Genomic DNA, 57,671 nt, shown 5'->3' with positions numbered 1-57,671 from the left:
TCCGCCAGCAGCACCGCGAACGGCGCATCCCCCACGGCGGGGCGCGCGCACAGCACCGCATGGCCCAGCCCCAGGGCCTCGGACTGGCGGATGTAGATGCAGGAGACGTTCTTCGGCAGGATGCCGCGCAGCACCTCCAGGGTTTCTGTCCTGCCGCGGGCCTGCAGTTCCGTTTCCAGTTCGTACGCCTTGTCGAAATGATCCTCGATCGCACGCTTGTTGCGGCCCGTGATGAAGATCATTTCCGTGATGCCCGCCGCGATGGCTTCCTCGACCGCATACTGGATCAGGGGCTTGTCCACGATCGGCATCATCTCCTTGGGACTGGCCTTGGTGGCCGGAAGGAAGCGCGTGCCCATCCCCGCCACCGGGAAGACCGCCTTGGTTATTTTCGTCATAGGTGTGTGTCTCTGCTAGAAAAGATTCAGGAATGCAGGGGATCATCCGGGCTGTCGCACCCCCGCGCCAGCAATTGTAGCAGCCCCGCCTCGTCCAGGATGGGTATCTCGAGCTCGATCGCCCTGTCGTACTTGCCGCCCGGATCGGCGCCGGCGACGAGGTAGTCGGTCTTCTTCGAGACGCTGCCCACGACCCGGCCTCCGGCGGCCTCGATCCTTTCCCTGGCCTCCTCGCGCACCAGGGTCGGCAGCGTCCCCGTCAGCACGAAGTTCCTGCCGCCCAGCCCGCCCGGGCCATCGGCCGGGATGGCGCCCGGATGTTCGTCCCACGTCACGCCGGCGGCGCGCAGCTGCTCGATGACCTCGACGTTGTGGGGCTCGGCGAAGAATCCGGCGATGCTCTCCGCCACCACCGGGCCGACGTCCGGCACCTGCTGCAGGGCCTGCCTGCCGGCGGCCGCCAGCCGGTCGAGGCTGCCGAAGTGGCGCGCAAGCGCCTTGGCAGTGGCTTCCCCGACGTTGCGGATGCCCAGGGCGTACACGAACCGCGCCAGCGTGGTGCGCCGGCTGTTTCCGATGGCGGCGACGAGATTGTCGGCCGACTTCTCCGCCATGCGTTCCAGCGCCGCCAGCGCTGCCACGCCCAGGCGGTAGAGATCTGCGGGCGTCCTGACGATGGCCTGGTCCACCAGCTGCTCCACCAGTCTTTCACCCAGGCCGTCGATGTCCATGGCGCGGCGCGAAGCGTAGTGCAGGAGCGCCTGCTTGCGCTGCGCCGGACAGTACAGTCCGCCGCTGCAGCGCGTCACGGCCTCTCCCGGCAGGCGCAGCGCGCGCGCACCGCAGACCGGGCAATGATCGGGCATGGCGAAGGGCCGGGCATCGGCCGGCCGCTGTTCCCTCTGCACCGCCATCACCTCGGGGATCACGTCTCCGGCGCGGCGCACGATCACGCTGTCGCCGATCATCAGGTCCTTGCGCCGTATCTCGTCCTCGTTGTGCAGCGTCGCATTGGTCACGGTCACCCCGCCCACGAACACCGGCTCCAGCCGGGCAACCGGGGTCAGCGCCCCGGTCCTGCCCACCTGCACGTCGATCCCCAGTACCCGTGTGGCTGCCTCCTGGGCCGGAAACTTGTGCGCCAGGGCGAACCTGGGCGCCCGCGACACGTACCCGAGCGCCGCCTGCTGCGCCAGGTCGTCCACCTTGTACACCGTGCCGTCCATGTCGTAGGGCAGGATGGCCCGCATTTCCTCCATGTTTCGATGATAGGCCAGCAGCGCCGCCGCGCCCGTGACCACGCGGCGCTCCTGCACCACGGGAAAGCGCAGCGACGCCAGACGGTCCAGGATGCTGCTGTGCCGGTCGCACGGCATCCCTGGCCCCTCGCTTGCGCCGACCCCGTATGCGAAGAACGCAAGCCTGCGCGTGGCGGTGACGCCGGAGTCGAGCTGCCGCAGCGCGCCGGCGGCGGCATTGCGCGGATTGATGAATACCTTCCCGCCCTTCTCGCGCTGCTCCCGGTTGAGCCTGTCGAAGTCGTCCCGCAGCATCAGCACCTCGCCCCGCACCTCCAGCAGGGCCGGGATCGGAATCCCGTCCGCGGCCTGCAGGCGCAGCGGAATGGCGCGCAGGGTGCGCAGGTTCGGCGTGACGTCCTCGCCGACGTACCCGTCTCCCCGGGTCGCACCCGCCACCAGCACCCCACCCTCGTAGCGCAGGCTCACGGCAAGGCCATCGAACTTGGGCTCCACCGCGTAGGCTACGCTTTCCACTCCCAGAGCCTGGCGCACGCGTCGGTCGAATGCCTCCACCTCGCCCGTATCGAACGCGTTGCCTAGGGAGAGCATCGGCATGCCGTGCGTCACCCGCGGGAAGGCCGCGAGCGGGGCGGCGCCCACGCGCTGCGTGGGCGAATCCGGCGTGGCGAGGAGCGGATAGCGCCGCTCCAGATCCTGCAGCGCCCGCATCAGTCGATCATATTCGGCGTCCGGGACGAGGGGCGCGTCCAGCACGTAGTACCGCTCGTTGTGCCGTTCCAGCGCGGTGCGCAGCGCCAGGGCCTGTTGCCTGATCTCGTCGGGGAGGCCCACTCAGCCCTGGCGGTGGAAGTGGCTCATGCAAACAGCCTCAGCGCGACCTCGCCGCCCGCAGGAATCCCCCGCGCCCGCATCGAGGACTGTATCACGCCCAGCTGCTGCCTGATCTTGCCGATGCCGGCGTCGCTCAATGTAACGCCGTTGTCATCGACCATGATGCCGCCCAGGGTGTCCGCGAAGCTCCGGGCAAGATGCGTCATGTCGTCGAACGCCCTCTCGCCGTCCGCGACGCGTGGGACATCCAGCAGAAAGGTGATGCCGCGTGTCGTCAGGATGCGCATGCCGTCGGCGAGAAACGGCGACGCTTCCTGGTTGCCCAGGAAAAACCGCAGGGTGCCGTCTTCGCCGCGATGGCCGAAGGTACCGTTCGCCCCCAGCCTGAAACCCGATGCTTCCGCCAGGACCTGTATCTTGGCGCCGGTAAAGACGCCGCTGTCCCGGCTGATGATGTTGAGTCCCACCATCACGTCCACTTCCGCGCAGAACTGATCCAGCGACAGTGCCCGGGCATGGGCCGTGCGCACATCCTGGGCATCCAGTGCCGCTTGGGTGCGCGCAGCGAGATGCTGCGCCATGTCGTGGAAGCCGGACAGGCTGACCTCGCTGACGGGCCCGGCCCGATCGGCCAGCTGCAGGCAACCTTTCATGATCAGGAAGCCGCTCCTGCCGAGTGCCTCGGCCGTCATCTCCTCCCAGGGCGCACCCGCCTTCCTTTGCCCCAGCCAGCGTACCGGCTTGCCGAAATCGAACTTGCGCTGCAACACCTCCGCCAGCTCCGCCTCCGTCGCGGGCACCGCGGCATGGAGGTTGACGACGTAGTCGATTTCCGCCACGCCGCCTTCCCCTGACGCCGGTACTGGCGTGGGGGTCGGCGTGGGGGCCGGCGTGGGCGCTGGCATGGGCGAAGACGCCGCATTGGCCGGTGGGATCGATGTGATCGGATCGTCGGGTGCCGCTGCATCGATGCCGGCAGCCACCGCAGCCGTGCCGAGATCCCCGGATTCGCCGGCATCGGCCAGGGCACCGGATGCCTCCGGCTCCGCGCTCACACTCGTGGGCGGGAGCGGGGGAAGCGGGTACGCGTCGCTGCGCAGCTGCGGTTCTACCCGGCCGCCCATGGCTGCGGCGTCGTCTCCCTCCGGCCTCAGCAATACATCCTCGTGCTCGCGTGCGAACGCCTTCCTCGATTCCCGCCGGTAGCGCCGCTGCTGCATCCAGTTGAAGAGGGCCACTCCCAGCACCAGTACCAGACCGATGGCGACCAGGCCGATGCGCAGCTCGTTCATGTCCGCCGTGTCGATCATGTCGCCATGACCGCATCGCCCAGCCGGACGGCTTCTTCGATCTCCACCGCCACCACCCGCGACACCCCTTGCTCCTGCATGGTGACCCCTATCAACTGCTGCGCCATCTCCATCGTGATCTTGTTGTGACTGATGAACAGGAACTGGGTCTGATGCGACATCTTCTTCACCAGGTTGCAGAAACGCTCGGTATTGCTGTCGTCCAGCGGTGCATCCACCTCGTCCAGCAGGCAGAAGGGTGCCGGATTCAGCCGGAACAGCGAGAACACCAGCGCCAGCGCCGCCAGGGCCTTCTCGCCGCCGGAGAGCAGATGGATCGAACTGTTCTTCTTGCCCGGGGGCTGCGCCAGGAATTGTACGCCCGAATCGAGAATTTCCTCACCTTTCAGCACCAGCCGCGCCTGCCCGCCGTCGAACATGACCGGAAACAGTTCGTCCAGGTGGGCATTGACCTGCTCCACCGTCTCCAGCAGGCGCGCGCGCGTCTCGTGGTCGATGCGGCGGATCGCACTTTCCAGCGTCTCCACCGCCTCCGTCAGATCCTGTACCTGGGAATCGAGGTATGTCTTGCGCGCCTGGGCCGCCTGCAGCTCTTCCAGCGCGCCCAGATTGACCGCCCCCAGAGCGGCAATCGCGGCACCGAGACGGTCGATCTCGGCCTGCAGGGAGGATGGGCGCGCCTTGCCGAGCATCTGCGCCAGCGCATCCTCATCCGCACCCGCGTCCCTCAACCGCGTCTCGAACTGCCCTTCGATGATCCTGGCCTCCTGCTCCTTGAGGCGGGCCTCGTTCATGGCATCCCGCAACGGATGCAACGCCTGCTCCGATGTCATGCGCGCCTGCTCCATGCCGCGCAAATCGTCCGACACCTGTTCCAGTTCGTCGCGCGCCTGCGCCAGCGCCTGCTCGCGCTGCTCCTGCAGCGACAGCCATTCCTGCAGGCGCTCATGCAGCGGCGCTTCGTCGAGCTCGCACTGGTCGCGCTGCAGCCTTTCCAGGTTCCCCCTCAGTTCCCCGGCGTTCTCCCCGACCAGCCGGATGGCGTTTTCCATCTCCAGTATCTTGTTCTGGCAGGCCTTTTCATGGAACAGGGCTCCCTGTGCCGCCCGTTCCCGGTCTTGCGCCAGCCGGCGCTGGCGCTGCAGGCGCTGCTCCGCAGCGTCGCGCGCCAGGGCTTCCTGTCCGGCCTGCTCCCGCAGGCGCCCGATCTGCTCCTGGCACCCTGCCAGCCTGGCCTGGGCCTCCTCGATACGCGCGGTCTCCGCGACCCGCTGGTGATCGATCTCGGCCAGCTCCTCCTCCAGCTGTCCCCTGCGCCGGTCGACATGCTCGATCGCCTGGGTGCGCTTCATCCGCTGCATCTGCACGTCGTGATGTATCCGCTGCAACCCGCCCGACTCGTCGCGCAGGCGCGACACCGACACTTCCAGTGCGTGGCAGTCCGCCTGCGCCTGGGCCAGGGCATCCGCCTCGACCGCGAGACGCGCTTCGAACGCGCCGATCTCCACCTCGATCTGCGCCATCTCGCGCTGGCGCACCAGCACCCCGTGCAACTGGGAATCGGGCGCATAGTAGGTCAGGCTGTGGCGCGTCACCACGTGGCCCTCCCGGGTGACCAGCGCTTCGCCGGGTTCGAGCCTCGCCCGTTGCGCGAGACCGGCCTCCACCCCCTCGATCGCGAACACGCCTCCCAGCCACTCGCCCAGCACGGCTTCCGCGCCCGCACTGGCGCAGGTCAGGTAACGGCGCAGCGGTATCCAGCTTTCCCTGGCTTCCGTTCCGGCGGGCGCACGCTCCACCGGAAACGGCTCGGGCTCGTACAGCGACCACTTCGCGGGCGGCGGATCATCCAGCCATCCATGCGCCTCCTCCAGCCGCGCCAGCCCAGCACCGTTGAGCCGCTCGCGCAGCACCGCCTCCAGCGCATCCTCCCATCCCGCTTCGATCCGGATCCCCTGCCACAGGCGCGGCACCGCCTCCAGTCGCTGCCTGGCAAGCCAGGCACTCATCTCCTGGCTACCCTCCAGCCGCTGCTGCAGGCGCTCCATGGCGGCGAGGCGGGCCTGCGCCTGGGTCATTCGCTGCTCCAGATCCTGCACCGTGCGAACCTGCTCCTGCCTGGCGGCATTCGCGGCCGGCAGCTGCCGTTCGGCGTGGGCCAGCGCCTCCTGCTTCTGCGCCAGGCCGGCCGCGATGTCCTCTGCCTGCTCATGCAGGAGCGACAGCTCTCCGATGTCCGTCTGGGGCAGTGCGGCGCGCTCGGCCTCGAGCCGCGCCTGGCGTGCCGCAAGCTGCTGCAGGATTCTCTCCGCATGGGCACGATGGCTTTCCTCCAGGCGGCCGCTCTGTTCCTCCAGCAGCAGGTACCGATGAACCTCGGCCAGGCGTTCCTGGCATGCACGCAGGGCCGATTCCGCCTGCGGCAGGTTGCCGCTCTCCCGCATGGCCTCATCCCTGGCGGCTTCGCAGGCGACGCGTGCGCGCTCCGCCTCCTCGCGCCAGTGCGTCACGCCGGCGGCGGCCTCCCGCATCTGTTGCTCATGGTGCTCGAGCTGACCCCGCATCGCCGCGATCTGCTGCTCCATGCGCTGCCGATTCTCGCGCAGGTGGCGTATCTGCTGCTCCAGATGCGCCACCTCGGCATTGGCGGCGTACAGTTCGCCCTGGGCCTCCTGCAGGCCCTCCCCGGCGGCGGCATGCCGGACGCGCTGTGCTTCCAGGCGCCGTTCCGCCCTGCGCAGATTCGCGGTCTCGAGTTCGAATGCTTCCTGCAGGGCATGGAGCCCTTTCTCGGCGGTCGCACGTTGCGCGGCGGCCTCTCGCTTTCGGGCCAGCCACAGCAGATTCTGCACGGTCTGCAGCCTGGACGTCATGTCCGCGTGGCGGGAGGCGATCTCGGCCTGCTCCTCCAGGCGCTGCAATTGCGTCCCCAGCTCCCGGGCGATATCGCCCGTCCGGAGCAGGTTCTCGCGCGTGTCGCCCAGGCGCAGCCCTGTTTCGCGGCGGCGCTCCCGATACTTCGACACGCCCGCCGCCTCCTCCAGGAAAACGCGCAGCTCCTCCGGCTTGGCCTCGATGATGCGGGAAATCATGCCCTGTTCGATGATGGCATAGCCACGCCCGCCGATGCCGGTGCCCAGGAAGATGTCGGTGACGTCGCGGCGGCGTACGTGGACGTTGTTGATATGGTAGGTCGACTCGCCATCGCGATGCAGGATCCGCTTGATGCTGATTTCCGCATAGCTGGACCACTGGCCTGCGGCCCTGCCCAGATGATTGTCGAACACCAGTTCCACGCTGGCCCGTCCCACCGGCTTGCGCCGGGCCGATCCATTGAAGATGACATCCTGCATGGATTCGCCCCGCAGCGTGGATGCGCGCGATTCTCCCAGCACCCAGCGCACGGCATCGACGATATTGGATTTGCCGCACCCGTTCGGCCCGACCACACCGACGAGATCCCCCGGTACGGGAATGGCCGTGGGGTCGACGAAGGACTTGAAACCCGCGAGCTTGATGTGAGAGAGACGCAATGTATCGTTCGTGAACGGTTATAATCTCGATCCTGGCGCACTGCCGCGCGGCCTGGAACCGGAGCACGCCGTCTCCGGGGAAGCAGGCACGGACAGGGGCGGCACGCAATCCGAATAACGGGCCATCCCTTCCCGGATGATCCCGATGCGCCAGGACAGGCGAAGAGCCTGATTCTAACCGATTTGATCGAGGCAGGAAAAAGAATGCCCAGCCAACCCTCGAAAGCCCTGGAGGTCTTTCCCAATCCCACGCCCGCGCGGGACTACCACATCCACATGGAGATACCGGAGTTCACCTGCCTGTGCCCGAAGACCGGCCAGCCGGACTTCGCCACGCTGATCCTGGACTATGTTCCCGACAGGCGGTGCGTCGAGCTCAAGAGCCTGAAGCTCTATATCTGGTCCTACCGCGATGAAGATGCGTTCCACGAGGCGGTCACGAATCGCATCGTCGACGATCTGTCCGCCGTGCTGAAACCCAGGTACCTGCGGCTCACAGCCCGGTTCTTCGTGCGCGGCGGCATCTACACCACCGTGGTGGCGGAACACCGCAAACGCGGCTGGAAACCGCCGCCCAGGGTGGAACTGGGTCATTTCGAGAGTCCATCCCCGACACGCGGATGATGGCCGGCCTGCCCCGGCACGGCGCTCGACGGCGCGCGCCCATGCCGCACTCTCCCTTCCGGCACCTTCCTCTGTTCCGCGCCCGCGGCGTGGCCGCGCGTCTGACGGCAAGGATGCGGAAGGCCCGGCGGGCGCTGGCCCTCGTCCTTTCCATGATTGCCATGATTCCCGCGGCACAGGCGACGGATCCCGTCGTGCAGCCGCCCGTCCGATCCGAGCCCGCTCTGCATGGGATCCTCCGCGCACAGGGAACCGGGCCATTCGAGGACGGGACGGGCCCATTCGGAGACGAAGGCGATGAATCGGTGCATGCCCCGGCACGCTCTCCCGATGCCGCGGCGGATCTGTGGCAGCGCATCCGCAGCGGATTCGCCATGACGTCCGTCGACAGCGATGAAGTCCGCAACGGAGAGGATTTCTACGTCAGCCATCCAAAGTACGTGCAGCGCATCATCGAACGCAGCAGACGCTACCTGTTCCATATCGTCGAAGAGGTGGAGCGCCGGCGCATGCCTACCGAGATCGCCCTGCTGCCCATCATCGAAAGCGCCTTCAATCCCAGGGCCTATTCCCCCAGCCACGCCTCGGGCATCTGGCAGTTCATCCCCTCCACCGCGAAGAATCACGGTCTGAAGCAGAGCTGGTGGCGCGACGAACGACGGGACATCATCGCCGCCACCCGCGCCGCACTGGATTACCTCCAGACCCTGTACGGCATGTTCGGCGACTGGGAGCTCGCCCTGGCCTCCTACAACTGGGGAGAAGGCGCGGTGGCGCGCTCCCTCACCAGGAACCGCGACAGCGGCCTGCCGGCGGACTTCCGGAGCATCAGCCTGCCGCCCGAGACCCAAAACTATGTTTCCCGCCTGATCGCCATCCGAAACATCATCTCCAATCCCGCCATGTTCGGCATCGAACTGGAATCGGTTCCCAATCACCCCTATTTCGGGGAAGTGGCGGCTACCCGCCACATGGATGTCAGGCTGGCGGCGAAGCTTGCGAGCATCTCCGTGGACGAGTTCCGCGCACTCAATCCCGCCCACAACAGGCCCGTGATCAACGTCAGCGAATCACGCAGCGTCCTGCTTCCGATAGACAAGGTGGACACATTCCTGGAAAACCTGAGGAATCATGAGGCCGCGCTGGTATCGTGGCGGCTCTATCGGGTGGAACGCCCGGAGCATGCCGAGGCGATCGCGGCACGGCACGGCATCAGCACACGACGCCTGAAGGAAGTCAACGACCTCTACGGCAACGGCGCCATTCCTCCGGGACAGCTGCTGCTGGTGCCGTCCGGCAACGGTACCGACGACGGCGACATCTCGATGATGAACGACCGGCTTGCGATGCCGGGAACATCCGAGCGCACGGTCGTTCATACCGTCGCGAAGGGGGATGCCCTGTCCACCATCGCCCGGCGCTACGGGGTCACGGTGAGTCAGCTCAGGACATGGAACCGCACGACCGAACGGCTTCGCATCGGCCAGACGTTGCGGATCAAGCAGAGCCGGTTCGCGGGCACGCCGCCCGTTGCAGCAGAGGCGCTCCGCCTCCACCGGTCGACGCCGAACCCGCGCATGTAGGGTACACCCTCTACCGCATCCGTACCCGGACGGAGGCCCCGCCACGCCGGCGCATGATCCGCATGCCCGCCAGCCCCAGGCCCAGGAGCAGCAGCGTGGCAGGCTCGGGCACGGCGTTCGGATCGCCGGGCCGGACATTGCCGGGATCGGGCGGCTCGACGATGATGCCGCCATCTCCGGGTCCAGGCAGGCCTGGATCGAAGGGATCGCCGGGGTTGCCAGGGTTGCCGGGATTGCCTGAACCACCGGGACCACCCGGGCTGCCGGAGCCAGGACCGCCCGGGTCCCCGCCTCCCTTGCCGCCCGGGCCTCCCCCCGAGCCGCCGCCTCCACCTCCGCCACCCGCCCCCCCCGGGATCCCGCTCACGCCGGCAAGCGTCCGTCCGCCCCCTCTTTTTCCTCCGCCACCCGCCCCCGAGCAGAAACCATCGTCCCACCACCCCAATTTCTGTACCCTTCCCTGCGGGCGGTACAGACAATCATGCCGGTAATCCCGCCGTCCGCGAAGCACGGGCCCGGCTTCGCCCATGCCTTCCTGCCCACCTCCCGCATGCCCTCCCGACGCCCCCATATCCAGGGAATCCAGGGCCAACGTGGCAAAAAAGCCGCTCATCGTATCCTCGTCCTCCAGCTCCCCGGGCGCTTCCTCATTTCTCGCAAGGCGCTCCAGAAGCAGGCTGAACACCGCAAATTCGCCGGCCTGCGTGGTAAACGGGGATTGCCCGAAAACCCGGGAAGCATCCCGGAGCCAGCCCGGGACACCGAAAGGATCCGGATCCGCACGGCCCTCGGTGCCCCCATCCGACGGCGGGCGGACAGGAAACAGGACACTCCCCCGCCAATGCGCGCCGGCCCGGGCGCCCCCCTGCTCCATCGCCGGGCCGTCGGACCCGATATCCGCCCAGACGACCTGGGCGATGGAAACCGCACCGGCGCCTGCGGGCAGCCACGCGATCAGCGCGAATGCCGATCGCAGCAAAAATTTTTCCATGGTCATCGCCGACCTCGTCCGAGCATCGGCCCGGCAATGGTGCCGGGCAGGATTGCATGGTAGCAGTCCTGCCGATGAAGACCATTGGACGTTGGTACACCCGCCGGATCAGTGCGCGATCGACTTGGAAAAAAGCTGGAGCACGAGCACGCCGGCCACGATGAGCGCCAGGCCGATGATGGCGGGCGCATCGAGCGCCTGCCCGAAAACCAGCCAGCCGATCAGGGCGATCAGCACGATTCCGGCACCGGACCAGAGGGCGTACGCAATCCCTACCGGAATCACCCGCAAGGCCAGCGACAGCAGGAAGAAGGCGGCGGCGTAGCCCGCCACGACCAGCAGCGTGGGCCATGGCCGGGTAAAGCCGTCGCTCGCCTTCAGTGCGGAGGTCGCCACCACCTCGCACAGGATCGCGACGGCAAGAAACAGATGGTGCATCGACATTCCTCCAGATCTTCCCGGCGGAGCGGCACCGCCATGCCGCGGAGCGTGCGGCAACGCACCGACCGCCCGCGCGGCAGCCGCTAGTGTATGGCGATCCGCTCGCGACTGGCACCCTTCCCCGGGACGATCCCGCCACATCCACCCCAGGAGCCGACATGCCGGAAGAAATCCCCCACGGGCCCCGTTGCCCACGTCCGGCCGATATGATGGCCTCGTGGCTCATCGCCGTCGCCCTGTCCTTCCCGTCCCACGTTGCCGCCGCCCCCAGCGACGACTATCTCGCGGGTTATGCCGCCAGCCTACTCCGGCACGAGTCTGGCGTGGATCCCTCTTCCCTGATCGTGCGCAACGGCACGATCGCTGTGCCGGTCGCCCATCTCGCGCCGGCACAACGTGCACGTGTCCTGGCAATGCTTTCCGAGATCCCGGGCGTCGTCAGCGTCGCCGCCCTGGAAGACGCGGCGCCCGCCCTCCGTTCAGACATGGCGGCCGATACCGGGCCGACCGGAGGCGGCAGCCTTTCCGCAGACCCTGCGGAAGCCGCCGCGATGCTCGCGACCGGCATCCTCCCCTCCGGCCACCTGTTTCAGCCGCTGCTGGCTGATCCGCGCTGGGCCCACTTCTCGGCCGCCTATCGCAACTACATCGGCAACAACATCGATGGCAACAACAACGGCGCCGTCAGCTTCGGCGAGACGATACCATTCTACCGGGCCAATCTGGGAGACACCATCATCCAATGGGAAACCGGCCTGCAGGCCGGCGTCTTCAGCGACTTCAACCTGGATGCGAGTTCGTCCGACCTCATCAACACGGACTTCATCGCCGCTGCCTACGTGAGCGCGCGTGCGCGCCGCTTCTCCGCTTTCGGCCGCGTATTCCATCAAAGCTCGCACCTGGGCGACGAGTTCCTGCTGCGCACGACGGTGCAGCGGGTGAACCTCAGCTACGAAGGCGCCGATCTCAGGCTGTCGTACGAACTGCCGTACGGCTTCCGCATGTACGGCGGGGGAGGCGGCATCTTCCACAAGCAGCCCTCGTCCATCAAGCCCTGGTCGATCCAGTACGGGGTCGAATTCAGGAGCCCCTGGCGCATCGACTTCGCGGCGATGCGGCCCATTCTGGCGGTGGACATGAAGAACTGGGAGCAGAATGACTGGAATCTCGACATCTCCGCCCGTGCGGGGGTGCAGTTCGACAACCTCCAGGCGTTCGGCCGCAAGCTGCAGTTCATGGTGGAATACTTTCACGGAAACTCCCCGATCGGCCAGTTCTACAGGGAAAGGGTCGAGTACATCGGCATCGGCGCGCACTATCACTTCTGAACCCGCGCGAGGCCGGCGGACGCGACCACGGCGTACGCCAAGGTATACTAGGATAACCTGCATCCCCGTTCCTGCACATGCCCAGCATCATCGTCCGTCGCTACCCGGCGCAGGCCTTCGACGCGCTCGTCCGGCACGGCCTGCACCCGGTGCTGGCCCGCGTCTACGCCGCGCGCGGCATCGATGCGCCGCACCAGCTCGACGCGAAGCTGTCGCAGCTGATCCCGTTCGAGCGCCTGAAGAATGTCAATGTCATGGCTGCGAAGCTGGCCGATGCGATCCGGGCGGACAGACGCCTGCTGATCGTGGCCGACTACGATTCCGACGGCGCCACGGCGTGCGCGGTGGGCATGCGCGCCCTGAGGGCATTCGGCGCGACGGTCGGCTATCTCGTCCCCAACCGTTTCGAATACGGCTATGGCCTCACCCCGGAAATCGTGCGGCTGGCCGCCGCCATGCCGCTGCCGCCGGACATCATCCTGACGGTGGACAACGGCATCGCCAGCGTGGAGGGCGTGGAGGAAGCCGGCCGCCTGGGCATGCAGGTCTTCGTGACGGATCACCATCTGCCCGGAGACCGCCTGCCGCCGGCTGCCGCCATCGTGAACCCCAACCAGCCCGGCTGCGGGTTTCCCAGCAAGCATCTCGCCGGCGTAGGGGTGATGTTCTACCTGATGCTGGCCCTGCGCGCGGAACTGCGCGCACGAGGCCGGTTCACGGCGCTCCCGAGGGAACCCAATCTGGCCGCCCTGCTGGATCTGGTGACGCTCGGCACCGTGGCCGACATGGTGAAGCTCGACGACAACAACCGCATCCTGGTGCACCAGGGCCTGCAGCGCATCCGCAGGAAACTGGGCTGCGCCGGCATCCATGCCCTGCTGCAGGTCGCACGGCGCGACTTCAGGCGGACATCCGCCTACGACCTGGGCTTCGCGGTCGCGCCCCGATTGAATGCGGCAGGCCGGCTCGACGACATGTCGCTGGGCATCGAGTGCCTGATCACCGACGACGTCTCCCGTGCCGCGCAACTCGCCTCGCAACTCGATGCGCTCAATCGCCAGCGCCGCGAGATCGAGGCAGACATGCGGGATCATGCGCTGTCGATGCTCACCGCACTTCCCGTGGCGGAGCCGATGCCGGAGCGAGCGGCCGGGGTGGCGAACGCCCCCGCCGCCTACAGCCTGAGCCTGTTCGATCCCGGCTGGCACCAGGGCGTGATCGGCATCCTCGCTTCGCGCATGAAGGAAAGGTTCCACCGTCCCGTGGTCGTCTTCGCACCGGGCAACGAGGGTGAAATCAAGGGATCGGGCCGATCCATCGCGGGGTTCCACCTGCGCGATGCCCTGGATCGGGTGTCCAAGCGCCATCCTGGACTCCTGCTGAAATTCGGAGGACACGCGGCAGCCGCGGGGCTCACCCTGCGTGCCGATGACTTCGAAGCCTTCCGCCACGCCTTCGAGGAAACCGCCCAGGCGCTGCTGACGCCGGCCGATCTCGCGCAGTGCATCGAAACCGACGGCACGCTGGAGGCGTCGGAACTCGATCCGGAGTTGGCGCGGCGCCTGACGGAGCAGGTATGGGGACAGGGCTTCGCCCAGCCGACGTTCTGGTCGCGCTTCAGGGTGGCGACGCAGCGGGTCGTGGGGGAAAAGCACCTCAAGCTCAAACTGGAAAGACTGGAAACGCGGATCGGCGCGCAATCCCCCGGAATGCCGGAACGCCTGCATGAAGCGGTGCTGTTCTCCTGCACCGCTCCCTTGCCGGAAATCATCGATGCGGTATACCGCATGGAAATCAACGAGTTCAACGGCAATGCGGGCCTTCAGCTCATCCTCGATCACTGGTGCGCGCCGGGCGACGGATAGAGGGTGGGGCGCGATGCCGCACCTTTCAATATGGCATCAGGGCGTATATCATTCGCTGCCCATCGACGACAGCCGCCCTACCCCCTGATGTTGCCCAAATTGCCGATCCCCGCACCCGGATCGATCGCCCGCTACCCCCGTCTGGAAGGATCGAGCGATGCCCTCGCTCTTGCAAGGCTGAGCCGGCACGCCCGGCCGCTCGTCATCATCACGGAAAGCGCGCTCGCCGCGCAAAGGCTGCTGGAAGAAATCCCCTTCTTCTCGCCAGAGCTGCAGATCCGCCTGCTGCCGGATTGGGAGACGCTGCCCTACGACGCCTTCTCGCCCCACCAAGACCTGATTTCCGAGCGCCTCTCCACGCTCTATCGGTTCATGAACGACGCCTGCGACCTGTTGATCGCACCCGTCACCACCGCCCTGTACCGCATGCCGCCGCCGGAATACCTTGCCGCCCACACCTTCTTTCTCAAGCAGGGCGACACGCTCAGGCTGGATGCGCTGCGCAGCCAGCTGAGCCTGGCCGGGTACACCCACGTCACCCAGGTGCTCGCTCCGGGCGAATACAGCCTGCGCGGCGGGCTGATCGACCTGTTCCCCATGGGCAGCCCCATACCCTACCGCATCGACCTGCTGGACGATGAAATCGAAACCATCCGCACGTTCGACGTGGATACGCAGAGAAGCATCTATCCCGTGGGTGAAGTCCATCTGCTGCCGGCACGTGAATTTCCTTTCGATGAGGAAGGCCGCACCTCCTTCCGCAGCGGCTTTCGCGAAGCGTTCGAAGGCGATCCTTCGAAAAACCGCCTGTACAAGGACGTCAGCAACGGAATCGCGCCCGCGGGCATCGAATACTATCTGCCCCTGTTCTTCACGCACACGGCCACGCTGTTCGACTACCTGCCCCGGACTGCACTGCTGTGCCTGCACCACGACGTATATACCGCGGCCGAAAATTTCTGGCTCAACACGCGTTCACGCTATCAGCTGCTGCGCAGCGACACCGATCGCCCCCCCCTGCCGCCGGGGAAACTGTTCATCACCACGGAAGACTTCTTCGGTGCGCTGAAGCCCTATCCGCGCATCGACATTCCCGCCGAAGCCCGGACGGTTGCAGGCACCGGACAGGCCACGCAACCGCTCCCGCCGCTGCAGATCGATCGCCGCGCCGACCATCCCGCAGAGAACCTCGCCCGGTTCATCGCGGAATTCACCGTCGGCCGCCAGCCCGAGGGACGGATACTGCTGCTGGCGGAGAGCCTCGGCAGGCGCGAACTGATCCTGGACCATCTCAGGCAGTATGGATTGTCTCCCGGGGTCTGCGACGGCCATGCGCAATTCATGGCCGCCACGCAACCGTTCATGCTCGGCGTGGGGCCGCTGCACAACGGCTTCATACTGGCCGACGAGGCGACAGCCTTCGTTACCGAAGGCGAGCTCTACGCCCGGCATCTGCACGGCCGCCACGAGCGCGACACCCGCAAGCCGACATCGGTCAGCGATGCCATGCTGCGCGACCTCTCCGAGATCAAGCCAGGGGATCCGGTCGTGCACGAACAGCACGGCATCGGCCGCTATCTCGGACTCACGAGCATGGACATGGGGGAAGGCATCACTGAATTCCTGTCGCTCGAATACGAAGGGGGGGACCGCCTCTACGTCCCCGTCTCGCAGCTGCATCTGATCGGACGCTACAGCGGTGCGGCGCCCGAGACCGCACCGCTGCACCGGCTCGGCAGCGGCCAGTGGGACAAGGCGCGCCGCAAGGCGATGCGGCAGGTGCGCGACACCGCCGCGGAATTGCTGGATCTGTACGCCCGGCGATCCACCCGCGAGGGACATGCATTCGGCCTCGAACAGCACGACTACGAGGTGTTCGTCGAAGGCTTCGGCTTCGAGGAGACGCCCGATCAGATCGCGGCGATCGACGCGGTGATCCGGGATCTGACATCGGATCGCCCGATGGACCGCCTGATCTGCGGCGATGTCGGCTTCGGCAAGACGGAAGTGGCCCTGCGCGCCGCCTTCATCGCGGTCGCGGACGGCAAGCAGGTGGCGGTGCTGGTGCCCACCACGCTGCTCGCAGGACAGCACTTCCAGAACTTCTCCGACCGCTTCGGCCTGATCGCGGACAAATGGCCGGCCAGGATCGCGGAACTGTCCCGCTTCCAATCGGCGCGGGAGCAGGCCCAGGCGCTGGCGGGACTGGCCAGTGGGCAGATCGACATCGCCATCGGCACCCACAAGCTGATACAGAACGACGTCAGGTTCAAGAACCTGGGCCTGGTCATCATCGACGAAGAGCATCGTTTCGGCGTGCGCCAGAAGGAGCAGCTCAAGAACCTGCGTGCCGAGGTCGACGTGCTGGCGCTGACCGCGACCCCCATTCCCCGGACGCTTGCCATGTCGCTGGAAGGATTGCGCGACTTCTCCGTGATCGCCACGGCGCCACAGCGACGGCTCGCCATCAAGACCTTCGTCAACCGCTTCTCCGAGGGCGTCATCCGCGAGGCCTGCCTGCGGGAATTGAAGCGTGGCGGCCAGATATACTTCCTGCACAACGAAATCGGCAACATGCAGCCGATGCACGACAGGCTCGTGCGGCTGCTGCCGGAGGCGCGCATCCGGATCGCCCACGGACAGATGCGCGAACGCGAACTGGAAGACGTGATGAAGGATTTCTACCAGCAACGCTTCAATCTGCTGCTGTGCACCACCATCATCGAGACCGGCATCGACATTCCCACCGCCAACACCATCATCATCCATCGCGCGGACAAGTTCGGCCTTGCCCAGCTGCACCAGCTGCGCGGACGCGTCGGCCGTTCGCACCATCAGGCCTACGCCTACCTGCTGGTGCCGGAGGAAGAGGCGCTGGGCACCCAGGCCCGCAAGCGCCTCGAAGCCATCCAGGCGATGGAGGAGCTGGGAGCGGGGTTCCATCTCGCCATGCACGACCTGGAAATACGGGGCGCCGGCGAGATTCTGGGAGACTCCCAGAGCGGCGACATGCAGGAAGTCGGCTTCAGCCTCTATACCGCCATGCTGGATGCGGCGATTCGCTCCCTCAGGCAGGGCAGGGAACCGGACTTCCAGCAGCCCCTGGACATCACCGCCGAGATCAATCTCCATGCGCCCGCCCTGCTGCCTGAAACCTACTGCAACGACGTGCACGAGCGCCTGATCCTGTACAAGCGCCTGGCCCACTGCGCCAGCGAGGCGCAACTGGAGGACATGCGCAGCGAACTGATAGACCGCTTCGGGCTGATGCCGGAACCCGCCCGGACGCTGCTGGACTGCCACCGCCTGCGCATCGCCGCCAAGCCGCTGGGCATCGCCCGTATAGAGGCCGGCAGCGACTCGATCCAGATCCAGTTCGTTCCCGATCCCCCGGTCGATGCCGTCCTCCTCATCCAGCTGATCCAGCGCAGCCCCGACTACGGGCTGTCAGGTCAGGACCGCCTCAGGATCCGGGTGAAGAGTACGGACGTGGCCCAGCGCGTCGCGCGCGTCATGGAGCTGATCAGGGAGCTAAGTAAATGAAAATCAGTGGAATTGAACAAAATATGGATACGATGTAGTATTCTGCTCATCAGGCATCGCGATGAAATGCCGGAAAATGATGATCTTCGGGATGAGGGAGCTGGCAAGGGGGTGCAGATCCGCATCCACCTCGCGTGTTTTCTGAAGCACTCTTTCGAATCCGGGCATGCTGCGACTGAACAGCATAAAAAGCAAGCTGATGGTGTTTGCCATCATTGCCACGCTCATCCCCTCGGTGGGATTGGGATTGCTGTCGTTCTGGCAGAACGAGGAGCAGATCAGCTCCACCATCACGCGCGAACTGCGCACCCTCACCAACGACGCCAGCCGCGAGATAGCCCTCTGGGTCGAGAAGCGCGCCCACGAAGTGCGGGTGTCATCCACCTCCAACGCGGTCATCGACGGGTTGTCGGCAGTGTCGCGGCCCCGCGCCCTCGTGCGCCCGGGCGCGCATACGGCGAATCCGGACGCGCTGGCGCACTACCTGAGATCGGTACTGAGCAGGCTCGACACCCTGCGGGAACTGACGGTCGTCGACGCCACGGGCCGGGTCGTGGCCAGCAGTGCGGCTGCCGCTGCTGCGGTGGAGCTTCCACAGGAATGGCCCCCGAACTCGCTCACGGAAGGCCTCGTGATCGCGCCGCCGCGGTGGAACGAGCACCATGCCGCCGCGACGCTCAGCATCGCCATGCCGGTACTGTCCTACGACAATCTGCTGATGGGCGCGCTGATCGCCGTGCTCGACCTGCGCTCGCTGCAGCCCCACCTGAAAAGCGCCACGAAATCGCCGCTGGGCGAGATATTCCTGCTGGATGACGGCGGCAAGATACTCATCGGCAGCCAGATCGGGGCGGAAGCGCAGCAGCCTCTGGATGAACCCGTGCTGCGCCAGCTGCAGGCGCAACCCTCCCAGTCGATGATTTTCCGGGGCATGTCGCACCGCAAGGTCATCGGGCTGGCCGACCCGGCCGAGAACCTGCCGATCACCATCGTCGCGGAACGCGACCATGCCGAGATCTACCAGGCCTGGGCGGGATTGCGCAACATGTTTCTCGCATTGGTGGGCGCGATGCTCGTCGTCGTGGCGGCAGTGGCCTTCCAGATGGGCCGGTCGATCGTTGGACCCCTGCAGCGGCTGATGGCCGCGGCCGACAAGATCGCCGGCGGCGACTTCGAGGTACAGCTGACCGCGGCACGCAACGACGAACTGGGGCGCCTCACGAAAGTGTTCATCCAGATGACGAACACGCTGCGCCGCCATCACGCCGAGATCATGGCGGCCAACCGGGCCATGCAGAAACAGAACGAGATGCTGGAAACGCTCTCCGTCACCGACAGTCTGACCGGCCTGTACAATCGCAGCAAGCTCGACACCATCCTCAGCGACGAGTTTGCACGCTACAAGCGCACCCGCCGGGAGTTCACCCTGCTGATGATGGACATCGACCACTTCAAGACACTCAACGACACCCACGGCCACGTCGCAGGGGACGGGATTCTGGCGGCAGTTGCGGGAATACTCGCGCAATCCATTCGCAGCATCGACTATGCAGCCCGTTACGGCGGCGATGAGTTCATCGTCGTCCTGGTGGAGACCGCCGCGGACCAGGCGTTGAAGACGGCGGAACGCATCCGCTCCCAGGTGGAAAAGATCCACTACGACGCCAACGGATCCAACCTCAAGATCACGGTCAGCATCGGCGTGGTGCAATGCCAGCCGAACGACCTGACGCCGACCGCGGTACTCACCCGCGCCGACGATTCCCTGTACCAGGCCAAGCGCGCCGGTCGCAACCGGACGTTCCTCGCAGCCGTATCGAACCAGTAGGGGACAGTCCCCGCTCCGGGGGCGCGCGCTACCTTTCGGTCTCCGGCGGCTCCACCAGCGTACCCAGCACCCAGCCGGACTGCCCGTCGGCCGCCTGGACCTGCAGCCAGTCCCCCTGGTAGGCCTCCGCGGTCACCGCCACATTTCTCTTCAGTACCACGAGGATCGCGGCGCCGAGCGAGGGCGCCTGGCGCAGGTTGGTGTTGACCGCGGTGCGCAGCGGTATGGGTGCCTCGAACGGCGTCGCCGCGCGATGCGCATCCGATGTCCGGGAAACCCGGTTGCTCTTGAGCATGTCGATGAAGCCGCGGGCGTGCGCGGCATGCTCCACCGCGGCGACGTGATTGTCCTGAGCGTAGGCCGCCGCCGCCATGCTCAGGAAATACTGCGCCAGCGCCTGTATCCCCTGCTCGGATGCGGTGAGAGGGGACGCCCGCAGTGCTTCCATGGCGACTTCGGCCTCCGCGATCGTGGACGCCGCGGCGGGCCGTGTCGCCAGGCGACGCAGCTTGACCTGGGCGTGCACGGCCTGGCTGCTGGTTTCCTTCAGGGTCTTGGCCTGATCCTTCTGGCGCACCTGCTGGGTACGGATCTTCCCCTCCTTCTCCGTCAGCAGTTTTTCGAGGCGCTCGATCTCCTGCTGCTGGGATTCCTTCTCCACCTCCTTTTCCGCCAGAAGCTTCTCCAGGCGCTCGGCCTCCTGCTGCCACCGGGTATCCGGTGTTGCTGGTTCGGCGGGAGGCTCGGGAGGCGGAGGAGGCGAAAAGACGCCGCAGCCCGCCATGCCCAGGCTTAACAGCATGGATACGAGGCCGCAGGCGGCACGCCCTGCACAAACCTTCCCCGACCCGTACAACAACCCGCTTCTCAGCATCATGCGCGCCCTCGCCCCCACGCTTCGAGGGCTCCATACCGGTTGATTGAAATGATAACGTACTTGCTACTGTCTTCGTCCCGCCGCCTGCAGGCTGGCGGCATTCCCGCCATGCCGCATGGTTAACGGCCGATGATATCCGAACTTGATGCCGTTGCCGACTCCTGGATTATCCCGAAAGGACCGGACATTCCCTGTGGGGAAACCCACCTCCCGGACAACGGACCCCGAGACAATCGGCAAGTGCCGCATCCGCCATGCCGGCGCCGGTGAAAACCGGGCTTTACCTGTATAATGGGTGCAGCGCCGTCTCCGGAAATCCGCAACAGATATCCGGGATCGGGCATGGTCCCGCCATGCCCCGTGGGTTTCCAGGGGCTGCCGGCTTTCAAGACGCGATCCGCCTCACCGGATCCTTTTTATTTCCGACCCGGTCTTCCCGGTACTGCCATTCATGGATCTCATCATTCAAGGTTTCGACATCGCCAACCACGACCTGCGGGAGTTGGCAAAGCTTGCGGGCGCCGGCCAGATCGAACGCATCACCGGCGAGGCCTTCCGCCTGAAGGATGCGATCAGGCGGGAGCATGTCGCGGACTACTGTGGCGAAGCCGGACTGGACTTCGCCTTCGTGGAACAGGCACTCCCCCTCGAGGATTTCGGACTGCTGGCCATGGACATGGACTCGACGCTGCTCGCGATCGAGTCCATCGACGAGATTGCCGACATGCATGGCGTCAAGCCCCAGGTGTCGGAGATCACGCAGAGGACCATGCGCGGGGAAATCGTCTTCGCCGAAGGCCTGCGCCAGCGCACCGCCCTGATGCAGGGACTGGAGGAGGACGCCCTGCAGCGGGTCTACGACGAGCGCGTCCGGCTCAGTCCGGGCGCGGAGAAGATGCTGCAGCGCATGAAGGCGGCGGGCGTCAGGACCATGGTCATCTCCGGCGGATTCACCTTCTTCACCGACCGGATCAAGGACAGGCTGGGACTCGACTACGCCGCGGCCAACACCCTCGAGATCGTGGACGGCAGGCTTTCCGGCAAGGTGCTGGGCGAGATCATCGGCGCCAGCGGCAAGGGCGAGTGGGTCAGGCGCACGCGCGAGGCGCTGGGGCTCAGGCGCGAACAGGTGATCGCCATCGGCGACGGCGCCAACGACCTGAAGATGATGGAGGAAGCCGGTGTCAGCATCGCCTACCATGCCAAGCCGGTAGTGCAGGCGAAGGCTACCTACGCCCTCAACCACGTGGGCCTGGACGGCGTGCTCAACCTGTTCAGCCAGCCTTCCGGGTCCTGATTCCATCCGCATCCCCGGCCGCCCGGCCGCTCAGTAGCTGAACGCCGCCTCGACCAGGAAGGTGCGCTGCGGATAGGGGTGGAAGACGTAGGCCTTGTCGTTGTTCAGGTTGGTGATGCCGAAGGACACCCGGCTCTTCAGGCCGTTCTGCAGCCTGAAGCGGTAGCTGGTCTTGAAGTCCAGGAAGAAGAAGTCGCTCTGGGCGCCGAACACGTTGTTGACATGGTCCCGGTTGTCGAGGTCGTTGAAGGAGTCGCTGGTGTAGCGGCCCGAGAACGCGATGTCCCAGGCCTCGGTAGCGTGGTAGGTGGCGAAGAAATTGGCGCGCCAGTGCGGCAGGCGGATGCGCTGCTTGCCGGTCAGTTCGAAATCGGCGGATGTCCCGGTGGTTTCCGTAAACCTGATGCGGGGTCCCCTGTCGACCTTGGCGTTCATCCAGGTGCCGTTGAACATGAAGTCGAACTTGGATCCCAGGATACGGCGCTGCTCGTAGATCAGCTCGACCCCGGTGGTGCTGGTGCGGTCGATGTTCTGGAACGAATTCTGGGTGACGACACCAGAAACCGACAGCACCTGCTGGATGGCGTCCTTGATGTCGTCGCGGAACGCGTTCACGCGGACGTAGCCCCGCGGCAGCCCGTACTCCACCATGAAGTTGTGGTGCGTCCCGTTCTCCGGCCGCAGCGCCGCATTGGCGGTGACGATGCTGGTGGGCGTGCTCAGTGATTGGAACAGCTCCGCGATGACCGGGAAGCGGTGCGCCCGCCCGAAGGAATAGCGCAGCTTCCACGCCCCCGGTTCGTAGCCCAGCGAGACCTTGGGCGACAGCGCCGAGATGTTCCGGTCGGGTACCGAGACACTCCCTCCCGAAGTGCCCACGACCCCGTCGGAAGCGGCCCACCACTCCTGCCGCGCGCCCACCGTCACGTCCCAGTCCGGCATAAAGCGGTACGCCGACTGGGCGAAGATGGCGTGGGTGGAAGTGCGCCCGTCGTTGCTGCGGTTCGCCTGCAGGGCGCCGCGTGCCTGTGTGGCGTAGTCCGTGAGCGCATACTGGCGGAAGCTCAGGTGGTACAGGTCGAAGTGGTAGCCGCCGAGCAGCGAGATGCGATCGTTGCCCAGGAAGGCGGGGGTGCTGAGCTTGAGGTCGTAGTTGAGCCAGTTGAACCGGCGGAAATCCTGCAGCTGGCCCTCGCCGGTGTTCGCCGGATCGTTCCTGTTGTAGAAGGCGGTGGCGCGGAGGTCCTTGAGCACGTCGAAGTGGCTGAGGGTGCTGTCGACGAACCAGTTGTCGGTCAGGGCGCCGCGCAGCTGCAGCCCAAGGTTGAGCGTCTCCCGCTTGTCCTCACTTCCCCCGAAACCCCTTTGCACCACATCGAATCGGGTACCCTCCAGCGAGGCATCGCCGGGCAACACGCAACATGCTGGTGCAGATCCTCCCCAATAAGGCTGACCGGACGCCTGCGACAGATAGTTTCGTGGGCGGTTCGCGCTGCGCGTGCGGTCCTCGTACGCCACGGTGAGGATGGCCTGGAGCTCGGGGGTGAGGTCGTAGCCGAGCTTGCCCTTGAACAGGTGGGTGTTGACCTTTTCCGGCCCGGTGTCGCCGTAGATGACGCTGGGCGTGCCGCGCGTGTCGGGGGTTCGAACCCCCCCGCTCACCGCCGTCCCTCCAGCGGTTTCGGATAGCCCGGTGTTGTCGATGAAATAGGACTGCGGATGACTCTGCGCCTCCAGCCGGTTGTAGGCCAGGAACACCGACAACCGGTCGTGGAAGCGGTTGCCGTAGGAGACGTACTGGCGGTCGCCGATGAAGGTGCCCTTGTCGGGCCCGTAGATCTTGAACGGCTGGATGAAGAGGCTGGTCTCGACGTAGAATTCCTGCTTGCGCGGCATGCGCGTCTTCAGGTTGATCACGCCGCCGATCGAATTGCCGCTGTACTCGGCCGAGAACGGACCATACACGATGTCGACGGCGTCGATCTCGTTCGGTCCCACCATGGACCAGCGCGGGGCGCCGTTGAAGGACGCCTGCAGGAAATTGTGCAGCGGCAGGCCGTCGGCGTAGACCATGTTGCGCGCCGTCGAGAACATGTCCGCGCCGCGAATGCCGAGCACGCCGTTGGGGTCGCCGACGTAGCGCTGGCGTATCTGCAGGCTGGGCTGGTACTTGAGCACTTCCTCCGTGGTCTGCGCGTTCTGCAGCTCGATCTGCGACCGCGTCACCCGGGTGGATGGCGAGGTGTAGTGCGAATCCCGTTCCACTTCGCCGGTGACGACCATCTCCCGGAACACCGTCACCTTCCGGGTGTCCGCCGGGGCCTCCGGTTCCGCCCCGTCCTTCACGGTTTTTTCCTCCTCGCCCGGGCCGGCCGCGCTGCTCTGCGCGACCCGATCGGCACGCGCCGAAGGCAGGGTGTCCTCCGATGTCCCAACCGCAACCGGGGAGGCAGAGATGCGCGTGGCGCGGCCCAACTTCGCCTCATCCGCCTCTTCGTGGAGGGTTTCGGCCCCCCGGGCGTAAACGGACGACACGGCCAGTACGCCCGCAAGAGCGATGCTGAAAGACTTCATCTTGATTGTTCCGCGTGTGCTGTTTCTTGTTGTAGGGCTTGAGGAACGGACCCCCGGCTTCACGAGGCCGGGGAATCGGGAAAATCAGCTGCCGGTGGCAGTCTGCCCCGAAGAGGACTGGCGCGGTGGCGTGCCGGCCGCGAAACGATCGAACGACAGAACGCGCAGCCCCTCCTCCGCCGTGTTCCATACCAGCAATACCTTTCTTCCGCCGACCAGCAGGAGGGGATAGTCGGTCGCGCCGGCGGAATCCATCAGGCGCTGCGGCGCACTCCACGATACGCCGCCGTCGTTCGAGTACATCATCTGCGCGGAGTAGGCGCGCCCGTCGAACTCGCGCCAGGCGAGCAGCACGGTCTTGCCTTCCGCCGCCACCGCTGCGTGGTTGGCCTGGAAGGCAGGGTCGCCCAGGCGCATGGGGGCCGACCCCCAGTCGCCGTTCAGGCGCCTGTAGAACAGCCCCTGGCGCGCCTCGCCGCTGGTGAACCAGACGAGATGCAGCTGATCCTGACGATCCACCGCGATGCTCCCGCCGTTGTGAGGGCAGGCGTCGATCTTCCACTCGTCGTCGGTGGCGCGCCGCTGGCTTCCGTCCCGATCCAGATTCGCGAGGGCGAAGTCGCGCGTGTTGACGCCGAAGATGTTGCGCCAGAATGCGACAGGGCCCTCCTGCGTCCAGGTGAGTCCGATCCGGCAGCATTCGCAGGTGTGCGCCTGCAGCCTGCGGTTGGCGCCGAAGCTGGCGCCGTTGTCGCTGGAATGCGCGGTGTAGAGGGACACCCCGGTGAACGCCTCGTTCCGCTCCTTCGCCGCGTCGCGATCCCGTCCATCCAGCCAGGCCACGACCACCCTGCCCTGGCCGTCGATCGCCAGCGCATCGAAACGATGGCTGGTGACCCGGCCATCGTCGTTCAGGGTGATGGGGCGGGAGAAGGTGCGGCCTCCATCCAGCGAGCGCGAAAAGCGGACATTGCCCGCGTACTTCTGGGGCAGGGACTGGATCCAGGTGAGCAGGAGGGTGCCGTCGGAGGCGACCGCGAGCTTGGGACGGTTCTCGCCGTCGGCCGCGATGTCCTCGGGCTCGACCGTCACTGGCACGGGGGTGGAAAAGGTCTTTCCGTCGTCGTCGGAGCGGGAGACCAGCAATTGCCGGTTCTCCACCCTTGCCAGCCACAGGCGGCCTTCGGCATCCAGGGTGATTCCGACCCCCAGCGTAGCCTTGGCCGGCCGGGCTGTGGCGGAATCCTGGTCTTCCGCAGCGGGGTCGGGATGGTCGGCATGCGCCATCATCGCCCGGCCCAGCAGGAGGAGAAGAAGAACGACTGCGACGGGACCGACACGCCATTGCTGCATGGATTCCTCCATTGAATGCTACCCGGTCGGGAGGATAATCCATTTTTAGTGAAACGAGAATGCGACAAATTGTCGCACCCTGCCGCTTGCGGCGGAGGAAGAAGTCGTTCGCAGCGGAGACGCAGCCATGCGCGGCAATCGCCGCCGCGCTACGAACGGGGCTCCCCGATCCAGGCCTGCACCACCAGGCCGCCCACCATGTCGCCCTCGACGTTGACCGCCGTGCGAAAGGCGTCCAGCAACCGGTCGATGGGCAGCAGGATGGCGATGGCCTCCACCGGCAGCCCCACCGCCTGCAGCACCAGCGCCATCGTCACCATGCCGGCGCTGGGAATGCCGGGGGCACCCATCGCCCCCAGCATGGCGGTCACGAATACGACCATCTGCTGCACGGGGTCGAGCTCGATGCCCGCCAGGTTGGCGACGAACAGCGCCGCGGCGGCCTCGTACAGCGCGGTACCATCCATGTTGAGCGTGGCGCCGAGCGGCACCACGAATCCCGCGACATCGCGCCTGACGTGCAGGTGCTGTTCCGCGCAACGCAGAGTGACGGGCAGGGTGGCGGAACTGGAGCTGGTGGCGAAGGCCGTGATGAGTGCCTCGCGCGCGCCGCGCCAGAACCTGAGGGGCGACATGCCGGTTGCCAGGTACAGGATCAGCGGCAGCAGCACCACGCCATGCAGCAGCGTGGTACCCACCACCACGAGGATGAACTCCATCAGCACCGCGAGCAGATGGATATCCTGGGTAGCCGTCAGCTGCAGCAGCAGCGCCATGATGCCGAGCGGCGCGAGGCGCATGATCCAGCCCACCAGCATCAGTACCAGCTCCAGACATTCCTGCAGCAGCACGACGATGTTGGCGTAGCGCTGCCCGCCCACCACCAGCGCAATGCCGAGCAGCAGCGCGAACACCACCACCGCGAGGATATCGCCCTGGGCCAGGGCCGTGACGGGATTCTGGAACAGTGAATGCAGGAACTGGGCGAAGAAGTCCGGCAGGGACATCTGCCTGGCTTCGAAGCCCTGCATGGCATCCTGGAACATCGCCAGCGGGAGCCCCTTGCCCGGCTGGAACAGATTGGCGGCGGCCAGCCCCAGCATGGCCGCCAGGGCCATGGAAAAGACGAAGAACCCCAGGGTTGCCTGCCACACCCGGTGCATCTGCTGGTGCGCGCGCAGATTGGCGACCCCGACCGCGATGGAGGTGAATACCAGGGGCACCAATACCATCTTCAGCAGATCGATGAACAGCGTACCGATCAGCCCGGCCGCGTAGAGCCCGTTTTCCGCCAGGGAAGAATCCCTTCCGAGTCCCGATATTCCTGCGCCCAGCAGTATCCCGGCCAGCACACCGAGGAGTATCTGGGTATTGAGCGACATCCTCTTTTTCATCGACCGCTTCCGCATGCGGAAAATGGAGCGCGACTCCCCAAGACCCCGGCATATCCGGCGCAGAGCGCGCGGGCGTGGCCGCATGACGGCGCACCCGGCACTTCGGGGAAACCCGGTGCGCCGGCCATCCCCGCACGCCAACCGGTGGCGGCGCACCCTGGACAGCCCGCCTCCGGCACGCCGCCGGACATGACATTGGAACCCATCGCAAAGTATCTCGGGCAGTTATAATGGGTCATGACCGACGGATTTTTCCCTTCCACCGCCGTCTCACCGTTCATCGCGTTCGTCGTGACGTTCATCCTGATCCGATGGCTGACCGGAAGCACGGCTCCCCGGGTACTCGACCATGCCAATGACCGTTCCCTGCATACGGGCGCCGTACGCCGCAGCGGCGGGCTGGGCATGATGCTGGGCATCGCGGTTTCATGGATCGCCCTGCCGGTCGACCTGCCCGCCGCCATTCCCCTCGGCGTCGCGCTTCTGGCCCTGGTATCCCTGGCCGACGACGTGTCGGGCCTGCCCGTGCCGATACGGCTGCTGGCGCATGGCGCCGCCGCCGCGGGGTTCTCGCTGCTGCTGCTGGAGACGCACGGATGGGCGCTGGCGCTGCTGGTCGCACTGGCGATGGTATGGATGATCAATCTCTACAATTTCATGGATGGTTCGGACGGGCTCGCGGGCGGCATGGCGCTGATCGGCTTCGCCTGCTATGGCCTGATCGCCTGGCAGGCCGGGGATGCCTTCTTTGCCGCGGCCAATTTCTGCATCGCCGCAGCCGCTGCAGCTTTCCTGGTGTTCAATTTCCACCCCGCCCGCATCTTCATGGGCGACGCGGGCGCGATCCCGCTCGGATTCCTGGCCGGATCGCTCGGGGCGACAGGCTGGCTCACGGCGGTATGGCCCGCATGGCTGCCCGTGCTGGTCTTTTCCCCCTTCATCGCCGATGCATCCGTCACGCTCGCGAAACGCTGCCTCAAGGGCGAGAAATTCTGGCAGGCGCACCGCGCCCACTACTACCAGCGCCTGGTGCAGAGCGGCCTGGGGCATCGCAATACGGCATTGTTCGGCTATGCGCTGATGCTCGGCGCGAGCCTCAGCGCCCTGTGGGCGCTGCGCCAGGACTCCGCCGTCCAGGCGGGCGTCGGCGCCCTCTGGATCATCCTCTACCTGGGCATGATGCTCGCATCCGAACGGCGGCGGCCCGGATGCCGCACAGGGGACTGACGATATGACACGCTCCCGGCTCGGCATGCCCAATATACGCACAGTCATCGCGTTCGTCCACGACATCGCCGCCGCCGCGGCCGCCTGGGCGCTTGCCTACACCTTCCGATTCAATTTCGACATCCCGCCGCTGTACCAGCAGTCGCTGTTCCGCACCCTGCCCTGGATCCTGCCGGTGCACGCGGTGGCATTCCTCCGGTTCGGCCTGTATCGCGGCCTCTGGCACTACGCGAGCCTGCCCGACCTGCGGCGCATCCTGCTCGCGGTGCTGACGGCGGCCACGGCCGTACCCATGATGCTGCTCCTGCTGCAGATACATCGGGACATCCCGCGCACGGTGCTGCTGCTTGCACCCATCCTGCTGCTGTTCATCATGGGCGGCAGCCGTCTGGCATACCGTCTCTGGAAGGAGCACCGCCTCTATGGTCCAAAGAAGACCCAGGGCAACCTGGTACTGGTGCTGGGCGCCAACGACGGCGCGATCAGCCTGGTGAAGGAACTCAGCCGCAGCACGCAATGGTGCGTGGCCGGCCTGCTGGACGACGATCCCCGCAAGCGCGGCCTGATCCTGCATGGCTCCAAGGTGCTGGGCGGCATCAGCGACCTGCCCGCGCTCGCCAGGGAGCTGGACGTCGCGCACGCCATCATCGCCCTGCCCAGCGGGCCCGACCGCCGGCATGCCCGCCGCACCCGGGGCGGCGACCGCCGCCACCCCGACCGGCTCCACCGCGATCGCCGGCGCGCCCTGGAAGTATGCTCGTCCGCCGGCGTCAAGGCGCTGATCGCGCCTTCCTACGACGACCTGATCAGTGGAAAGGTCACAGTCTCGCAGATTCGCAACGTCGAACTCGAGGACCTGCTCAAGCGCGACCTGGTCGTGCTGGACGACGACAAGCTGAACGATCTGCTGGCGAGGAAGACGGTGCTGGTCACCGGCGCGGGCGGCTCGATCGGATCCGAATTATGCCGGCAGATCGCCAGGTTCGAGCCCCGCCGCCTGATACTGTTCGAACTGAACGAGTTCGCCCTGTACAAGGCCGAACAGGAATTCAGGGCCCACTTTCCCGATCTCTCCATGGTCTTCCTGATCGGCGACATCAAGGATCGCCACCGCGTGTCCCAGGCGCTCTCCCGCTACCGGCCCGCCCTCGTGTTCCATGCCGCGGCCTACAAGCACGTTCCCCTCATGGAACAGGAGAATGCCTGGCAGGCCATACTCAACAACGCATGGGGCACCTATGTCCTGGGACAGGCGGCGATCGAGCACGGCGTGGACAAGTTCGTGCTGATCTCGACCGACAAGGCCGTCAATCCCACGAATGTCATGGGCGCCAGCAAGCGCCTGGCCGAAATGATCTGCCAGGCGCTGCAGCAGCTGGCGCGGCAGGGCCGCCCCGAAGGGCAGGTGCGGCACACGTGCTTCGTCATGGTCCGCTTCGGCAACGTGCTGGGCAGCACCGGCAGCGTCATCCCCAAATTCCGCGAGCAGATCGCGAAAGGAGGACCGGTCACCGTGACCCATTCCGAGGTGACCCGCTACTTCATGTCCATCCCCGAAGCCGCCCAACTGGTACTGCAGGCGGGTTTGATGGGGGGCAGGGAAGGCGGCGGGGAAGTGTTCGTGCTGGACATGGGCGAGCCGATCAGGATCGCGGATCTCGCGCGCGACATGATACGCCTGTCGGGCCTGGACGAGGAGGATGTCAAGATCGTCTACAATGGCCTGCGCCCCGGCGAGAAGCTGTACGAACAGCCCCTGGCGGAGGATGAGGATACCCTGCCGACGCCGCACGCCAAGCTGCGGATCGCGCAGCCGCGGCAGGCCGATGCGCAATGGCTGGGACAGCTGGTGGAATGGATGGATCGGCATCCGGTGCTGGACGACCGGACGGTCAGGGAAGAGCTGGCACAGTGGGTGCCGGAGTACCGGCCCCAGGCGAACGACGCCGTTCCGCCGGAACATGGAATCAATCAGACGAAGGCCTGAACGAGCCCGGCGTAGATTCCCCGGCGGGCGAGCAATCCGTGGTGGTCCCCGGTTTCGGCGATGCGTCCCTCCTGCAGGACCACGATGCGATCCGCTCCTTCCGCCGTGGACAGGCGATGGGCGACGACCAGCGCGGTGCGTCCCCGCATCAGGGTTTCGAGCGCCGCCTGCACGTGCTGATTGGTCTCGAAATCCAGGGTTCGCGGCGTTTCATTCACCAGCACGATGGGTGGATTCTTCAGCAGGGCCCGTGCGATGGCGATGCGCAGCCGCTGTCCGCCGGTCAGCGCCACGCCCCCCTCGCCCACCATCGTCTGCAATCCCTGCGGCATCTCCCGTATGAACTCCGTGGCCCGGGCGGCCTGCACTGCCGCGATGATCCGGGCTTCGGTCTCGAACCCCATGGCGCCATACGCGATGTTCGCCGCCACGGTGTCGTCGAACAGCATGGTGTCCTCGGAGACGAGGGCGATGTTGGCGTGCAGGCTTGCCAGATCGATATCCGCCAGGTCGCGCCCGTCCAGCCATATCCTGCCCGCCGTCGGAACGATGAAACGCGGCACCAGATTCATCAGGATATTCTTGTCGGCCGCCGAAGCGCCCGCCAGTGCGACGGTTTCTCCCGGACGGATCGCCAGCGTGATGTCGCGCACGCCGTGCGGGGCAAAACCGGGAGCAATGCTGGAGGCACCCCGATGAAAGCTGACCGCGTCGAATCGCAGCTCCCCCTGCGCGCGCCCGATGACGATGCTGCCGCCCCCCGCGTCGGCCCGTGCGCCGGTATTCCGGTGCAGCAGCGCAAGCACGCCGGCCGCAGCCGCCTGTCCCTCCCTCCAGGATATCCATGCAGCAGCGATGCGCTGCAACGACATGCCCAGCATCAGCGTCGCCACGACGACGGAAACAATGCCCCCCGCCGTGATCTCGCGCACGGGGATCCACCGTGCGGCCTCATACATCATGGCCGCCAGCGCGGTGGCGGCCATCAGCTGGTACAGCGGGAAATGCACCGCCCCGACGCCTGCCCGCTTCATGCCCTGGACATGCGCGTGCCGGGCGGCCGTCCTCATGCGGCGGGCTTCATGCTCCCTGCCCCCGTACAGGGCGATCACCCTGTGATTCCGCATGGCCTCCCGGAAGATGCGGCCCAGATCGTTCTCCGCCTGCCGCATCCGGGTCTCGGCGCGACGCAGCCGCCGGCCGCTCCATCGCGCCACCAGCGATCCCGTGATCGCCAGCGCCAAGGCCGGCGCTGCCAGCCTCCAGTCGAGATAGAACATCCAGACCAGCAATCCGGCCACCGTCAGCGCATCCCTCGCCAGCGCCGCGGCAAGATCGATCAATGCGCGAAAGAAGCCGGAGACTTCGGAGGCAGGCCGGACGGCCGGGCCGCCATCCTGTGGATCGGCACCATGGCAAGGCTCCAGCGCCAGCACTCTGTCGAACAGGTCCGCCTGCAAATCCATGGCGGCCCGGCCGCATGCCCAGTGCATCGCCCAGGTGCCGGCATACGAGGCTACGCCCCGCACGGCGATCAGCCCAATGAACGCCGGCAGAATCCACTGCACTGCTTCACCGCTCCTCCCGACCAGGACGTCATCCAGCAGCGGCACCACCAGCATCGCGATCGGGAGCGTCAGGACCGCCGTCGCGGCCATGCCCGCCAGTCCCAGCACGAACACCTCCCAGTAGGGTGCGATGTACTTCGTCAGGCGCAGGCTGGACAGGCGGCTACCCATGGCGTGTGGCACGTGTCGAATGACGGGGAAAAAGCGGAACCGGAAGACTGTATCAGCGTCGGCGCGGCGAGGCAACGCATCCATTCCGCCGGGATACCGCGGATGCATGACGGCGCGACCGGGCAAACCTGGAAACGGCATTCGGGCAGCGCTCCCGGCAGTTGACTCAGCAAGGATTCCCGCACTATAGTGAACCGATGGAATCCGAGCTCGCCATCCTGGAAGAAAAGATTCATCAATTCGTGCAGCTGTGCCAGCAGCTGCGCTCCGAAAACGCCCGTCTGCGCCAGCAGCTGGCGGCGGCGACCACCGAGAACCGGGGTCTGATGGAAAAGATCGATACCGCGGCGAACCGGCTGGAAGCGCTGCTGGTGCACATCCCTGCAGGCGAGGAATGAAGACCTCCACCGCCTTGAACGTCGCCATCCTGGGTCGTGAATTCCGCGTCACCTGTCCCGAGGACGAGCGCGAGGAACTGCTGCAGGCGGTCGCCTATCTCGACGAGCGGATGCGCAGCATCCGGGATACCGGGAAGGTGGTGGGCACCGAACGCATCGCCATCATGGCCGCACTCAACATCACCCACGAACTGCTCGCCTCCAGGAAGAAAGGAGGCTTTGACATGGAGGCATTTAAGCGTAGAATCGTCCACATGCAAATGGCGCTCGATGCCGCGATGCCGACGCAGGACAGGCTGCTCTAGTTCCGGAACCCGAGCGGCGGGTCGTGGCAAGCTTTCCGGCGCCCGCGCGACCGGTTTTACCGCTCCAGCCAGGGAGGTGGCCGCAGCAACGCGGCATCGACCATGGTGAAAGCGGAAGCGTTGTTCCCTGCGGTGTTCGTCTAGACTTATATTCTTTGAACCAACTTTTTGAGAATCGGTTGCAAACCAGTATGACGCTGTTGTGCGCACCCTTCATGGGAGCGCCTGATGCGTCCGGGAAGTGACCACCTTGGACCCTGAGGTTCAAGATAATCAGTCTGACGGCATCTGCGGGGACCTTATCCACGGATAAAAAGAGCGGCATGGCCGCTCTTTTTCGTTTCCGGGACGCATTCATTGCGAGCCGAGGATCTCCCCCCACCATCCCGCCACGGCACTGCCGCCCTTGCAGCCGTCATTCGAACGCGGCCCTTTCCGGCTCCTCCGGCTTCGCCCATAATCGGGATTCGACGGCCCGGCGGGTGCCGCCTGCGGCAGCATCGTGCGCGCAACCTGCCGGGAGAACCCGGACCAGATAAAAATTTCAGGCATCCCGCCCCCGGCGAGGTTGCAAACGGATAGCACCGGACCTGACGGATTCCTATCTCAACCGGCAAGGAGAACGATCATGAGCAATGACAAGAAGCTGACCACCAACGCGGGCGCGCCCGTCCCCGACAACCAGAACATCATGACCGCCGGCGCGCGCGGCCCGGCGCTGCTCCAGGACGTGTGGTTCCTGGAGAAGCTCGCCCACTTCGACCGCGAGGTGATCCCCGAGCGGCGCATGCACGCCAAGGGATCGGGCGCCTACGGCACCTTCACCGTCACGCACGACATCACCCGCTACACGCGCGCGCGGATATTCTCCGCAGTCGGCAAGAAAACGGAACTGTTCGCACGCTTCACCACGGTGGCGGGAGAGCGCGGAGCCGCCGATGCGGAGCGCGACATCCGGGGCTTCGCGCTGAAGTTCTACACCGAGGAGGGAAACTGGGATCTGGTGGGCAACAATACGCCCGTGTTCTTCCTGCGGGACCCGCTCAAGTTCCCGGATCTGAACCACGCGGTCAAGCGCGATCCGCGCACCAACCTGCGCAGCGCGCGCAACAACTGGGACTTCTGGAGCTCGCTCCCGGAAGCCTTGCACCAGGTCACCATCGTCATGAGCGACCGCGGCATTCCCGCCAGCTACCGCCACATGCACGGATTCGGCAGCCACACCTTCAGCCTCGTCAGCGCGGCGGGAGAACGCCACTGGGTCAAGTTCCATTTCCGCACGCAGCAGGGCATACGCAACCTCACCGACGCACAGGCGGAGGCCATCATCGGCAAGGATCGCGAAAGCCACCAGCGCGACCTGTACGAGAGCATCGAGAAGGGCGATTTCCCGAAGTGGACGCTCTTCATCCAGGTCATGCCGGAAAAGGATGCCGCCACGTGCCCGTACCACCCGTTCGACCTCACCAAGGTGTGGCCGCACGGAGACTATCCCCTGATCGAGGTAGGCGTGATGGAGCTCAACCGCAATCCGGAGAACTTCTTCGCCGAAGTGGAGCAGTCCGCCTTCAACCCGGCGAACGTCGTGCCGGGCATCGGCTTCTCCCCCGACAAGATGCTGCAGGGCCGCCTGTTCTCGTACGGAGACGCGCAGCGCTACCGCCTGGGCGTCAACCATCACCTCATCCCGGTGAATGCGGCCCGCTGCCCCTTCCACAGCTATCACCGGGACGGCGCCATGCGAGTGGACGGCAACCACGGCTCCACCCTGGGCTACGAGCCCAACAGCTACGGGGAGTGGCGGCAGCAGCCGGATTTCGCGGAACCGCCATTGGACCTGGAAGGCGCCGCCGGCCACTGGAACCACCGCGTGGACGAGGACTACTACTCCCAGCCCGGCAACCTCTTCCGCCTCATGGCGCCGGAGCAGCGGCAGGCCCTGTTCGAGAACACGGCGCGTTCGATCGGCGGCGCTCCGCGGGACATCCAGCTGCGCCACATCGGCCATTGCCTGAAAGCCGATCCTGCCTATGGGCGGGGCGTCGCCGAGGCGCTGGGCATTCCTCCGGACGAACCTGAAGGGCCGTAAACTTCCCTGGCCGGGGAACGCGCGCCCGGAAAGCGGCCGGCGCAGGCGCGGCACCGGCTCGACGGCCCGCCCGCCGCGCTGTCCGGGAAACGGGATCGACCTGCTCCCTGCAGCGATCACCCGGTTGACATTTGACGATCCAAGACGACCGGTCGTATAATGCTGCCATGCCGAAACTTGCCAGAAAGGAAGCCAACAGAGAGCGCCTGCTGGATCAGGGCTTGGACATGCTCATGCGGCAAGGCTATCACGGGACCGGGCTGCAGGAGATCCTGGACGCGACAGGGATCCCCAAGGGCTCGTTCTACAACTATTTCGACAGCAAGGAAGACTTCGGGGCGAGTGTCATCGAGCACTACATCGACCCGTTCATCGTTCGGCTGACCGCCCACCTGAAGCGTTCCGAAGGCGACGCGCTCGGAGCCATACGGCGCTACTTCGACGAGCTCATCGCCGAATTCGAGCGCGATGGATTCAATGGCGGCTGCCTGCTGGGCAACCTGATGGGCGAGATCGGCGACACCAGCCCCCTGTGCCGGAAATCCCTCCACGCAGCGCTCGACCGCTACCGTGCCCTGCTGGCGTCCGGCCTGGCGCTCGCGCAGCAGCAGGGCGCCGTGAGAACGGACAGATCCGCGACGGACATGGCGGATTTGCTGATCAACACCTGGCAGGGAGCCCTGCTGAGGGGAAAAATCGAAAGATCGGGAACACCGGCCAGACAGTGCTGCGCGAATCTGCTCGACGATTTCTTCAAGGCCTGAGAATCCCCTTCTTCATTTTCCATTCATCGGATTGGCCCTATTTTCAATCGAGCGCGAGGAGGCACGGATGACAGGCGATACCGTCGCACACGGAATTCCACAAGGATGGGTCATTTCCATCATGCAGGCGTCGACCTCCATCCCATGGTGGTGTCGCCTCTTCGCCGTTCTCCTGGCGGAGACGGCGCTCCTTGCCTGCCCCGGAGCGGCAATGGCCGACAACCATGCGGTGTCCCCGCCGGGTCAGCACCGGCACTACGAGGCGTCGGAAATGGCGGCCCAGCCGGGGCCGGACGGGCAGGTCGCGCCGCGCCTGCAGAACCTCGGCGTCCACGTATTCCCGGTGAGCACGCAACACGCAGGGGCGCAGCTGTTCATCAACCAGGGCATCAACCTGGCTTACGGCTTCAACCATGCCGAGGCCCTGCGCGCCTTCCGCGAGGCCGCGCGGCTCGATCCCGCCCTGGCGATCGCCTACTGGGGCCAGGCTTTGGTGCTCGGTCCCAACATCAACGCGGCCATGGATCCGCAAGATGAGCCGCGCGCGCTGGAGCTGGCGCGCAAGGCGGCATCGCTGGCAGCGGCCGCGCCGGACAGGGAACGCGCGCTGATCGGCGCGCTGGAAAAGCGCTATTCCGGCAGGGCGGAAGATCGCGCAAGCAACGACAGGGCCTACGCGGAGGCGATGCGGGCGGTGCACGAGCGCTTCCCGGACGATCCCGACGTGGCGATGCTCTACGTGGAATCGATGATGGATATGCGCCCCTGGGGATACTGGATGCGGGACGGGCGGCCCCACGAGGGCACCGCCGAGATCGTGGCCCTCACCGAGCAGGTGCTGCGCGGCCATCCGGCCCATCCCGCCGCCCTGCACATGTACATCCACCTGATGGAACCGACGCCCACGCCGGAGCGCGCCGAGCGCGCGGCCGACGCGCTCCTGCCGCTGATGCCGGCGGCGGGCCACATGATACACATGCCGTCGCACATCTACCAGCGGGTGGGAAGGTATGCGGATTCCATGCGCAGCAACCAGCTGGCGATCGCCGCCGACGAGGACTATATCGCCCAGTGCCGCGCGCAAGGGTTGTACCCCATGGCGTACTACCCGCACAACATCCACTTTCTCTGGTTTGCGGCGACGGCGGGCGGGCAGAGCCGGATAGCGATCCAGGCCGCCCGTGACATCGCCGCCAAGATAGACGACGCCGCGCTGGAGGAGATGCCGTTGACGGCCGTATTCCGGATGGTGCCGTATTGGGCGTATGCTCGATTCGGGTACTGGCAGGAGATCCTGGAAGAACCCGCGCCCCCGTCCACCAACCTGTTCCTGAAGGGCAGCTGGCACTACGTGCGCGGCCTCGCCTTCGTCGCGACCGAGAGGCTGCGGCAGGCGGAGCAGGAACTGGCCGCCCTGCGGGAGCTCATGCAGGATCCTGCGCTGGATTTTCCCCTGTTTTCGAAAAACACCTCGCGCGGCGTACTGAGCGTCGCCCCCGAGGTGCTCGCCGGCGAGATCGCCGCCGCGCGCGGCGAATTCGACGCCGCCATCAGCCACCTCGAACGCGCCGTCCGCCTCGAGGACGGGCTGGTCTACACCGAGCCCGCCGAATGGCATTTCCCGCCCCGGCTCGCCCTGGGGGCCATCCTGCTGCAGGCGGGGCATCCGGCCGAGGCGGAGACGGTCTATTGGGAGGATCTGCGCCGCAACCGCGACAGCGGCTGGGCCCTTTTCGGATTGATGCAGGCCCTGCGCGCGCAAAAAAAGGATCCGGAGGCAGCCATCATCGAGGCGCGCTTCAGGAAGGCCTGGGAGCACGCCGACGTGACGCTCGCGGCGTCGCGCATGGGACGGTAGGCGCGCCGACAAGCGCCACTGCCGCCTGGCGCAGCCATGCCCTGGCTTGCATCACTACTTCCGTCGCTAACGGCTGTTCGATCGGTGTAACGCGCGCACGGGCTTGGTGCAACCGGACACGAGGAACAATCCCCAAATAGTCCCCGGTTGGCGGCCCCCGGGCCGCCACCACCTTTACAGCCCGGCCAGTTCTTGCTGAACCCCGAGTGGATACGACGTCACGCGCAGCTCATAACAGATAAACAATCAATAACACCGTTGCCGGCACGCCCAGCAGCCAAGCGATCAAATACCTGCCCATGATGACCTCCTGAAAAAGCTCCAGATATTCCGCATCGAACGTTGTGCATGAATACAAAGCAATTCTAGGCCACGGGTTTGCGCTTCTTCTGTGCGGCACCGTACCAGGGGAGTCGTCTCGCCGCGCTTCGCTCTCCGGGAGATTTCCTTGATTTTACGGACAAATTAAAGACTGACTATTACCGGCACCTGGCAGAAAAAAGGCAACAGTAGAAACCTAACTTAAACCAGACAGCCCCCATAAAACTCGGGGCGGTTCATTTCGGCCTTGGCCATGCTTTCTCCCTCGATCGGGCACCGAGCAGGAAACGCGCCCGGTGCCACTGCAAATAAGGCCGGTGCTCGCTGGCCAGCCAGCGCAACATCATACCTGGGTGGACACCAAGTCTGTGCAGATCGCTCTGGGACAAGTGGGTACTGGTCAGCAGATTCCCGATATCGTCGAAGCTGATCATAAAGCGATCGAACAGCGCATCGAGATTCGCCACCAGCAGAAAGCCGTTGAAGGCATCCAGCCGCTCAGCATCTTCGACACATTCCACCCACGGCTTGGCATGGCTGGCACGCAGCGCCTCGGTCACTGTGACGCCAGTCACTGCGCAGGCACCGCCCCAATAGGTCAGCAAGGCGTCACGATAATGTTCCTGCCCCACGCGCTGGCGCACCAGGCGTTCCCCTTCCGTGCCGCGGCTCTCGACAGACAGCGCCTCTACAGCCTGCTCGACAGCCGCGTGGTAGTCGCGCACTACCTGATTCGGCAACGCCTGCGACAGGCTGGCTGCACGGCGCAGCAGAGCTGCTAAGTCGGCTAGGGTGGGCACGCAAAACACGTCATCGACTCCGGCCCAGGGTTGGAAGCTGCGCAGCAGCTCCGGCAGCAGCAGGGGCGTGCCTGATTGAAAGCGCACGTCGAAGCCGTCGGCCGATGCCGTCACCACCGCCTGGCTTCGGTGGCGGGCAGAGGCCAGTGTCACCACGTCGCCAGCGGATGCCAGCACGTGCTCGAAGCCGTTGTCATGGCCAGCTTTCTCGATAAGTGCGCGTTGCAGAAAATTCATGTCAACGACGCTTGTTCTACACTCAGGCGCTTGCGAAGAAGAAGCCCGTCCATGCTATCTGTTGAGAGCCTATGACGCTCAAAATCCGTGAAAGATTCAGGTGGCTCTGTCGAGGTAATGACAATGTATTGCAGCGAGTCACTGCCATTTTCTGCGACATGTCCAAGTAGCGCCCAGAGTATGGATTCGCTCATTTCTGCCTCACGGGGAGAATCGTGTAAGAGGAATCCGGGATGAAAGCTCTGTTCCTGAGCACTATCGAGCAGGCAAGCAACATCGCCTGCAAGTATTTCCAATACCCTGTATGTGGTTGAGTGCACTGGCCCCATCTGGAAAGGGTGATTGCGGTGTTTCTCTTCATCGTTAAAAACACCCCACTGGAAAGAAGGTAGCGATTTGGCAACCGCCATCATGGCTTCACTGATTTCTCTACGACGACCTGCGACTGCCTGCTTCTCGTTCTCAAGCTGCAGCTGCAATTGGTCGAGGCGACGTCGGGCTGAATCCAGCTTGCGCTGTGCCACATTCATGTCAGCCGAATGTGATTTTCCTGATGCAAGGCTTTTGTAGTGTTCGTAGTCTTCGATAGCCTCGTTGAGTAGCTGCTTATTCGACAATGATTGAGCGTATTTCTTATCCAGTTCAATATTTTCTTTATCAATGTCGGTTAGCTCTCTATCAATCGGCATTACCTCATTCTCTAGTTCGTCCAAACGACGCCGTAGAGGAATTAGAAGACTCTCAAGGGATTCTTTGGTTTGCTGATGAAGCACGATGCGCTGCTTTCGATCAATTTGAACTTGTTCGATGCGTTCAATGACGTGATGACAATCTTTGAGCTGGCGATTTCCTGCATCGCAATGCTTTGAAAGATTCTGCTGCAGTGATACTGCTTCACTTTGCAATGCCTCTAACTGCTCGGTATCGCCAGCAATCAACGCTTCCATCTGCCCGATTTCATTGACGAGCAAACTCACGACGCCACTCAGTGGCGTCCGTTTCTCCAGCCATTTTTGACGCTCACCTGCAAGAGTTTGTCTCTCTTTTTCAATGGATTGCAACTCTTGTTGATAGGACTCGTGGCGTTGCCTGGCAATATCAATCAAGTTGGGATGTTCGATCAATCCTTCTTGACGGAAGGGCGTATTGATTGGCGCTTTAAGGCGATTGGCCAATTGGCGACGCACATGGTTCATCAAACGTGCGGGTTCCTCCCGTAATTGATCCAACCTTGACTTCTGGGTTTCTATAGCTTTGGTTGTGCTATTCAGGTCACGCAGTGTCGTGTCGTCGTGCAGGAGACCCAACACGATCTGTACGAGAGCAAGAGGTGATTTCGCTGGCAAACTGAACCGGACACCTTCTGCACGCCATTGGAAGTAATGCTGGTATCGGGCGTTTTGGTCGCGGGAGCACCAGGCCAGAATGTGGTGCCATTCAATAGGCTGTCCGGAACCAGGCAATTCCTGAACCGGCAAGGTTTCGACAAAGTGCCGCCGCAGTGCATTCTGGTAGGCGTGATATTCGTTTTCTACACTACCGTCGGCCAATTGCCGCCAATCTGAAGCTCGGGAAGCACGGTACATCTTCTGGTATCCCCACGGTTTCAGAACGGTCCATGTTTCTCCACCGACATGCACACGGGCTGCTACAGCCCCTTCCTTCAGATCCCGGTTTTGCAGCAGTTCATCGCGCAACGCCGATCCCTCGGACCAGAGAGGGTCGTCCAGTGCGAATCGCAGTAATTGGCAAAAAGCGGTTTTCCCGACACCATGCCCGGAACTGTCTTTTCCGGGCGGAGATACGATCAGGTTGAGTCCTTGACGCAACGGTATCTCGCGCAAGGGCTTATTCACCGTCAGTGACTCCAGCAGCCACATGGTCTCCACCCATAGGTGGGGTTTTGTGGAAAGTGATGCTGGAATACCGACTACGTTCATCTCTTATCCCTTTTTTTCAGACTTTCCGTTTGCATGGCTGATTCTGGCGTGACTAGCGCCTCCTCCAGGGCTGACTCCTGTTGTTGCCTTGCCTCAATCAGTGCTCTGGCAAGCGACGCCGTACGATTGTCGCCCAACACCTGTGTCAAACCTTCGGAATCATGGATGACCAGGGGCGCAGTTGTCGGCACACCCAGCAGGCTGCGAAGCCAGGCACAGATATGCAACCACCGTTCGCTATTGATCGGCTGCAACCACTCGGTCAGAAGCTCTCTATGCGAGTTAGACTCTGGCAAGGTTGTCAGCAGGATTTGACGTAGGCGAATGTCATCGCAGGAACCCCCCTGCAGGAGAATGTCGCAGACCAGTCCTGCCAGCCAATCCTCGCCTTCGGTTGCTGGTGTATGGCCCGCCGCATAGGTTCGGAATGGTGTGACTGGACGAGCAGGCTGAGCTTGCTGGATGAGGACAGACGGCTCTTGTTCCAACTGTTTCCAAGCCGCCAGCACTAACCGTTGCGTGCGGTATTCGCCGAATTCCTTGCGCTCTTTGTCCTTGAGCACACGAAAGGTTTCGCTGGGGTAATCGTCACCCATCACGTCAGCGGGGTCGAGGATGTAACGCAGATCTTCCTCGGTGAGGCCGTAGAGTTTGGCGTAGTAGGCGTCGAGTTCGGCGCGCAGGGTGGCGCGGCGGTGGGGGTCGAAGGGGAAGGGTGGGCCTTCGAAGCCCAAATCCTTGGCCCAGGCGGCGAGGTCGTGGGCGGTGTAGGTCAGTTCCAGGACGCGCGGGACGATGAAGGCGAGATCGGCTTTGGTGTAGCGTTCAGGTAGCAGGATCGGGAATTGCTTCAAATAGCCATAGGTCAGGTGCGTGCCGCCCACTTTTACGCGAGCACAATAATCAAGCATCAATGAGCACAGATTGCCTAAAAGGCAGGCTGTCAGGCGCGCATTCGCCGTCGTGGTGAACAGCGGGATGGTATGCCCCACCCCCAAAAACGGCATCACCGACGCAATCACCGTCCGATATACATGTGCGCTCGTAATATCCCGCCACCCCATCAACCACTGCGGGCAGGAGCCCTGCAACCAGCGTTCGGCCAAGGCGAGCACGGCGGGTTCGGCCGTCAAGGATGCTTCCAATGCAGGCAGATGGCCGTACTCGGCGGCGAATACCAGTACGGCGCACTCGGCTTCGGGGTCGGTGGCGTACCAAGCGGTAGCGCTGCGGGCGCCGGGCACGTAGGGCTGCAGCTTGGCTTCGCCTTCGGCGGGCAGGTAGTCGTCGTTCAGTGGTTGCAGGCTTGCTGGGCTGTTGCCGACAAAACCCAGCGACGTGGGCGCGATGGCCTGCGCATAGGGGTGTCGGGCGACAAAGGCTTTCCAGGCAGGGTACATGCCCATATTTGGATTAGTGTGGCGCTGTTCGGCCAGGTGCCAGCCAAACAGCAACTGGGTCACGCACAGCATGGTGGCCTGCGTGTTGCCATCCTTGAGGGCTTTCATCAATCCTTCGGGCAGGCGGGCAACGCGCAGCCAGACCTCGCGGGCTTGCACCCAGTAACGCGGGGTGACGGTAAATTCAGGGTCGGCTTTTTCGGCCAACGTGACATCGCGGCTGTTGCCGTCCGCCGTGTAGGTGGCCCAGCGATGGTCGAACTGGTGGATGAGCTTGGCTTCGTACAGCGGCAAGCAGTCGGGGGGCGACTCATACTTGAACAAGTGGCTGTCGTTCGACATGTGGAATATAGTCATGAACGATATGCCCCACGGGTTTTGCGCGGATTCCACCATCTTGGCTTGCTTGCCTTCCCCCTCGACCACAGCATCACGCATTAACACCGGGGCGGCGTGGTAGAGCCTCTTGGTCAGTTCCGCGTCGCGCTGGCTGCGGAATACTGGGCAGGTGAGCGTGTTCGGGTTGATGAGGCGGAATTCATCGGGCGTGAGGGTGAAGCGGCGGTGCAGGTCATGTATTTGACTTGGCTGTCGCGCGAAAAAAACGAATTCAGCTTGGCCAGCGCGTCCAAGCGTGATTAAGCAGAAACGAAATGAATGATGTACAGACGGAAAAATAAATTCTTCATTTTCGAATGCCTGCAAACTTACTAACTTGGAGTTTTGCGTTAAGTACGAAAAATACGTCTTGGTGCTGTCGTCGGTGGCAATGCCGGTGGGCACGATGAAGCCGGCGCGGCCACTGTCGGCATGGATTTGCAAAATGGTTTCGGCAAACAGCGCATAAGTATTCACGTCGCCCACGCCAGTCAGCGGGTAACGGCCACCGTCAGCGCCTTTCACATGGGCGAACACGCTGGCCGCCTCCGCCGTACGGCGGGCGGTGACGAATTTGCGGTAAAGGCGTTTTTCAGCTTCGTCCTCACGCGCTTCGTGGGCCAGGTCTGGGTACAGGTGGCGCGCCAATATGCCCTCACTGAGCCACTGGATGCGCTGGGCGCGTTCGGCCTTGTTGCGGGCTTCCGCCACGTCGCGGTGGCGGGTGGCGAAGAATTCTTCCTCCTGCAGCTTGATGCGCTCCCAGGTGGATTGCCCAGCACGCAATCAAAACCGCCCTCTGTGAACACCTGCGGAAAAGCCAGCGGCCAGTGGAACACGCGAGCCTGTTCGCAGGCCTCGCGCGCGGCGGCGATGGGGGCGGCATGCTCGGTCTGGGCACGTTCCGGCGCGGTCAGCAGCGCATGCAGGATGATGCTGGTGGGCACGGTGTCGGCCGTGTCCTCCATCTTGGCCAGCAGGTAGGCACCCACCAGCGCATCGGCGGCGTGGGCCAACGGGCTGTGGGCGGACTCCTCCAGAAAGCGACGCCAGGCTTGTTCCTTGGCGGCCACCTGTTCGGGCGTGTCGGCGGGCAGGGTTTCGATGGCGCGCAAGGCTTCCAGGCCGCTGCGGTTGTCCACCCCCAGCAGCATCTGCTTGCCTTGCAGGTCTTTGGCGATCTGCTTGAGGCCGGCGGCGTTGGCTTTGGCCAGTTCCTTGCAGACGTCCTTGTCGTCGCCGCTCAAGGGCTTGAAGGCATCCTTGGCGATGCCTTGTTTCAGCCCGGTCAGGTCGGTCAGGCCGAACAGGGCGTCGCCCACTTGCAGGTGATGGTCGAGAAAGCCCAGCGGGCGGCCTTCCTCGTAGCCTTCTAGCCACAAGGCCATGCGGGCCAGTTCGATGGCCATGGGGTTGCGGTCCACGCCGTAGATGCAGCGAGCCACAACCTTGCGCAGGGCATGACGGTAGTCCTGCGGCTGGATGGCGCCTTCCTGCCCGTCTTCGAGGCTGCGCAACTGGGCCAGCTTTTCCGCCAGACGGCGAGCGGCGGCCAGCAGGAAGTGGCCACTGCCGCAAGCCGGGTCGATGACGCGTATGGCCAGCAGCGCTTCGGTGGGGTTGGCCGGCTGGGCGGCCAAGCGCTGTTCGATGACGGGGTTGAGCGCGCTCTTGATCAGCTCCTGCACCAGGCTGTCGGGGGTGTAGTAGCTGCCGGTGAGTTTACGGGCGTTGCCGACGGTGCTGCCTTCCTCGGTACGACCGATGAAGCCAAAGATGCGGGCGGGCAGGTCAATGGCGGGCACCAGTTCCAAAAGGCTTTCATACACGCTTCCCAACTCCTCCGGGCCCATGTTGCAGTAGTCCGCAGGCACCAGGCGTTGCGCACCGACCGGTTTTGCCCAGCGCAGGTATTGCAGGGCGGCGAGCAGGTAAGCATTGTCCAGGCTGGCGACATCCAGATCTGGGCATTGTTCAGGCGCGAACAGGCCGCCCAGCGCGGGCAGGGCCAGGCGTGACTCGCCCTGCGCAAGCCCGCGGAAAACGATGCGGATGGCCTGCCATTGGTCGTCGTGCCGGGTGCGGGCGCGGCGCTTGAGGCACAGCTCGCGCAGACGTGTCAAGGCGTAGCCTTCGGCATAGGCGCGGCGGGCGGCCAGTGCTTCGGCGCTGTCGTCCTGCGAGTGCAGCACACCGCGCTCTTCAACAGTGAAGACGAAGATGAGCCGGTAGATCAGGCGCAGCAGTTGCTGGAAATAGGCATCCTTGCTGAGCGTACCGTCGTTCAGGGCAGCACGCAGGGCGTGGTTGGCGGGGTGTTGCAGGAAGCCTTGGCCGAAGGTCAGCAGGGCCTGCTCGACACCATTGCGCAGGCCGTCGCGCACGCGAGTGCCTTCCTGCTGGCCTTCGTTGCGCCATTGTTCCCAGATGCACGCCGTAGCGCCCTGGCCGGGGCGGGATGCGCGGCTGGCGTGCAGCAAGCGCCAGACATTGGCGAATTCCGCATAGCGCTGGCCGCCGAGTAGGTCGGCCAGATCGACTTCGAGAAAACTGGGGCGGGTAAGGCTGGCAGCGTCGCGCAGCAGGCGCAGTTGCTTGCCATTGCTGACAATACCCCATTGCAGCGGTTCACTGGCGTTGAGCAATTCCTGCATCGCCTGGAACGAGGCTTTCTTGCGGCTGCCGCCGCCCTGCACGGCAAACCGCGCGTCGGCCGCGTCCAGGCCCAAAGTGTGTGGTGCCACCAGGACGGGCAAGGTATCAGCCATGAGGCTGACCGGGTAACGCAGCTCACCCACTTGCTGTGCTGCCGTGGCTTGCAAGGTGGCGTAGCCAAAGGCGTCGCGCAGCAGTTCGTGGACGAAGGCTGTGGTGCACTGCGCGGCATCGACATCGGCGCGTTCCATTTGTGTAGCGAAGTGCTGCCACTGGGCGCAGGCGATCTGGAAAGCACGGCTGTATTCGTCCTTGAGTTTGACGCCCTTGGGGGTGCCGTAGTCGGCTTCAAGCTGTGCGCTGGCGCGACTCTGGGCAGCTTTTTCAAGTTGGCCGGGCAGGAACAGCCCGCCTTCGAGCTTGAGGGTGGGCAGGTCGAGCGTGGCCTGGGTTTTGCGAGTGCGTTTCATATTATGGCTTGTCCTCGCCGATGACTTCCCAGTAGCCGCCTTTGTCGGGGCCAACACGACGAACCTTGTTTTCTGCTTGCAAGCGGCGTAGGTGATGACGTGCACTGGCTTCGCTCACGCCGAGCGCTTCAGCCAAGAAACGAACGCTGGATTCGGGTTGTTGCTGCAACTGGTGAAGCAGCAGCATCCTGGTGTTTTCTTGGTGTTTTCTTGGTGTTTTCTTGGTGTTTTCTTGGTGTTTTCTTGGTGTTTCTGGCGGAGTAACTGATGTTTTCAGACCGGTTTCAGGGACAGATTCCGATACCGTCTCCAGCGCCGACGGGCGCTTGAAACGGGTGATGAACAGCCCGCCGATTTCGACGAAGCCGGCATCCGGTGCGTTTTCCAGAATCAGCGGCACCCCCCGGCCCCAGGCTTCCACCAGATGAATGCGGCGCAGCAGTTCGGCAATTTTGGGGTTGCGGCGGCGGGAGATGTTGCCCTGGCGTATCTCGTCAAAGGTCAGGTTGCCGTAGAGGCTGCCGGGGCTGCGGATTTCCAGGCGATCTTTGAACACGGCAACCTGCACGAAATCCGGGTCGCGCCAGTCGCGGTGGCAGAAGGCATTGACCAGCGATTCGCGGATGGCCTTGAGGGAGATTTCGGGCACGTCCACGCGGAGCAAGCCTTCCAGCCTCATGCCAATGTGGATGTTTTTCAGGGCGTATTTTTCGGCTTCTTCGATCAGTTCGAGAATGTCGCCGTCGAAGTCGTGACGATCGATGATGGTGGAGCTTGTGGTGGTGGCAAATACTGCGCAGCGCAACTGAATGGGCACGTCGGCAAAGAACAGTTTGGCGGCGTTGATGGGCGCACCCTGGCGCAACAGGTCGAGTTTTTCCAGGGCGCTGACGGCGCTGTCTTGCGGCAGGTTGGCTCGCGCAAGGAAGCGGCTGATTTTTTCGGGGTTCAGTTGTTCCAGCGTCAGACCGCTTGGTTCATTTTCCCAGCGCAGCGCATCCTGGTTGTTTTGCAGGATGAGATTCTTCAGTTCGCTGGCGCTGAGTTTTTTATCTTCATCGGCCACCCGCATGTAAGCACGACCATATGCCAGATAAGGCTGCTGCCAGCCCTCGGCCTTGATTTGCAGGCAATGCTTGCCCTCAATGAGCTGTTGGGTGATTTGTGGATAGATGGCCGGCTCGATATGCGCAGCAATCGCCTGGGACACGTCGCGCAGGGTCTTCTCGTTCACGTTCAGCCCCACGGCTTTGCCGTTTGGTGCAATGCCGAACCACAGCTCGCCTTGACCGTGCTTGTTGAGCATGGCGGCCAGAGAAACCAGCCCCTGTTTCAATTCGGCCAGAGACTTCTTCAGCTCGGTGGTTTCGGTTTCGATCATGGTGTGGTCATGTCCCTTCAGAGCGATTCCGGCAGCAACACGTACACGCCCATCACATCAACCGGCAGGCACGGGCTGACGCTGTGCTGGCCCACGTCGCGGGCGGCGGCGCGCACGCGCTGGTGGTCGGCCAGCAGGGCATCGGCACGCTGTCTGGCCAGTGCTTGCAGTTGCTGTGGGTGCGCAGCAAGAAAATCCAGCGCGGTGCGTATTTCACGCTGCATGGCCTCGGGTGGCAGGTTGCCGCTGGGCGTGCATTCCAACAGGCGGCTGACGTTTTCGTCAGTCAGCCATTGCGGGGCGTTGCGGCCCTGCACGGCCAGCGTCACGGTTTCCTCGGCCATCATCTGGAACGGCTCGCGGCGGCGCACGTAGCTGAGCTGGTGACGCAGGCGCAGCAGGTAGAGGGTGGTGACGACTTCGACGTCTTCGGTCAGGGTGGCGGCGCAGCGGGCGGCCAGCGGACGTTCGCTACCAAGCGCATCTTCCAGCAGGTGTTGGGCGAGCAGGCCGACCAGCGGGTGGCTGCGGTGCAGTTCGCTGAAGTCAATGGACAGGGGCGTAGTGATGCCTTCGTCGGCCAGGCGTTGGCGTAAGGCTTCGGGCAGGTGCTGCGGCAGGAAACGGGCGCTCTGTTTGCGGCCTGTTTCCAGCGGTGAACCGAGCCGCACGCAGGCGCTTTGCAGAAAGCGTTGCACGTCGGTCGGGGTGCCGAGGGCCTGCTGCTGCTTGTGCCATTCGGGCAGCACTTCGTCGGGTCGGATGCGGCGCTGGGCGAACACAGTGCGGTTGGCCTTGGCTTTTTCCAGCACGTCACGCCATTGAGCTTGCAGTGGAGCGAGCAATTGCTCCGGCTCACCGAAGTCGAATGCGGCTTGCGGCGATGAAGTGCGGCTGTCACTGCGTTTCATCAGCGCGGCCTTGACCAGAGCCTGGTTGATACGAGCTTCGTCCTCGGGCAGTGGCACCAGCACGCCCAGTTCCTTCTGGATGGCTTCGCCTTTGCGGAGGATGACATTGAGCACGAAGCCATCGACCGGGTTGTCCTGCCCGTAGAGCATGGTGCAACGCACTTCGTCGGCCTGCTGACCAAAACGATCGACCCGGCCTTCGCGCTGTTCGTGGCGGGTGGGGTTCCAGGCCAAGTCGTAGTGGACGACAGCGGTGAACAGATGTTGCAGGTTGATGCCTTCAGAGAGGCAATCGGTAGCGATCAGGATGCGTTGCTCGGTATCCTCCATGTCGTCCACGCGCTCGCGGCGTTCCTCGGGAGTAAGTTCGCCGGTGATGGCATCGACGGTGGCTTTGGGGAAAGCGGCCTTGAGATGCTCGGCCACATAGTGGGCGGTGGCGATGTAGCGACAGAACACCACCGGGTGGTAGCCATCCTTCAACAGAAGGTCGATATGCCAGATGAGCGCGGCCAGCTTGGGATCACCGGCCTTGCCGGAGAGACGTTGCGCGTCGGCGATCAGGGCTTGCAGACGCGGCGCAGCGTCCTGCATTTGAGCAGGCGGCTCCAGATCACTGCCGGAGAGGTCGTCGGCCTCACCATCGTGCAAGCGTTCATCACTGAGGAGGGCGTCATCTGACACGGTACCTTCCAGCCGCGTGGTCAGTGCCTTGATGGCGGCAGCGGGCGACGACGCCACGCAGCGCAGCAATGCCAGAGTGGCATACCAGATGAGGCGGGCGCCGCCTTGTTGTTCCCGCTGCTCAATTGTTTCAGCCAGTTCGCGGCAGTAATCCTGCACGACGTCGAAGAACGCGCCCCATTCGCCGCTGAGCTGGTAAGTGAGCTCGGTTTTCATGCGGCGGGGAAAACCACGTCCATCATGGGTCTCGACCTGCCATTCAACGATGTCCTTGCGACGGCGCTGGACGAAGTGGCGGGCCAGTTCCTGACGCAATGGGTCGGAGGCCGTCATGCGACCTTGCAAAGCGGCAAAGCGTGTATCGAGCAGCGACAGCAGGTTGTAGAAGGCAGTTTCGTCACCGGAGTGGGGAGTGGCGGTCAGCAGGATCAGGTGTCGCTGCGCGTCACGGGCAAGGCGTTGCAGCAGTTCGAAGCGCAATTGCTTGCCTGTGCCGCTGCTGGCGCAGGTGTGGGCCTCGTCAACGATGATGCATTCGGGGACGGTGGCGAGAAACTGTTCGCGGTGGCGTTCACTCTTGATGTAGTCCAGGCTGACGACCACCACGGGATGATGGTCGAACAGGCGCACACCATGCGGAAGATCACGTTCGATGCGGGAGGCCGAGGCTGAAGTCAACGCCACAGCCTGAAGATTGAAGCGAATTTCCAACTCACTTTGCCATTGTTCGACAAGGTGCGGCGGGCAGAGGACGGCGAGGCGGGCAATTTCGCCGCGATCCATGAGTTCGCGTGCGATCAGGCCGGCTTCGATGGTCTTGCCGATGCCTACGTCATCAGCGATCAGCAGGCGCACCGTGGACAGGCGCAGTGCCATCAGCAACGGCACAAGCTGGTAGCCGCGAGGCTCCACGGCGATATTGCCAAAGGAGCGGAACGGGCCGGCGCCGGCGCGTAGGGTTAGGCGCAAGGCATCGCGTAGCAACAGCGCGGCGGCATGGTTGCCGGCGCGTGCGGGATCGGGCCAGTCAAAGGTAGCAGGTTCGACGGGATGCAGTTCCAGCTCGGGGATCAGGGCGATGCTTTCGTCATCGGCACCACTCAATGGGCGTAGGCGCAACCAGTCTCGGTGGGAGTCGCTTTGCACCACCCATTCGCGGCCTCGGGCGCGCACTAGGTTGCCGGGCAGAAAGTCGTGTTCGAGGATCGTCATGCGCCTTTATTCCTTGGAACCGAACACATCGGCGTGCGCGGCGAATTGCTGCGGCCAGCGTGAAGCGTCCGAAAAATCGAGCACCTGCCAGCCTTTGTCCTGCAATACGCCGGTGGTCTGCTCATCCATCTCGAACAGAAACACTAAAGCACGAGGTGCCTTGTACTGGGCCGCGGCGATGGCTGCGCCATTGTTGACGGACACGTTGACCGCATCAGGTTGTATAGCCCCTGCCTGGCGGAGCGCGGACAGCCAAGCGTCGAATAGCTCGTCTGCTGAGGTCGTCGCGGCAACGGTGGCCGAGCTGCTCGTTACAGGCTGCACCTGGGCATTGGTCAGAGCGACCAGCAGCTTGAGCGCATCCGCATTGCGGCGGTTGATGTGTTCGTGGTCCGGTTGGTTGAAATAGGACAGCAGGCACTGGTAGCAGCCGGCTTCGCACTGATGATTGCCAAGCACATCGGTCTGTTCCATCGACGGCAGATCGTCCAGCGTCCAAATGCCGCTCTGTGGTATGAGATAGTGAATCAGTTGCAGGGCATTGCTGGCTACGAGTGCAAGGTCGTCGCGATTGTTTGCCAGGCGAGTGAGCACACCCGCACCGCCTTCGGCCGCTTCGTAGAACAACAAGGCGCGGCGCTCGTCGGACTTCGGCAGTGGCTCGACCACCAGTTCGGATTCCTCGATCTGGAAGGTCATTTCGATGCCGCGCTTGAGCGCGGCCTGCAACGTCGCCATGGCCTCCAGAGACAGGGCATGTACGGGAGCGAAGATCAGCAGATTGCGATGATCTTCCACAAAGGGAACGATGCGCTGGTTGGGCACCTTCTCCAGCAAAGCATCGTCGCCGCCTTTGTCGTCTTCCGCATCCGGTGCATCATGCTTGCTCCAGGTGCCCGTGATGGGGTTGATGTAGAAGCCCAGTTGCTCCTTGTCCTTGCGCCGGCGCCAGCCACGGTTGATGCGCCAGATTTGCGCAGCGGGCGCGTAGGTGAGCTCGCCCAGCACGTCCTCGCCTTGTTGGATCGTGGCCTTCTGCTGCTGGATACGGCTATCGGGGCCGGGCAGGAAACGGTAGGTGGTTTGCAGCTCGAAGCCCTGACGCTGGCGCTCCTCGTCGTTGATGGAGATGCGCTCGGTGGCCACAGTTTCTACGGTTTCGATACGGTAGAGCTCGCGCACCCAATCGTGCTCGGTGAGCAAGGCATCACAGTTCTCGCAGCGATTGACCAGCGGCTGTTCGCCGCCCGGCTCGCCGAGATGGCCGTAGCCACACTGGCTGCACACTAGAGAGGCAATAGTTGCCAATTGGCTGTTGCCGGAAATGTGGTCTGTATTGCCTACGTTGAGTTTGGCACGCACCACGCGGTACATGCGGCCCTGGTGATAAATGAGGCTGCGGGGGCCGAATTCGGACAGGGCCAGGAAGCGCGGCCGGCTGACCATGCTGCCTTCGTCATCCTTGCCGTTGACGGCCTGGCCGCCACGGGCGGGAATCCAGGCCATCAGCGGCAGGCGCGGGAAGTTGTAGCCTGGCAGGAAGCCTTGGCTGGCCAAGTAGCGATAGGTATAGAAGTCATTGTTCTGGCCGTTGCCGGACTTGAGCAATACGGCGTACTGGCGCGCGGCGTCGCCGTAGCGGCGCTGGGCATTTTGCCGCTCAGTGTGCGAGGCGGTATGGCTCTTGACGATGCGATCAGCCATATCCATCTGTTGGCGGGTTGCATCGAACAGCACGCGCCAGCGCTCCAGCGCCCCAGAGAACGCTTGCGCCGCGTTGTCGATGACCTGGCGCACATAGTCAGGAGTGAACCAGGTGCTGCCTTCAAGCTCGCCCTCAAGCTGGTCGATGACCCGGTCGGCACTGGCCAAGGCCCGCTGCTGGACAGCCTGCGCCCGTAGCGCTTCGTGCAAGGGCTGTTTCAGTGGTTTTCCGGGCTGATCAAGATCCAGCATGGGCGCAATGCTGTCGTCCAGCGGCACCTGGGTGCTGGCCAGCCAGACCGCTTGCAGATGGCTGTCGATGAGATCGCGATTGCTCAGGTCGAGGGTTGGCGCACGCACTACGCCATGCACCATTTGCTCGGCATTGTGGAAGAACCACTGGTCATGCGGACTGAGTGCCGCGCAGTAGGTGATGACCAACGCCTGCTGACCCGAGCGACCCGCACGGCCGCTGCGCTGGGCGTAGTTGGCGGGGGTCGGCGGCACATTGCGCAGGTACACGGTGTTGAGCGCGGAGATATCCACGCCCAACTCCATCGTGGGGGAGCAGAACATCACAGGCAGACGTTCCAACGGCGCTTCGTGGGCCAGGTTCTGGGCCCAATCCTGCCTGTCTTTTTCGGTGTAGCGAAAACGCTGCTCCAGCAGTTGCCGGCGTGGCGCATCCACCTGGGCCGTGTGTTCCTGGGCCTCGAAGTCGAACAGCGGATGCGAGGGCCGACGCAGCAGGTCGGCAATGCCGAGATACAGGGCGCGGAAATACTGATTGATGCCGCTGCTGTCAGTTTGCGGCTGATCGGCAATCAGGCACCAGTCCAGGGCAGCCGCGTTCAGGCGCCAGCCTGCGAGCTGGGCGTCGATAGGTTGGCGCTGCACATAGCCATAGTCCTTGGCGGACTCCAGAAGAGCTTCGATCAGCTTAGTCCACTCGACATCTTTCCACTGTGCAACCTCGCTGGTGCAGGCGCTGTTGCGCCAGAAGGCGGCCGTCTTTATTTGCCGCAGCAGGCGGGAGCGTGGACCACCTGTCACCAGATCGGTACGCGGCTTGCCCTTGTATTCCGGGCGCTTGCCGAGGATGAGATAGCGGCCAGTATCGGGCTTCTCGTCGGGAGTGAAAGCCCAACGTTCATTCAAGTAGGTGTAGGCGCTGGTGCGTGCCTTGTCCTGCTCAACTGGGTCAAGATAACGACTTTCCAGGCACAGATGGCGACGCAAGGCGTCGAACAACAATTCGTACAAAACTGCCCGCTGAGCAGCCGTCAATTTGGACAAGGTGCTGTTTGCAGCAAAGATGCTGGCGTCAGCGCAAAAGGCATCCAGGTCTCGATACCGAATCTGCAACAAGCCAAGCTGATCCAGATTCGGATTATTGAAACGCCAACCGCGCCGCAGATCACGTAGCAGCCGGTAGGCGATGATGAAGCGTAATGTACGTTGCGCCTCCTGCCGGGCCAGTCCCATGAGCTTGGGCGTGCGCAGATACTCCACCAAGGTCGCTTCATCGACCCCTTGAAAACCAAGGGCCTTGAATACGCTTTCGGCCAAGTGTTCTTCATCGAGTTGGCCGCCGCTGCCCTGGAGTGCACTGATCAAGCCGGCGCGCAGCGTCAGCAGGAAAATGAAGTCGTTGAAATGTCCCGCCTGCAGAGCGGCATCCTGGCGATTGTCGGTAAAACCAAGCAACTTGCGCGGATCAGGCAGGCCTGGTGCCGGCTCAGGAAGTGCGAATAATTGCTGCAAGGCCGCCAGAGCAATCATGGTGGTGGCCGAGGAGCGGCCTTCGCCGGACAGGCTGGAGAGGCGGTTGGCATCCTTGCCGTGGGCTTCATGTATCGTGCCGCAGCTCAGGCAGAATTTGAACTTACCGGGAACGAACCAACACTCCGTCCCCGAACCCGTTTGTCCTTGGGCATTAACCGTAACCATATAGGGAACGGAATTTTTGTAGTTTGATTTGACTTTTGGTTCGCTACGGCCAGGGTCGATCCAGATTTCCGGCAGGTCTTCAAGTTTTCCACCGTACTGCTGTCCGGGCAGCAAGGGACACAAAAAGCCGTAACCGGCATCATCTTCGGCCGTGATGTCATCGATCTCACGCGAGCTGAAGCTCTCAGGCTGCATCGAGTGCCAGACAGGCAAATATTCCTGACCGCAATCGCGGCAGAAGTGCGTGGGGTAAAGCAGCACATTCTCTTGCTGTCGCCCCGGCGCAAAACGCTGAGCATCGAGCGTGACATGGCGCTTACCGCGCGCCTCCAGTGTGGTGAGCACCTTACCGGGGCCACTGATAAACTGGTGCAACTTGAACGCGAAAGGCGGCCTGCCCTGGGGCGTGCGTACATCATGGGCAGCCACTAGAAAACGCTGCAGGGCGTCGCGGGCAGCTTCAGGCTGGCAACCCGTGTCTTCGGCGAGACGGCGACTGGCCTCTTCCAACATCATGGGCCTCGCCCGTCGAGGAGGCTCGTCGGCAGGTAGTTCGATACCCAGGTTCAATTCCACCCAGATGGATAACGGATCGTTGCAAAAAGCGTCGAAGTCAGCCCAGATATCCTGCTTTCGCGTAATGGCCGCCGGTAATTCAGCGCGGATGGCGTTGACGTCCTTGAGCGGGTTGGTGACCCGCTCCAAGGTCTCACCGATGACGTCTTGCTCGCCGATCTGGGTACCAAAAAGTTTGCTGGCCACGTCGGCCACCACGCGGTTGCGGTCGGCTTGGCTACCTGTGCTGGACATGGTGGCCGACGTGCCGATGCAGACCAGTTGCGCGGCTTTCAAGCGCTCGCGCAGACGCCGAACCAGCAAGGCAACGTCCGCCCCCTGACGGCCACGATAAGTATGCAACTCATCCAGTACCAGGAACTCAAGTCCCTCGCAGTGCTCCACCACGCGCCGATCCACTTCGTCGAAGCGCGTGAGGATGTACTCCAGCATCATGAAGTTAGTGAGCAGGATATCGGGCGGGTCATCCGCGATGGCACTGCGTTCCGCCTTGCTTTCCTGGCCTGTATAGCGCTTGACGGAGAAGGGACGAAGCTCTGGCGCATAGCCATGCAGAAACTTGTCGAGTTCTTCCAACTGGCTGTTGGCCAGGGCATTCATCGGATAAATGACGATGGCCCTGGTGCATGCTTTGCCATTGGATTGCTTGGCCTTGAGAATGCGGTCGATGATCGGGATGAAAAAGGACAGGGATTTCCCCGACCCCGTTCCGGTCGTGACCACATAGCTTTGGCGTTCCTGGCCTTTGGCCAAGGCTTCCATCTGGTGCTTGTAAAGATGCAGGGGTTGTGACGAGCCTTCAGACTTCCCGATCTGGAAGATCTCTGCGCAGTCAGCATGCAAGATCCCCTGCTCCGCCAGTTGCTGCACCGTGCCCTGGCGTTGGTAATTTGGGTTGATCTGCACCAGCGGCTCAGGCCAATAGCGGCCTTGCGCATATTGATATTCGACCTCGGCCTGGATATCGGGCGCAGCGATGCGAACGAAGCTGCGGGAAAAGCTGCCGTATCGTTCGATGAGTTGGTCGCGGAATTGGAAAACGTTATCCATGGAGAGCCTCACTGATCCATTTTGTGCCCAATCGCCAGAACCGCTGTACTACCGAAGGTACCTGCTGTGATGTGCTTCCATTTCGCTCCTTGCTCGTTGATTCAATCAAATCCTCTGGTTTCATCGCCCGCAGCACCAACCGCATCATCCATGTCCCGGCTCACGCCCGGGCAGGATTCCTCGATTTCCAAAATAGAGAACGGCAGGGTGCATCCCAGGACTTCCGCACACACCCGGTCATCCTTGCTGCCTCGACCGCGCTCGATGGTGGTGCCGATACGCTCCTCGAACTCACGATAGGCCCGCAGCAAGGCACCCCAGAAGTAGTCGAGCCAGGGCTTGGCGTCGTGCTGCCCCTGGCATCAGCTCTGCGAGCTGGACGATGCGCTGCACCGTGTTCTTGTTGAATCCTAACAAGTGGACCACGGTCCGGTAACCGAACGAAGGCGAAAGATCGTGGGAACGGTTAGCCTCGGCCACTGTCGTCCCGCCCTGAATGATGTCCAGAACCAACGCACTCTTGCGCTTGGCCGTTCACCGCGTGATCTCTTCCGTCATGCTCATGGTACTTCCTCATCGAATAATACCTGAGCAGGTTTTTAGTGGGTCAATTGAATAACCACGCGCAGCAGATCGACTTCGATGGCGCGTTTATGTTCGCGCTTGCTCCAATTACCCAGGTGTTCATATCCCAGGCCGCTATCAGCTACCGGAGTGATGAGCAGGCGAGCCACGCGGTTGTGTGAGTTATGCTCGGAACGCGGCATAGGCTGGATCATGGCGTATCGGGCTGCTCGTCATGCTCGCGACGCAACTGCTCGGCGGTGATGCGCATCCGCACGCCATCCCTCACCACCACAATGGCGGTATTGGTCTGGATGGCAATTTGTTTCGCCGATTCCGCGGCGCGCTGCATAGCGGCCAGCGATGCCCGCATATCGGGGTTTTTGGCTTGAGAAATGTCTTTGGGTGTTGCGGTCTGGCTCATGCTCGTTCTCCCCATTCCAGCAGCACCGGGGTACCGCCAGCGTTGTCATACAGACTCCAGTCATTCACTGCATCGCGATAATGCTGTTCGAAATTCTTCCGGCCTGCCGAAAAACGACGCCGAATGACTGCCTCTGGAATATCGTGGCCACCCTGGCGGACACGTTCGGCAACCCGCGCGATGGCCATGTCGACATCGGGCAGCGCCAGAAAGAACAGGCTGACGGCGTAGCCTTGCATCTGCCAACGCCGGATATGCCGTAGATATCCCAGACCGGACAGCGTGGTTTCCAGCGCAAAGCTCTCCCCGCGTTGAACGCTTTCCGCGATTTCTTCGAGCATCAGCCGCCCCGCCTTGATGGCAGCCACTTCTGGCGCGAACGGCGACAAGCCTGCAGCAATCAAATCGGCATTGATGAAACGAGGAAGTTTGGCCTCAGTCGGCAGGAAGGAACGCGCAAACGTCGTCTTCCCTGCGCCGTTGGGGCCGGCGATGATGATGATTTTTTTTGTCTGACTCATGGCCCAATCCTCCCACCCACAGGTTCATCGCGCCAAGGCATCGCGGTAACCTGCAATTTTCTGCCCCGGGCGACTCTTGAGCGTTGCGTTGCAGATGACCAGGGACTTCAACCGCGATGGCGCAACGGCAATGCCTTCCAGCCGGTTGGACAACTCGGTGGACTCAACCACCGCGACCTGACGCTGGCCCTTGAGGGCTTCGGGTGATTGCGTGGTGGAGAGCTGCTGCTTGCCATGGTACTCGCCCAGCGAACGCAGCGTGGCAACCCGGGTGTCATCGAAGCGAAGTGCGGCAAGGTACTCGGCTGTGAGCGAGCGCATGGAAGTGTAAATCCAGGCTGTCTAAATGGGGCAATCATAGCTCTTGAATGGGGTATTGTCGTGGAAAATACCTCATTGGCATCGCTTGCCTACCCTCTTCCCACGATCCAGCGTAGGACGCACGACCTTGAGGAAAGAAACGCGATCAGACGTTGAACCGGAAGTGCATCACATCGCCGTCCCTGACCACGTACTCCTTGCCTTCCAGCCGCATCTTCCCGGCCTCCTTGGCACGCTGCTCGCCCTCGCAGGCGATGAAGTCGTCGTAGGCGATGACCTCGGCGCGGATGAAGCCCTTCTCGAAATCGGTGTGGATCGCCGCGGCGGCGCGGGGGGCGGTGTCGCCGCGGGAGATGGTCCAGGCGCGCACTTCCTTCACCCCGGCGGTGAAGTAGGTCTGCAGCCCCAGCAGTTCGTAGGCGGCGCGGATCAGCCGGTTCAGCCCCGGCTCGGTCAGGCCCATGTCGGCCAGGAAGACCTGCTTGTCCTCGTCCGGCATGTCCGCGATCTCCGCCTCCAGGGCGGCGCAGATGGGCACCACCGGCGCGCCCTCCCGCGCGGCGTACGCCTCGACCTGTGCCAGCAGCGGGTTGTCGGCGAACCCCTGCTCGTCGACGTTGGCCACGTAGATGGCCGGCTTGGCGGTGAGCAGGCACAGCGGCTTCAGCAGCTGCCGCTGCTCCGCATCCAGCCCCAGGCTCCTGGCGGGCCGGCCCTGGTCGAGGTGGGCATGCACCGCCTCCAGCAGCGCCACGAGCCGGATGGCTTCCTTG

At 63.9% G+C, this 57,671-nt stretch carries 37 protein-coding genes and 1 other RNA gene (2 of these 38 cut by a window edge); 15 read left to right on the top strand and 23 right to left on the bottom strand.

From position 1 onward, the window contains the following. The 4 genes in view from galU to smc are tightly spaced (at most 26 nt apart) and all read right to left on the bottom strand, a layout consistent with a single transcriptional unit that may run on beyond the window. On the bottom strand, window positions 1-398 hold the 5' portion of the coding sequence (gene galU, locus BT108_RS03900) for a UTP--glucose-1-phosphate uridylyltransferase GalU (RefSeq protein ID WP_072293235.1). The gene continues 487 nt to the left of window position 1, outside the view; 398 of the gene's 885 nt are visible here — the first part of the coding sequence; it begins with the start codon at window positions 396-398; the stop codon falls past the left edge of the window. 26 nt (window positions 399-424) lie between these two features. Further along, entirely contained in the window at window positions 425-2,491 is a 2,067-nt protein-coding gene (gene ligA / locus BT108_RS03895) for an NAD-dependent DNA ligase LigA (protein WP_072293234.1), read from the bottom strand. A gap of 23 nt (window positions 2,492-2,514) precedes the next feature. After that, complete coding sequence (locus tag BT108_RS03890; RefSeq protein WP_072293233.1) at window positions 2,515-3,801, bottom strand: cell division protein ZipA C-terminal FtsZ-binding domain-containing protein; 1,287 nt, start codon at window positions 3,799-3,801, stop codon at window positions 2,515-2,517. Beyond that, window positions 3,798-7,334: a chromosome segregation protein SMC gene (gene smc / locus BT108_RS03885; RefSeq protein WP_072293232.1), complete on the bottom strand. Its 3,537-nt coding sequence runs from the start codon at window positions 7,332-7,334 to the stop codon at window positions 3,798-3,800. The genes BT108_RS03890 and smc overlap by 4 nt, the downstream gene beginning before the upstream one ends. A 204-nt stretch (window positions 7,335-7,538) precedes the next feature. On the opposite strand from smc, the gene queF reads away from it, so the two are divergent. Beyond that, window positions 7,539-7,958, top strand: a complete 420-nt coding sequence (gene queF, locus BT108_RS03880) for a preQ(1) synthase (protein ID WP_072293231.1) — start codon at window positions 7,539-7,541, stop codon at window positions 7,956-7,958. Between the two features lie 41 nt (window positions 7,959-7,999). Continuing rightward, on the top strand, window positions 8,000-9,541 hold the full coding sequence (locus tag BT108_RS03875) for a transglycosylase SLT domain-containing protein (RefSeq protein WP_083566197.1): 1,542 nt from the start codon (window positions 8,000-8,002) through the stop codon (window positions 9,539-9,541). 10 nt (window positions 9,542-9,551) lie between these two features. Here the strand turns inward: BT108_RS03875 and BT108_RS14095 are convergent, their stop codons facing one another. Both BT108_RS14095 and BT108_RS03865 read right to left on the bottom strand, forming a co-directional pair. Beyond that, window positions 9,552-10,532, bottom strand: a complete 981-nt coding sequence (locus BT108_RS14095; RefSeq protein WP_143142386.1) for a PEP-CTERM sorting domain-containing protein — start codon at window positions 10,530-10,532, stop codon at window positions 9,552-9,554. A 108-nt stretch (window positions 10,533-10,640) separates the two neighbouring features. Continuing rightward, window positions 10,641-10,970: a DMT family transporter gene (locus tag BT108_RS03865; protein WP_072293289.1), complete on the bottom strand. Its 330-nt coding sequence runs from the start codon at window positions 10,968-10,970 to the stop codon at window positions 10,641-10,643. Window positions 10,971-11,131: 161 nt separating this feature from the next. On the opposite strand from BT108_RS03865, the gene BT108_RS03860 reads away from it, so the two are divergent. From BT108_RS03860 to BT108_RS03840, 4 genes are all read left to right on the top strand, one after another. Further along, window positions 11,132-12,301 (top strand): DUF1207 domain-containing protein, encoded by a 1,170-nt coding sequence (locus BT108_RS03860; RefSeq protein WP_143142385.1) that lies wholly within the window; start codon window positions 11,132-11,134, stop codon window positions 12,299-12,301. Between the two features lie 77 nt (window positions 12,302-12,378). After that, the gene (gene recJ, locus BT108_RS03855) at window positions 12,379-14,166 is read left to right on the top strand and encodes a single-stranded-DNA-specific exonuclease RecJ (protein ID WP_072293228.1); all 1,788 of its coding nucleotides are present in this window, start codon (window positions 12,379-12,381) and stop codon (window positions 14,164-14,166) included. Window positions 14,167-14,253: 87 nt separating this feature from the next. After that, window positions 14,254-17,709 (top strand): transcription-repair coupling factor, encoded by a 3,456-nt coding sequence (gene mfd, locus BT108_RS03850; protein ID WP_072293227.1) that lies wholly within the window; start codon window positions 14,254-14,256, stop codon window positions 17,707-17,709. Between the two features lie 166 nt (window positions 17,710-17,875). Further along, window positions 17,876-19,537, top strand: a complete 1,662-nt coding sequence (locus tag BT108_RS03840) for a sensor domain-containing diguanylate cyclase (protein ID WP_255369601.1) — start codon at window positions 17,876-17,878, stop codon at window positions 19,535-19,537. Window positions 19,538-19,565: 28 nt separating this feature from the next. Here the strand turns inward: BT108_RS03840 and BT108_RS03835 are convergent, their stop codons facing one another. Further along, the gene (locus tag BT108_RS03835) at window positions 19,566-20,339 is read right to left on the bottom strand and encodes an SH3 domain-containing protein (protein WP_072293224.1); all 774 of its coding nucleotides are present in this window, start codon (window positions 20,337-20,339) and stop codon (window positions 19,566-19,568) included. A gap of 526 nt (window positions 20,340-20,865) precedes the next feature. Between BT108_RS03835 and serB the strand changes: the two genes are divergently transcribed. Beyond that, window positions 20,866-21,711: a phosphoserine phosphatase SerB gene (gene serB / locus BT108_RS03830; protein WP_072293223.1), complete on the top strand. Its 846-nt coding sequence runs from the start codon at window positions 20,866-20,868 to the stop codon at window positions 21,709-21,711. Between the two features lie 30 nt (window positions 21,712-21,741). Here serB and BT108_RS03825 read toward each other — a convergent pair whose 3' ends face one another. From BT108_RS03825 to BT108_RS03815, 3 genes are all read right to left on the bottom strand, one after another. Continuing rightward, the gene (locus BT108_RS03825) at window positions 21,742-24,285 is read right to left on the bottom strand and encodes a TonB-dependent receptor (protein ID WP_072293222.1); all 2,544 of its coding nucleotides are present in this window, start codon (window positions 24,283-24,285) and stop codon (window positions 21,742-21,744) included. A gap of 84 nt (window positions 24,286-24,369) precedes the next feature. Continuing rightward, window positions 24,370-25,638, bottom strand: a complete 1,269-nt coding sequence (locus tag BT108_RS03820; RefSeq protein WP_072293287.1) for a sialidase family protein — start codon at window positions 25,636-25,638, stop codon at window positions 24,370-24,372. Between the two features lie 149 nt (window positions 25,639-25,787). After that, on the bottom strand, window positions 25,788-27,032 hold the full coding sequence (locus BT108_RS03815; RefSeq protein WP_072293221.1) for a dicarboxylate/amino acid:cation symporter: 1,245 nt from the start codon (window positions 27,030-27,032) through the stop codon (window positions 25,788-25,790). Window positions 27,033-27,269: 237 nt separating this feature from the next. Between BT108_RS03815 and BT108_RS03810 the strand changes: the two genes are divergently transcribed. Together BT108_RS03810 and BT108_RS03805 are read left to right on the top strand one after the other, a co-directional pair. After that, on the top strand, window positions 27,270-28,259 hold the full coding sequence (locus BT108_RS03810; protein ID WP_072293220.1) for an MraY family glycosyltransferase: 990 nt from the start codon (window positions 27,270-27,272) through the stop codon (window positions 28,257-28,259). 4 nt (window positions 28,260-28,263) lie between these two features. After that, window positions 28,264-30,246, top strand: a complete 1,983-nt coding sequence (locus BT108_RS03805; protein WP_072293219.1) for a polysaccharide biosynthesis protein — start codon at window positions 28,264-28,266, stop codon at window positions 30,244-30,246. Here BT108_RS03805 and BT108_RS03800 read toward each other — a convergent pair. Then, window positions 30,231-31,985: an ABC transporter ATP-binding protein gene (locus BT108_RS03800; RefSeq protein ID WP_072293286.1), complete on the bottom strand. Its 1,755-nt coding sequence runs from the start codon at window positions 31,983-31,985 to the stop codon at window positions 30,231-30,233. The two genes, BT108_RS03805 and BT108_RS03800, sit on opposite strands and share 16 nt — an antisense overlap. Before the next feature lie 197 nt (window positions 31,986-32,182). Here BT108_RS03800 and BT108_RS03795 point away from each other — a divergent pair, with 197 nt between their 5' ends. The 6 genes from BT108_RS03795 (at window position 32,183) to BT108_RS03770 (ending at window position 37,399) form a co-directional block, all read left to right on the top strand. Then, window positions 32,183-32,383 carry a hypothetical protein gene (locus BT108_RS03795; RefSeq protein WP_072293218.1) on the top strand — a complete coding sequence of 67 codons (201 nt, stop codon included), beginning with the start codon at window positions 32,183-32,185 and terminating at the stop codon, window positions 32,381-32,383. Then, window positions 32,380-32,688 carry a cell division protein ZapA gene (locus BT108_RS03790; RefSeq protein WP_072293217.1) on the top strand — a complete coding sequence of 103 codons (309 nt, stop codon included), beginning with the start codon at window positions 32,380-32,382 and terminating at the stop codon, window positions 32,686-32,688. The genes BT108_RS03795 and BT108_RS03790 overlap by 4 nt, the downstream gene beginning before the upstream one ends. Before the next feature lie 121 nt (window positions 32,689-32,809). After that, window positions 32,810-32,989: non-coding RNA, 6S RNA (gene ssrS / locus BT108_RS03785), on the top strand. Window positions 32,990-33,316: 327 nt separating this feature from the next. Continuing rightward, window positions 33,317-34,777 carry a catalase gene (locus BT108_RS03780; RefSeq protein WP_072293216.1) on the top strand — a complete coding sequence of 487 codons (1,461 nt, stop codon included), beginning with the start codon at window positions 33,317-33,319 and terminating at the stop codon, window positions 34,775-34,777. A 167-nt stretch (window positions 34,778-34,944) separates the two neighbouring features. Beyond that, entirely contained in the window at window positions 34,945-35,541 is a 597-nt protein-coding gene (locus tag BT108_RS03775) for a TetR family transcriptional regulator C-terminal domain-containing protein (RefSeq protein WP_072293215.1), read from the top strand. Window positions 35,542-35,608: 67 nt separating this feature from the next. Then, on the top strand, window positions 35,609-37,399 hold the full coding sequence (locus tag BT108_RS03770; RefSeq protein WP_255369600.1) for a tetratricopeptide repeat protein: 1,791 nt from the start codon (window positions 35,609-35,611) through the stop codon (window positions 37,397-37,399). Between the two features lie 557 nt (window positions 37,400-37,956). On the opposite strand, the gene BT108_RS03765 is transcribed toward BT108_RS03770, so the two are convergent. The 12 genes from BT108_RS03765 to ychF all read right to left on the bottom strand — a co-directional run. Next, the gene (locus BT108_RS03765) at window positions 37,957-38,757 is read right to left on the bottom strand and encodes an HNH endonuclease (RefSeq protein ID WP_072293214.1); all 801 of its coding nucleotides are present in this window, start codon (window positions 38,755-38,757) and stop codon (window positions 37,957-37,959) included. After that, a complete protein-coding gene (locus BT108_RS03760; protein WP_218184807.1) occupies window positions 38,754-40,637 on the bottom strand; it encodes a coiled-coil domain-containing protein in 1,884 nt (627 codons plus the stop codon). The genes BT108_RS03765 and BT108_RS03760 overlap by 4 nt, the downstream gene beginning before the upstream one ends. Before the next feature lie 2,359 nt (window positions 40,638-42,996). Further along, on the bottom strand, window positions 42,997-45,600 hold the full coding sequence (locus BT108_RS03755) for an Eco57I restriction-modification methylase domain-containing protein (protein ID WP_218184806.1): 2,604 nt from the start codon (window positions 45,598-45,600) through the stop codon (window positions 42,997-42,999). 1 nt (window position 45,601) lies between these two features. Further along, on the bottom strand, window positions 45,602-46,981 hold the full coding sequence (locus BT108_RS03750) for an ATP-binding protein (protein WP_072293212.1): 1,380 nt from the start codon (window positions 46,979-46,981) through the stop codon (window positions 45,602-45,604). A gap of 17 nt (window positions 46,982-46,998) precedes the next feature. Continuing rightward, on the bottom strand, window positions 46,999-49,788 hold the full coding sequence (locus BT108_RS03745) for a helicase-related protein (RefSeq protein ID WP_072293211.1): 2,790 nt from the start codon (window positions 49,786-49,788) through the stop codon (window positions 46,999-47,001). Window positions 49,789-49,794: 6 nt separating this feature from the next. After that, on the bottom strand, window positions 49,795-55,068 hold the full coding sequence (locus BT108_RS03740) for a DEAD/DEAH box helicase (protein ID WP_072293210.1): 5,274 nt from the start codon (window positions 55,066-55,068) through the stop codon (window positions 49,795-49,797). Between the two features lie 101 nt (window positions 55,069-55,169). Beyond that, window positions 55,170-55,379: a hypothetical protein gene (locus tag BT108_RS03735; protein WP_255369599.1), complete on the bottom strand. Its 210-nt coding sequence runs from the start codon at window positions 55,377-55,379 to the stop codon at window positions 55,170-55,172. 288 nt (window positions 55,380-55,667) lie between these two features. After that, entirely contained in the window at window positions 55,668-55,847 is a 180-nt protein-coding gene (locus BT108_RS03725) for a hypothetical protein (protein WP_072293209.1), read from the bottom strand. Then, window positions 55,844-56,056, bottom strand: a complete 213-nt coding sequence (locus BT108_RS03720; RefSeq protein ID WP_072293208.1) for a hypothetical protein — start codon at window positions 56,054-56,056, stop codon at window positions 55,844-55,846. The genes BT108_RS03725 and BT108_RS03720 overlap by 4 nt, the downstream gene beginning before the upstream one ends. Next, window positions 56,053-56,577: a zeta toxin family protein gene (locus tag BT108_RS03715; protein ID WP_072293207.1), complete on the bottom strand. Its 525-nt coding sequence runs from the start codon at window positions 56,575-56,577 to the stop codon at window positions 56,053-56,055. Before BT108_RS03715 ends, BT108_RS03720 begins: the two co-directional genes overlap by 4 nt. 24 nt (window positions 56,578-56,601) lie before the next feature. Further along, entirely contained in the window at window positions 56,602-56,898 is a 297-nt protein-coding gene (locus BT108_RS03710) for a hypothetical protein (RefSeq protein WP_255369598.1), read from the bottom strand. 145 nt (window positions 56,899-57,043) lie between these two features. After that, on the bottom strand, window positions 57,044-57,671 hold the 3' portion of the coding sequence (gene ychF, locus BT108_RS03705) for a redox-regulated ATPase YchF (RefSeq protein ID WP_072293206.1). It continues 464 nt past the right edge of the window; only the last 628 of its 1,092 coding nucleotides appear in the window; its start codon lies off the right edge, out of view; its stop codon occupies window positions 57,044-57,046.

The organism is Nitrosovibrio sp. Nv17, assembly GCF_900119085.1.
Taxonomy (GTDB): Bacteria; Pseudomonadota; Gammaproteobacteria; order Burkholderiales; family Nitrosomonadaceae; genus Nitrosospira.
The sequence above is the reverse complement of the archived record's forward strand: the minus strand, read 5'-3'. Positions and strand labels throughout refer to the sequence as shown.

What these genes read in the sequence shown, in the direction of transcription:
- BT108_RS03810 (WP_072293220.1), top strand. Translation starts at nt 27,270, where the DNA reads ATGACCGACGGATTTTTCCCTTCCACCGCCGTCTCACCGTTCATCGCG.
- BT108_RS03765 (WP_072293214.1), bottom strand. Translation starts at nt 38,757, where the DNA reads ATGAATTTTCTGCAACGCGCACTTATCGAGAAAGCTGGCCATGACAAC.
- BT108_RS03805 (WP_072293219.1), top strand. Translation starts at nt 28,264, where the DNA reads ATGACACGCTCCCGGCTCGGCATGCCCAATATACGCACAGTCATCGCG.
- BT108_RS03860 (WP_143142385.1), top strand. Translation starts at nt 11,132, where the DNA reads ATGCCGGAAGAAATCCCCCACGGGCCCCGTTGCCCACGTCCGGCCGAT.
- BT108_RS03815 (WP_072293221.1), bottom strand. Translation starts at nt 27,032, where the DNA reads ATGAAAAAGAGGATGTCGCTCAATACCCAGATACTCCTCGGTGTGCTG.
- recJ (WP_072293228.1), top strand. Translation starts at nt 12,379, where the DNA reads ATGCCCAGCATCATCGTCCGTCGCTACCCGGCGCAGGCCTTCGACGCG.
- BT108_RS03790 (WP_072293217.1), top strand. Translation starts at nt 32,380, where the DNA reads ATGAAGACCTCCACCGCCTTGAACGTCGCCATCCTGGGTCGTGAATTC.
- queF (WP_072293231.1), top strand. Translation starts at nt 7,539, where the DNA reads ATGCCCAGCCAACCCTCGAAAGCCCTGGAGGTCTTTCCCAATCCCACG.
- BT108_RS03780 (WP_072293216.1), top strand. Translation starts at nt 33,317, where the DNA reads ATGAGCAATGACAAGAAGCTGACCACCAACGCGGGCGCGCCCGTCCCC.
- BT108_RS03745 (WP_072293211.1), bottom strand. Translation starts at nt 49,788, where the DNA reads ATGACGATCCTCGAACACGACTTTCTGCCCGGCAACCTAGTGCGCGCC.
- BT108_RS03795 (WP_072293218.1), top strand. Translation starts at nt 32,183, where the DNA reads ATGGAATCCGAGCTCGCCATCCTGGAAGAAAAGATTCATCAATTCGTG.
- BT108_RS03775 (WP_072293215.1), top strand. Translation starts at nt 34,945, where the DNA reads ATGCCGAAACTTGCCAGAAAGGAAGCCAACAGAGAGCGCCTGCTGGAT.
- BT108_RS03800 (WP_072293286.1), bottom strand. Translation starts at nt 31,985, where the DNA reads ATGGGTAGCCGCCTGTCCAGCCTGCGCCTGACGAAGTACATCGCACCC.
- BT108_RS03755 (WP_218184806.1), bottom strand. Translation starts at nt 45,600, where the DNA reads ATGAAACGCACTCGCAAAACCCAGGCCACGCTCGACCTGCCCACCCTC.
- BT108_RS03820 (WP_072293287.1), bottom strand. Translation starts at nt 25,638, where the DNA reads ATGCAGCAATGGCGTGTCGGTCCCGTCGCAGTCGTTCTTCTTCTCCTC.
- serB (WP_072293223.1), top strand. Translation starts at nt 20,866, where the DNA reads ATGGATCTCATCATTCAAGGTTTCGACATCGCCAACCACGACCTGCGG.
- BT108_RS03875 (WP_083566197.1), top strand. Translation starts at nt 8,000, where the DNA reads ATGCCGCACTCTCCCTTCCGGCACCTTCCTCTGTTCCGCGCCCGCGGC.
- BT108_RS14095 (WP_143142386.1), bottom strand. Translation starts at nt 10,532, where the DNA reads ATGGAAAAATTTTTGCTGCGATCGGCATTCGCGCTGATCGCGTGGCTG.
- BT108_RS03770 (WP_255369600.1), top strand. Translation starts at nt 35,609, where the DNA reads ATGACAGGCGATACCGTCGCACACGGAATTCCACAAGGATGGGTCATT.
- BT108_RS03840 (WP_255369601.1), top strand. Translation starts at nt 17,876, where the DNA reads ATGCTGCGACTGAACAGCATAAAAAGCAAGCTGATGGTGTTTGCCATC.
- BT108_RS03825 (WP_072293222.1), bottom strand. Translation starts at nt 24,285, where the DNA reads ATGAAGTCTTTCAGCATCGCTCTTGCGGGCGTACTGGCCGTGTCGTCC.
- BT108_RS03715 (WP_072293207.1), bottom strand. Translation starts at nt 56,577, where the DNA reads ATGAGTCAGACAAAAAAAATCATCATCATCGCCGGCCCCAACGGCGCA.
- BT108_RS03750 (WP_072293212.1), bottom strand. Translation starts at nt 46,981, where the DNA reads ATGATCGAAACCGAAACCACCGAGCTGAAGAAGTCTCTGGCCGAATTG.
- BT108_RS03760 (WP_218184807.1), bottom strand. Translation starts at nt 40,637, where the DNA reads ATGTGGCTGCTGGAGTCACTGACGGTGAATAAGCCCTTGCGCGAGATA.
- BT108_RS03710 (WP_255369598.1), bottom strand. Translation starts at nt 56,898, where the DNA reads ATGCGCTCGCTCACAGCCGAGTACCTTGCCGCACTTCGCTTCGATGAC.
- BT108_RS03740 (WP_072293210.1), bottom strand. Translation starts at nt 55,068, where the DNA reads ATGGATAACGTTTTCCAATTCCGCGACCAACTCATCGAACGATACGGC.
- BT108_RS03720 (WP_072293208.1), bottom strand. Translation starts at nt 56,056, where the DNA reads ATGAGCCAGACCGCAACACCCAAAGACATTTCTCAAGCCAAAAACCCC.
- BT108_RS03865 (WP_072293289.1), bottom strand. Translation starts at nt 10,970, where the DNA reads ATGCACCATCTGTTTCTTGCCGTCGCGATCCTGTGCGAGGTGGTGGCG.
- BT108_RS03890 (WP_072293233.1), bottom strand. Translation starts at nt 3,801, where the DNA reads ATGATCGACACGGCGGACATGAACGAGCTGCGCATCGGCCTGGTCGCC.
- BT108_RS03725 (WP_072293209.1), bottom strand. Translation starts at nt 55,847, where the DNA reads ATGATCCAGCCTATGCCGCGTTCCGAGCATAACTCACACAACCGCGTG.
- BT108_RS03835 (WP_072293224.1), bottom strand. Translation starts at nt 20,339, where the DNA reads ATGCTGTTAAGCCTGGGCATGGCGGGCTGCGGCGTCTTTTCGCCTCCT.
- mfd (WP_072293227.1), top strand. Translation starts at nt 14,254, where the DNA reads ATGTTGCCCAAATTGCCGATCCCCGCACCCGGATCGATCGCCCGCTAC.